This window comes from Oceanobacillus halotolerans, assembly GCF_010993955.1.
Lineage (GTDB): Bacteria > Bacillota > Bacilli > Bacillales > Amphibacillaceae > Oceanibacillus_A > Oceanibacillus_A halotolerans.
Genome location: NZ_WIXL01000005.1, coordinates 173,015 through 227,097 on the forward strand (window position 1 = coordinate 173,015; position 54,083 = coordinate 227,097).

Genomic DNA, 54,083 nt, shown 5'->3' on the forward strand with positions numbered 1-54,083 from the left:
TGTTCGTGCACTTAACGTTCCGATCATTAATATCGGTCCTTATGGAAATGATGGACATAAAAAACTAGAACGAGTAGAAAAAAGGTACGCTTTTGAAATAGTACCTAATTTAACTGACACTGTTATACAGGAGATATTAAACAATAGAAAACCTTGACGTTTCGCTAATATTTCATGATAAAAAAACAGATTGGGATATATGTTATGAACAGGTTAGACCCAGAGACTAAATTCTGTCTCCGGGTCTATTATTTCACCCAATCCGTAATCCTACATTACCAAACTGCTTTCCTTGTGCAAGATAGTCAAAGGCATCTTGTGCTTTTTCTAACGGAAAGACCTCATCTACTACTGGCTTTGTTTTAAATTGCTCAAGATAGTCCAGCATATTGCGAAGTTCTTCTCTACTTCCCATTGTCGAACCGAACAATTGGTATTGACCATAGAAGAAAGAACGTAAATTAAAATCAATTGTATCTTCCGTTGTTGCACCAAATGTAACAATACGTCCTCCCTTCTTCAATACTTCTAGCGATCGATTAAATGTTGCTCTTCCAACACTTTCGATAACAAGATCAACTGTTTCATCAGTAAGTGCCTTTACCCAATCACTATTCGTATCTAGCACAACATCTGCACCTAATTCTTTTGCTTTCACTCGTTTTTCTTCACTACGGGAGGTTACAATCACTTTGGCTCCAACATTTTTCGCAAATTGAATTAAGTATGTAGCGACACCACTTCCTGCACCAGGAATAAAAACAGTATCATTTTCCTTTACGTTGCCTTTTGTAAACAATGCGCGATATGCAGTGAGTGCAGGTAAAGTTAAAACACCTGCTTCTTCCCAGGTTAAATATGTAGGTTTCGGCTCAACTTGTTCAGCAGCAATAACAATCTTTTCAGCAAATGTTCCATGATCTGGCATCCCTAAAATATCAAATCCTTTTGGTGGTGCATCACTATTTTTCTCCCACCGTAATGCGGGATTAATGATCACTTCATCCCCTTCTTTTACATTAGATACGCCTTGTCCTACTACCTCAACTACCCCCGCTCCGTCTGAACCAAGTACTAAGGCTTCTGCTTCATTTCCTCTTCGATTTGGAATATTTAGATCACGACGGTTTAATCCTGCAGCACGCAGGGAAATGACAACCTCTCCTTTTGCTGGTAAAGGGGATTCCATCTCTTTGATTGTAATTTCTTCATATTCATGAACAAATGCTTTCATTTATTTACCCATCCTTTCTACTTTTTATTTAAATCTCTCCATCTACCACTCTAGCTACAAAATGTCGCTAATTTCTTGGTTTTAAAGTACGAATCTTAATAAAGTGAAACTTTAATCAGTGGGGTTTCCTTTCCTTCCCCACTGATTGTTAGTTGAACGAATCGGACATTTACGGGCAGTTTGATCCCCCACTTATCTTTCTTGGATCTCCTAAGAAATCTTGAATGGGGGTCTTACTGCCCGTTACATGCGGGATAAATTATTTATATAGAATGCGACGTAAGTTAAGGCGATGTATAGAGTGTTTATCCGTTCTGGAAATCAACGACGCAATTTACGTCGCAATTTGTATCAACTCCGCTGATGCTAAAACATCAAAGTATGTGAAAAGAGCCATTATCATTAATATTTCCACATGTGAATTTTATACGCAAGTAATTCGATTGGTTTACAACTTCTATTAGAAAAGACTGCCTCCATATTGGAGACAGCCTTATCGTTTTCTATTCTTTTCCCATCCCACGTAAAAAGTTTAATAACATGGTAATACTTCGATTGATCTGTGGGTCTTTTAATGCACGTAATAAATCCAAATAAGAGGTTTGGCTATCTTCACTGGCAACGGCTGCTTCATGTATTCCATCATTAATCCGTTCGGTAAAATAGTATAATTCATCCACATTTAATTCACCGATATATAAGACTAGTTTGCTCATGTTTTCTAACAGGGAAGCATATTGTTCTTTATTGATTTCAGTAATGATATTTTCTAATGCATCCTCCCGTCGTTTTACTAATGCATTTGCAAAATCTAATGCTCCGCTTTCATGTAATGAGGAAACAAGTTCAATTCCTTTTAAAATTGCTTCTTTATTCTCACTTACTGCTTTCGTAACTTCATCTAAATGTTGCTCATGCTTTGTTTCTTCTGGTATTTCCAATTTCTTAACGGTTGAGATTGGTTTAGCCATCTTGTTTCACCTGACTTCCTGGCATATGATAATCTGCTCGCTGCCATTTTCGTTCGACATTAACACTAATTTGAGGTTGGCGATTACCCCTCCGGAAATTATTTGGTGGAATAGGACTTTTTCCTTTTTTCTTGATTACTTCCATTTTTACAGCAACCTCTTTATAGGCAGGTGTGTTTGTATCTTTATCCACTCGATTGTCCGTTAATAAATTAATGGCTGTTTTTCCATTATCATTTAACGGTAAATATAATTCCTTACCACGGACACGATCGGTGACATGAACCATTCCAGTCACAGAACCTGTATGAGATGTTAACTTCACCTCAGCTCCTTCTTGGATTCCCCGTTCTTTTGCTAGTTCTGGCGATACCTCAATAAAGGCATTTGGTGTTTTCCTAGTGATAGCAGCAGATTTATACGTCATATTGCCTTCATGGAAATGCTCTAGTAATCTACCATTGTTGACATGAAGATCATATTCTTCGTTTGTATCATATGGCAAGTCGAAATCAAGTGCATAAAGACGAGCCTTCTTATCTGGAAATGGAAAACCATCTTTATACAATAATGGTGTATCTTTCCCATTTGGATCAACAGGCCATTGTAAACTATTATAGCCTTTTAGAAGGTCATAACTTACCCCAGCAAAAAGTGGCGCGAGGGAAGCTGCTTCATCCATGATTTCAGATGGATGACGATACTGCCAATCTGTACCCATATAACTTGCAATATCCATAATAATTTCCCAATCTGGTTTTGCATCCCCATACGTATCTAATGCCTGATACAACCGTTGTATACGTCGTTCTGTATTCGTGAATGTACCATCCTTCTCAAGGCTAGGAACAGCTGGTAAAATCACATCCGCATATTCAGCAGTTTTTGTCAAAAATAAATCCTGTACAACGAAGAAATCTAGTTTTTCAAATGCTGCAGTTACATAATTGATGTTTGCATCAACAATTCCAGTATCTTCTCCTAATACATACAATGACGAAAGCTCACCATTGTGAATAGCATGAATCATTTCATGGTTATCCTTCCCTGTCTCACCAGGTAAGCTCGTTCCCCATGCCTCTTCATAACGATCACGCACAACATCATCTTCCACGGATTCATAACCAGGGAAGAAGTTTGGCATACTTCCAAAGTCACTACAACCTTGTACATTGTTATGCCCTCGTAATGGATAAGCTCCTGTTCCATTTCGCATATAATTACCAGTTACTAATAATAGATTGGAAATAGCAGTACTTGTATCACTTCCTAATTGATGCTGTGTAACTCCCATTGCCCAACAAATTGCTACCTTGTCGACATTTGCGATTTCCCAGGCAATCTCTTTTAATGTATCAATCGAAATACCTGTTATTTTCTCTGCATATTCCAATGTGAATTTTTCTAGACTTTCTTTATACGTATCAAAATGATTAACCCATTTATCAATAAATGTACGGTTCTCCCAGCCTTGATCAATAATATATTTGGTAACAGCAGAAAGCCATACTAAATCAGTCCCACTTTTTGGTTGGATAAAGCGATCTGCACGTTGAGCCATTTCATGCTTCCGTAAATCAAAGACAAACAATTTTTGACCAAATAATTTTTGTGATCGTTTTATCCGCGAGCCTAAAACAGGGTGTGATTCTGCAGTATTCGACCCAATTACCATAACTAGATCTGCTTCAGCAATATCATCAATAGAACCAGAATCACCACCATGCCCTACTGTTCGGAAAAGTCCTTTTGTTGCAGGTGTTTGACAATAACGGGAACAATTATCTATATTATTCGTACCAATTACTTGTCTTGCTAATTTTTGCATTAAATATGACTCTTCATTGGTTGCTTTCGACGACGAAATAAATCCTAATGCATCCGAACCTTTTTCTTCTTTAATAGTACGGAATCGATTTGCTACATAGGTTAATGCTTCATCCCATTCTACTTCTTTAAAATGATCATCTTGGCGTATTAACGGCTTCGTTAAACGCTCCTCAGAATTGACGTAATCCCAGCCAAATTTCCCTTTAACACATGTGGAAATTCCGTTGGCTGGGGAGTCTTTTTGTGGTTCTACTTTCAAAATTTTACGGTCTTTTGTCCATACATCAAAAGAACATCCAACCCCACAATACGTACAGACGGTTTTTGTTTTTTCAATTCGCTCTTCCCTCATCGCTGCTTCCGTGTCAGAAATAGCAAATAATGGCCCATTACCAGATTCTACTTTTTTCGTTACATCAATCATAGATCGGAGTAATCCTGGTTTTGTATCCGTCATAAAACCAGCTTCTCCTTCCATCGACGTTTCCAGCAATGCATTACATGGACAAACCGTTACACATTGTCCACAGCTAACACAAGATGATTGATCAATAGGAACATCATTATCCCATACGACACGTGGTTGTTCTCGCTCCCAATCGATTAATAACGTTTCATTCACTTGTACATCCTGGCAAACTTCAACACAACGGCCACATAATATACATTGATCTGGATCATATCGATAGAAAGAGCCAGAACGATCTACTTCATATGGCTTTGATTGAAAAGGTCGAGACTGATGCTCTAGACCAAAATCTGCGATCGTATTGTGAATTTCGCAAGTTCCATTGTTATAATCACAAACAGTACAATATAACTCATGCTTTTCTAAAACGCGATCCAATGCTTCTTTTTGAGCATCATACACATCATCTTTTGTTGTATTCACATTCATTGCTGTATGTACGGTAGTCCCACAGGCACGTACCATCTCACCGTCTACTTCCACCATACACGTATCACATGTTTGAATAGGTCCAAGTGATTCATTATAGCATATTTGTGGCACAGAGACCTCAGAATCATTCATTAGATCTAATAGGTTTTGTCCAGGAGATGCCAAATACTCGACACCATTAATGGTTACAATAACATGTTCTTGCACCTTCATTCCCCCTCTAGGTTAAATGGTTACATTTTTATTGATCTTTTGATATACACGATTGGTATGTGTGTACACATTTAAACTATTTTCACGAACAAAGCCAGCAGCTGTAATATTTAAATCACTCGCTAATTTTAACGCTAAATCAGTTGGAGCTGACTTTGCCAATAAAATGCCAGCACCCATTTTCGAAACTTTTAACATTACCTCTGATGACATTCTGCCGCTAAATAAAATACATTTTTCTTTCATTGGTATACGATGCTTTAATATATATCCATATAACTTATCTAGTGCATTATGACGACCAATATCGATAAATGATTCAATGATATGATCACTAGAAGCCAAGGCCGCCTGATGAACCCCACCTGTACGATCAAAGATTTCTGCTTGATGGTCAAAAGCTTTCATTAGCTTTGTAGCTTGGTCTGTTGAAAGTTCCATATCAGAATAGATTGTTTTAGCCGTTTTTACATCTTGTTTCAAATAAAATTCCCTGCTTTTTCCACAACAAGAACCAATCCAACGTTCTGATTTCGTTTCAAGCTTGACAGGAAAATCTAATTCCACGTAAGCAAAACCTTTATCCTTATCAATTGAAAGCGTATTGATTTGATTTGTAGTCCGTATTATTCCTTCTGAAGCTAAAAAGCCGATTACGAGCAACTCTAAATTTGCTGGCGAACAGACAATGGTTGCATATTGCTCGCCATTAATTTGGACTGTGACAGCGCTCTCTCGGGCAACCTCATCTAATTTCGTCGTTTTGGCTTGTTGTTGATATTTGGTGATATTCCATAAAGATAACCGATCATCTTGCACTATTTCCCCTCCTCTTATGAAACGCTTTCATTTCTCATGTTTACAGAATTTTGATTATATTGTATCATAATTCCATTAAAAAAGGACACCTCTTCTAAAAGAAATGTCCACTTCGATTAATATAATTTTCCATGACGATATAAAATAGTCGAAAGCTTTGTGACTGCAAGAATATAACAGTTCTTTCGTAATGGATATGGATCTTGAAAAAACTTAGGTAAAACACGATCAAAGGTCTCACGCATTTTGTCATACAATCGTTTAAACACTTCTTCTTCACTATAAAACTGTGTTTCCCTTCCTTGTATCCATTCAAAATAGGAAACGATAACACCACCAGCATTTGCCAAAATATCTGGTATGATAACGACACCTTTATCACTCAAATACTGGTCTGCTTCACTTGTTACAGGTGCATTAGCCCCTTCAACAATAATTCTCGCCTTAATCGCTTCCATATTATCTTCATGTATTTGGTCCTCTAAAGCAGCCAAAAATAATACATCAACATCAAGTGTCAGCAAATCATCCCGATTCATGATCTTCGCTTTAACATTGGTTTCTCCTAATTCTGCATCATCTTTTGGGAGATCCCCTTTATGTTCGGATGTATATTCGATAAGGCTAGGAATATCTAGTCCCTCTGAATTATATAAGGTTACGTTGCGATCACTAACTGCAACAACCTTATTGTTACAGTGTTTACAATAGTATGCTTCTAGTGCTGCAACTGAACCAACATTTCCGAATCCTTGTATAGCAATATTTAATGGCTTATCATAGTAATCCAATGTTGTCTTAGCAAATACATTATCCTGTTCCGATAGCCATGAATTATTTTCTTTGATGAAATCATATATAAGATAACGAAATGTAAAATAGACACCTTTACCTGTAGCCTCTCTCCGACCCAATGATCCTCCATTTTCAATACTTTTTCCAGTGAAGCTACCACGGTACTTTTCGCCCGGGCGTATACTTTTGTATTCTCCCATCATCCAATCCATTTCACGGTCCCCTGTTCCCATATCAGGAGCTGGAATATCCTTTTCAGGTCCTAAGACATCACTAAAATATTGCACATATTTTTTACAAATGGCATGTAGTTCTTTTGGCTTATACTCACGTGGATTGATAACAACTCCACCTTTTCCCCCACCAAAAGGGACATCATGAATTGCATTCTTTAACGTCATTAAAGAAGCTAAATTAATTACTTCTTCTTCATTGACGGATTCATGAAAACGTATTCCCCCTTTATATGGGCCTAGTGTATTGTTATGTTGGACACGAAAGGCTGGAATTCGTTTTACTTCATGATTCTGAAGCGGGACACGAAGAAACGACTTGTTAATATGATTTGGAGTTGAAAGAATAGAAGTGAGAGAGGTAAATGCCTGCTCTCTCATTTCTTTTTCTAATTCGGGTAAAAATGACTCATCATCAAACAATGCATCTAATGATTCCTGTACGATAGCTTCCGTTTGCTTAGACATGGATCAAACCCTCCTCAATTAATTAGTCGATCGTCTAGAATGATAGCAAAAGATCAATCTTAATCCAATAAATTACAGTATTTCCTAAATCATTTCTATTTACCCTTTCTTTATTCATTAGCTGGTATAATTTTAAGTTTGTTTCATTTTGTAGAAAGCCCTTTTCGCAGAATTTGTTGTTTTCTACGACGCATAATATATATTATACGCAATAAAGTTGTACATTGATTTTCACTACGGACAGTCGCTTTCCGCAGGCACGGCCTCAGCCTCCTCGGAAGAAGACCACTTCCTCCGGGGTCTTCGGACACGTGCTTTTCCTGCAGGAGTCGACTGTCCTACGCTCCAATCAAGCCTTGTACTAGTAGTGCATTGATAAGAAGTGAAATATGCATAACTAGCGAAGGAAATATACGCAGACTCCTGCAGGAAAAGAGGCGTAGGTGAGACCCCGCAGTGTGTAGCACGAGGAGGCTCAACAGCCGCCTGCGGAAAGCGAAGTATATTTCCGTAGCGGTATTCATAGCTAAGCTATTGCGTATAATCCATCTTATATGCATGATTTTTCATACTAGAAAGCAACAATCTTTTAGAAAACAGTCTTATAGAAAAAATACGGCTATAATAGTTGTGATGACTAACCCAATCATTACTGGTAAAAAGTTTTTACGTACTAATTCCATCACCGAAACGCCACAAAAACCAGCAATTGCAATAAGGGATGACCATGCTACTAGTGTTCCGCCACCAGTCCATATGGAGCCCATTTGGCCAATTGCCGCTAGTGTAGATGCATCAATTGAACTAGTTTCCAAAGAGGCTGCTAATGCGCCAGTTAATGGAAGTCCAGAGAATCCTGAGCCATCTAAACCAGTGATAATACCAATAACGAGGACACTCAATGCGGCCAATAAGGCACTTTGTGGCAAGAATGCTTGGGTTGACTCTACAAGGTCAAATAATAATGCAGGTACATTCTCCTCAACACCTAAAATTTCTCCAGCAAAATCAGAGCTTCCAAGGAAAAAGAACCCAGCAATTGGAATCACAGGTCCCATAGCACGAAATGCAAATACAAACCCGTCTGTTATATGATTACTAATATAATCTAGTGCACGTTGTTTACCAAATGCAACGGTAGATAATAACAATAAGATAACAGCGACACCACCAACAAAGGCTGCACCATCCCCACCTTCTAGACCACTCATTCGTCCAGAAACTAGTTTTTCATACATCATATAAATAACTACGGCTAACAATGCAATTGGAACAAGAACCGCAAACGTTTTACTCCATTTCGTTAAATGTGTATCTTCACTGGGTTCACTTGTTTCTTCAGACTCCTTCGTGTTTTGTAACGTTTTTAATTCTTCATCATTTGCTGGGTCGTTTTTGTCCCGAATATTTTTCCGATAAAACACATATGCCAAACTTATTGCAATGATTCCCGTAATCAATGATAGAATAAGAGCTTGGTCTGCTACTAAACCCTGATCAATCCCTGCTGATGAGGCAGATAAACCTGGTGCCACCTGAACAATATAGTCAGATGACAATGCCATCCCTTGACCAGCTAATGCTACTGCTACTGCTGCTGTAATGGCAGGTAATCCTGCTCGAACTGCTGCTGGTACTAGTAAAGCGCAAATTAATGGTACAGCAGGTGTTGGCCAAAAGAATAAGGAAATAACATAGGTTACTCCAATTAATACAAAGAAAGATATATGACCATTTACCATTACTTTTTCAATAGGCTGGATCATCCTACGATCAGCACCGAGATCGCGCAAAGAATTTAACAACGCTAACATAAACGTAATAATTAGGAATATATTAAATAACTCTTTGGCTGCTACTAAGTTTGCATTAAAGATAGCGGTAAATCCATCTACTATACTCCCTTTATAAACCCAAGCGATAATAAAGGTCCCGAGTAACGTAGGGAGTACAACACCTCGACGAAAAACCATCGTTATGATAATGATTAACGTAAAGGCACCGTATAACCAATGAGAGATGGTTAATTCCAACACAACCGCATCCTTTCTTTTTAGAATGTGCTACAGCCTATGCACAAACTAAAAAAGCGGTGAAAGGATGCTACTCATTTTTTTCGGAAGTATATCCCTCTAATGCTTTCTCAGCACATATAACACAATATAATTTACCATCTAACTGCTCTCCCTCAAAAAAGCCATTTTCACAAAATACATCTTTATGACACGCCTGACATTTACCTATAATTTCTCTCATACAATCACCTCTTCTTATTAGTATATGGGAAATTCAACGAAAAAAGATACCCCCATTTCGATGGAGGTATCACGTGTGAGCGGATCATATTAGTTAAGCCGCATTTAACAATGTTCTTGGTTGTTTATGGAACAAGAAGAATACAATCACTGTACTTAATATAAATGATGGTAACATATAAGAGATATTATACAATAATGAATAAACCCATACCGATTCAATACTATCAATTGCCGATTCAAAAAATACAACACCTGCTGTGAAATGGGCGATAAATCGTAAGGTAGATGCAAGTAACACACCATACGTTATATAGGATAGGTATTTTTTTGTATTTCCTTCCTCTACTCCTTTTTTTACTTGATTGGCAAATATACCAGCAAGCCCTAAGACAGTAAACGCAACAATATAATCAATAAACCCTTGTAAAGGCGTTAAAATATACGCTCCAAGTGGAAGTTGTAGCACGCCCCACAAAAATCCCGATAACAGGCCACCTTTTAATCCCCAGCGAAATGCAACAATAAAGATTGGTATCATAGCAAAGGAAATGGAGCCACCCTGTGCCCATATTTTAAACGATAAAAATGGAGCTAAATCTAAAGCTAGGGCTAAAGCTGTAAAAATCGCTACCTCCACTAAAAATAAAATACGTTTGGAACTCATATCATTTCTCCTCCCCTTTTATTGTCATAAACAGCGACAACGCGAATTAGTGTACACAAAAAAAGCAATGCCAAAGGGGAAGCTTCCTGATGGGAAAATCCGCTCACATTGCTTTTAAATCCATCAAAAGCCACCATCCCTACGCTAGTACTAACTAACAGGTTCAAAGGGTCAGAACAATCTTGTTCACTCTCAGCCGTATGGCTCCCCCTGCAGGCCTCTATCCGTATGCTTTTTTCGTTAGTTTTATTATAGCCTAGTTACTAGACACTGACAACATGTTTTCTTGCAATACCATAACTTTTTTAGAGGCTCTTTCGTGTCCTTTATTGTTTTTTACGTCGCATCTTATATATTATGCGTCGTAGTTTGTCCATGAAAACCGCTACGGAAATACACTTCGCTTTTTAGCGGGCGGCTGTTGAGCCTCCTCGTGCTGCTCGTCTTTAGGGGGCCTAATTTAAAGGTTAGAGGGAAAGAAATTCTTCTACATCTTCTTTGCATAGTCCAATTGCGCTTTCCCAAAAATCAGGTTTTGTCAGATCTACACCTAAGTGTTTTTCAGCCAAATCTTCCACTTTCATCGAACCCGTATCACGTAACAACGCAATATAGTCATCTTCAAAACTACCGCCTTGGTTTTTTGCATGGGCATATAAACCAAGACTAAATAGATAACCAAACGTATATGGGAAATTATAGAATGGAACACCTGTTATATGAAAATGTAACTTCGATGCCCAAAATGTTGGATCGTATTCTTCTAATGCGTCACAATAGGTCTCTTTTTGTGCTTCAACCATGATTTCATTCAATCGATCAGCAGATACTAATCCTTGTTTACGTTCTTCATAGAATCTTTTTTCAAATGTAAATCTGGCATGGATGTTCATAAAAAAGGTAATACTACGCTTAATCTTATCTTCTAATAAGGCTTTCTTTTCTTCTTTATCTGTTGCTTGATTAACAGCAGCATCGGCCACGATCATTTCTGCAAATGTTGATGCTGTTTCTGCAACATTCATCGCATACCCTTGATTTAAGCCATTGACATCATTCATGATATGTTGGTGGTATGCGTGCCCCAATTCATGTGCAAGCGTTGTAATATTGGAGGTTGTCCCAGAGTATGTCATAAAAATTCTAGTTTCTTCACTATCTGGGAAAGTCGTACAAAATCCTCCTGGACGTTTTCCTGATCGATCCTCTGCTTCAATCCACCGCTTTTCAAAAGCCATCTTCGCAAAATCTGCCATTTTTGGGCTAAATTGATGAAATTGATCAATAATAAATTGAGCACCTTCTGTATAAGAAGATTTTTTGACAGATTGGCTAATTGGGGCATTAACATCATATATACTCAATTTATGTAACCCTAGAATTTCTGCTTTTTTCTCTAAAAATGATACAAAGTGATGCTTATTATTGTCAATTGCATTCCACATCGCGTCTAAGGTTTCTTCTGACATTCTATTAATGGAAAGTGGCTCTTTTAAGACATTATCCCAATTACGATGTTTATACGTTTGTAATCGAAATCCTGCTAAATGGTTTAATGTTTGACTAAACAAGTCCGTCTGCTCTCCCCATGCCTTTTGTAATTGTGTGAACACATGCTGACGAACTTGTCGATCAGGGTTAGTTAACTTATTCGCCGCCTGAGCTACGGAATATTTGTTTACTTTTCCATCCTCTTCTAATTCCACTTGCATATTCCCAACAATGGTATCATACATTTGACTCCAGCCATGATAGCCATCAATTGCTAAATCATTCAGCAATACTTCTTCAGCTGCTGGTAATTTTTCTTTTGCATTGTCTCTACTTTCATTTAACACAAAAGCGATTTCCTTTAGTCCTGGTGCTTCTAACACTTTTTGCCACTCTTTGTCATCAATGGCAATTAGTTTTTGGTCTAACTTTGTTTGCACAGCATCCATTTTAGCGTTTAATTCACTACGTTTTCCTACTAACTGTTTCGCACCTTCATCTTTCACATCTTGTGCGCTTAAACAACTAACAAACGATGAAGCTTCTTTTACTTTTTTTGTTGTCTGTTCTAATAACGTAACAATATCATTTAAAGCTTTGGTATTCCCTTCTTTAAGTTCAAACTTATTAACAAGCTTATCTAACTTATCTAAATCGTTGGTAACATTCTTTACATATGTATCATACTGTTCGGATTCACTACCTCCTGGAAAAATACTATCCAAATCCCACCTTGGTAAATAGGTTTCTGTTTTTGTCATTTCACCACTCCTTTAGATTAAATGCCATTTGTCACATAACGAACACTATAAATTGTATCATTACATTTGGAAATTTGTATACAATTGTGAATTCATTTAACGATCCTTCCTAGAATGAAGGGGTTGTTTCGTTTCTATTGAACCTTTTAATGCCTGTTGCATATATCCAATCCCTTTATAGCCTTTAAGTGGAAATACCATCTTATTATTTTCAAAACAGGTATTAATAATTGGTTCATATTTTTTCCCAGTTAATATAACAAGTTGGTCATATCTATTTAAACTTTTTCTATCAACTTGATCACGTAACGCCTCAATGGAAATAATTTCATTGCTTTTTTGATTAAAGGTTACATCATACGGTCCATCCACCACATCATCTGGGAACATAAAGCCATGCTTTGCTGAAAGAACAACCCAATCGTCCGTAAAAAGCTCTGCATACCCCCGACAAAGCCGGTGAAAGCGTGATAAATACACATTCTTGACAGGTGCATTTCCAACCGTTTCATCGATATCCCATATTTTTTTTCGTCCACAAGGGATAATGCTTAATTGTGTCATTTTAAACCCCCCTCCCTATTGTATAAAATTATTATAGCATGTCTCATCTAACCTACTATCCGCGCCTATAAAAAAATATCTCGAATTAGGACTTCTTTTGTTGACATCTAACTTTTATCAATATATACTTGGTTACATAAAGTAAGTAACATATTAAAAATTACTGGAGGAGATTTTATGACAAAAGCAGTTTGGAATGTCGACAAAGCACATAGTGAGGTAGGATTTTCAGTCAAACACATGATGATTTCAAAGGCAAAAGGATCGTTTAACGAGTTTGATGCAACCATCGAAGCAGATCCAGAAGATTTAACAGATGCAAAAATCGAATTTACGATTGATGTCAATAGTATTGATACACGTCAACAAGATCGTGATGATCATTTACGTTCAGCAGATTTCTTTGATGTAGAAAACTATCCAAAGGTGGAATTTGTTGCAACAGATATTAAAAAGAAATCAGACAATAACTATGATGTAACAGGAGACTTAACGCTTAAAGGCACGACAAAACCGGTCACACTTGATGTTGTGGTAGAAGGACCAAGTAAAGATCCAATGAGTGGCAATGAAGCTGCTGGTTTCAGTGGAAGCACTAAAATTAACCGTAAAGACTTTGGTCTAACATGGAATGTAGCTGTTGAAACTGGTGGTGTGCTTGTAGGTGAAGAAGTAACCATTAATTTTGAAATTGAAGCACATAAACAGGCATAATTCGTTAAAATCCACAATAAATTATAAGGAGCATTATTTTCGGGAACAATAGAAAATAATGCTCCGTTTTTTTATGAAAATTTTTATCTAGTAGTATTCATAAATGATATAGGAGATAAACATATTATAAGTAGATGCGAAGTTTACGAATACATCTAAAGGAGGAACTAACATGGCGCTTAATGTTGCGCAAAAATTAATTAAAGACCATTTAGTATCTGGCACGATGGAACCTGGTGAAGAAATTGGTTTAAAAATTGACCAAACATTAACACAGGATGCTACTGGTACGATGGTCATGTTAGAACTAGAAGCAATGGGTTTAGATTATGCTAAAACAGAGGCTTCTGCACAGTATGTCGATCATAACCTAATTCAAGTGGATAGTAAAAACCCTGATGATCATCTATTTCTAGAAAGTGCATCCAAACGTTTTGGACTTCACTTTAGCCGTCCAGGAAATGGGGTAAGCCATCCAGTTCACATGCAACGCCTTGCGAAACCAGGCAAAACATTACTAGGATCAGATTCCCACACATGTGCAAATGGTTGTATGGGAATGCTGGCAATGGGTGCAGGTGGAATTGATGTTGCAATGGCGATAAGTGGTGAACCGGTTTATATTAAAATGCCACAAGTATTCGGTATCAAAGTGACCGGTAAATTACCAGACTGGGTAAGTGCGAAAGATGTTATTTTTGAATTACTACGACGCTATGATGTCAAAGGTGGCGTAGGAAAAATTATTGAGTTTTACGGTCCCGGTCTAAAGAATTTATCTGCAATGGACCGTCATGTAATTGCAAATATGGGTGCAGAACTTGGTGCAACGACAACTGTCTTCCCTTCTGATAACGAAATTAAGCGATTTTTAAGAACACAAGACCGTGAAGAAGATTGGACTGAATTAATAGCAGATCGAAATGCAGATTATGATCTACACGATGAAATTGACCTTTCCACTCTAGAACCAATGGTTGCGAAACCGTCTAGTCCTGGTAATGTTGTTCCAGTAACAGAAATCGAAGGAACACCAATATATCAGTCTTATATTGGATCATCTGCTAACCCTGGATTTCGTGATTTTGCTATTGCTGCTGAGATGGTAAAAGATCGCGCAATAGCAGACGGAATATCCTTTGATATTAATCCTACATCGAGACAAATGCTAACCGAATTAGTGCAAGAATCACACATTGCAAGCTTCTTACAATCAGGTGCTCGCTTACATCAAGCTGGGTGTAATGGATGTATCGGAATGGGGCAAGCGCCCGCAACAGGACGAAACAGCCTACGTACAACACCACGTAACTTCCCAGGTCGATCAGGTACACCTGAAGACAGTGTTTACCTAAGTGGTCCGGAAGTTGCGGCAGCATCAGCACTTAAAGGTGTTATTACCGATCCGCGCAAACTAGAATTTCCATACCCAACCGTTAAAGAGGCCAAAAATACAAAAGTGGATGAAGGTCTATTAGATAAACCACTTCCCGTAGAAGAAGCCAGACAAGTGGAAATCCAAAAAGGACCAAATATTGTATCTATCCCTAATATGGATGAATTACCAGATAAATTAGAGGTACCAGTTTTACTAAAAGTTGGGGATAACATTTCAACCGATGAAATTTTAGCTGGTGGTGCTCGTGTTTTACCATACCGAAGCAATCTTCCGGAAATAAGTAAATTTACGTTTGAGCATGTCGACGATTCTTATGTAAAACGAGCAAAAGACCAAGGTAGCCACGCTATTGTCGGAGGGTTCAACTATGGCCAAGGATCTAGTCGTGAACATGCGGCATTAGCACCACGTTATCTTGGTCTACGAGTTGCCATCGTAAAAGATTTTGCACGGATTCATTGGCAAAACCTTGTGAACTTCGGAATTTTGCCTTTAACCTTTAAAAACGAAAAAGATTACGATCAATTAGAGCAGGGGGAAGTCCTATCCTTTAACGATCTTAAAGATCAGATCACACAAGGAAAAGATGTAACGGTTTCATTAAAAGGTTCTAATAATACAATCCTATTAGAACATGCATTATCCCCGCGTCAACAGGACATTATTATTCATGGTGGCTTAATTAATTGGGTCAAAGCAAGACAATCGTAGTTAACAACAAATGCACACGCTATTTCACTTTTGAAATGGCGTGTGTATTTTTACTTTTTCGGGAGTTTTTTTGCTGATTTGAATACTGTTGAGATTGCTCTGTTCCCATTTTGTGAGACTTTTTTCCTGATCTGGGCATTGACTACGCTCTGTTACTTATTTGCAAACTTCTCTTACTTATTTGGCAACTGATAAGTTCTAGCTATTCCCTTTTTGCCAACCTGCTTCCTGTTTCGGGCATTGACAAACAAGCTTAGTTACTTATCCTTATTTACAAGCTTTCTGGCTAGTTTCGTCAATGATAAATTCCCATAAATTATACGAATGCTTATCTTCTTTTTTATTAGTAAAAAACATTCATTTTAATTGGCATTTGTCATTTTTACAAATTTATTTTCATAAAAGCGTTTTTTCTTCTCATTCCCAGTTACATCAAAGAAGGCAATCACATCAGCTAAAGCATTTTCAAGTAATTCCCTGTCATTTGCTTTTTCTAATTTTTCAATGGCTCGTTCATAATTCTGGCCAGCTTTCGATTTATTCGATTTCTCTTTATGCTCCAGGCAGTACGCATATTGCATGTAAATCATTCCTACTTTTCGAGCAGAAGCTTCTGGAATTTTTTCATACATAGTTAACGCTTCTTTGTAATAAGGAACTGCTTCTTCTAGTTTCGATTGATCAAAATAATAGAACGCCATTTCCGTCATTGCCTCAGCATGTACCATCGTGCTTTCTAATGAGGATTCAGGCAACAAATTTAATGCCTTTTCTAAGTATGGAAAAGCTTGTTCATTTTTTTCTTCACTTCCATAAGTCTTCGCAATGCTAACAAGACTATTAATCTTCATATTAAGATGTTCCTCACCTGCTAATACAATTACTTCTTCTAAATAGGCTACAGCATTCTCTGCATCATTTCGCATTGTATAGAGCATGCCGATTTTAAAGTGCAAATAAAGAATCATATAAGCATCTCGTCTGTCGTCCTCCTGAAAATATGTAAGACCTTGTTTATAATATTTAATCGCACGTGGAAGTTTTTCTAAATTTTCTTCTGCTTCTCCTAACACTAAATAACCACGTGCTAGCTTAATTCGATCTGTTTCTTCCTCTTGCTCCATTTGCGTTACAGCTTCTGATGTAATACGGCGAGCTAATTTATAGTCACTCATAAAGGCTAGTTCACCTAATAATATTAACTCACTGCTTGTTTGGGCTGTTTTATCCTGATACAATCCTCGGATGATGTCACTTGCTGCCCGATTTTCTCCAATTTGTGCATGACAAATTGCTTCAACTTTTAATAGTTTTTGTATTAGTTTCGCATTATCACCTTCATAAGACTCCCGAAACGCTTTTGATTTGGATAAAACATTTGGAAAATGATTTCGTTTAAATTCCTCAATAATGGTTGTTAATGCTTCCTCGTCCTCACTATTAGTCTTATCTTGTAATAGATCATCTATATTAATAATATCCATATCCGTCATTCTTTCACCCTCTAGAAGTAGTGTACAATTTTTACTTTACAACATTACAATGTCACCTACAAATTATCTCCAATCCTATAATAAACTAAACATAATGGAAGTGTCGAACATGATAATTGTTTAGTATGATAAAGCTTAACTCATTCGGTTGGGGTTTCCTCGAATGTTAGTTGAACTTATCTCACTTTTACTGGCAGTTATCCCCACTTATATTTCTTTGTTTCTCAAAGTCTTAAAGGGGTGCTTACTGCCAGTTAACACGTGATAGATGGTCATAATATATTGGAATACGCTCTACTCATTACTTTTCAATAATTTTTCATACTTACCAATTAACCACTTTAATAGAGGAAATACGTCATGTGTTGTCAGATGGAGTGGAATCGGGGATTACTTATACCTATCACTGTCATTTTAATAGCTAATTACTTTTCGTTTGAATCGACCTAGAGGAGTAAATATCAACCTGTAAATTCCCATTCTTTGCGATTGCACGAATGAAAATAGGCTCATTATACATGTTGGTAAAAACAAAATCAGGACCATACCAACTTACTGTTGCATCTTTGCCAGGTGGAACATATGGAACATCGCGACTATGTGAATATCGCTCGACTATTTCAATTCCTTCTAAATCCACTGCATTGAATAGGGTGGAAGAAACTTGGCAAATACCCCCACCAATATCTTCTGCTAGCTCCCCTTTTACAATTACAGGAGCTCGCTTATACCCTTTTTCTTCCGTTCTTTTGCCAACAACTTTGTTAAACGAAAAGGTCTCCTTTGGAAATAAAACATAATTATTAATTGCTTCGGTTGCAAGCTTTACGTTATGGGACCGCTCTTGATTTTGCTCTCGATATTTTGTGGTGTATGTACTTAGTTTATTTGTTGTGATTTCATCTAGTAATGTGGCGTGTATCCGTGGCTTGATAGGTTTTGTTGGTATTTTGATTTGATTAGAATTCCTAGTATAAAATCGTTTCCATAATTCCATTTGAAACCGATTTTGATCTAACGTTACTCCTTTTTGTCCCTCTATAATGTTACCTACTTCATCTAGGTATGCATTTTCTGGTTTTTCATAAATAATAGAGGCAATATATTCCTCTAAGAACTCTACCTTTTTTTCATCTATAAAAATAGGATCAATCATCTTTAGAGCATAATCCTCTAATTCGATCGTTTCAATCTTATCATCATTATCCATTAGAGAAACTGATTCTGCAAATGCTTGTCCTGGTATCCAACTAAAGCATATACATAGGAAAAAAATGAATCGCATGACCAGGCCTCCTCTTTTACCTTGTAGTATTCGAAAAAGAGGATTTTCTATGTATAAGTGGTCACCAAAAAACCATCCTGCTTTGATAAGCAAGATGGTATGAATAGACTTAACGGAAATCCCTCGTGTCCTCCAATGTACGTGCAGAAATAGCATATCCCACGACTGCGGCTAACGCTGCTAATACAAAATATAATGTACTTTTTTTCATGAAACATTCCCTCCTCTTATAAAGTGAAGCTTCAATTAGTGGGGGTTCCCTTCCCTCCCCCACCGATTGTTAGTTGAACGAATCGGACATTTACGGTCAGTTTGATCCCCCACTTATCTTTCTTGGATCTCCTAAGAAATCTTGAAGTGGTGGGCTTACTTTCCGTTACATGCGGGATAAACAAATGGTACTCATTCGTGAATTAGAACGGGCGGATTTTTCCTTTTTTAAGGAATAGTTTCGGACCACCAAGCATGAATACATAACGGTTATCTACCACTTTTTTCATTGCTGCAGCTGTTTTACCATATAATTTACGATCAAAAACAGTTCCCATTGCATCCGTTATACCTAATGATGCCACAGTTCCTTTGTCATCAAATACGAATTTTTCTAATGGTTGATTATTAAGTAGTGCGTAAAGATTATTTGCACACGTATCAGCATGCTGAATTGCTGCTTGAGCAGTTGGTGGGAACGGACGACCTTCTGCTTCATTCATGACCCATGCACAATCACCAATGATAAAAATATCTTCTTCACCAGGTGCACGTAGATCGCCATCTACTGTTACTTTTCCTTTTGTTATCTCAAAACCAGATTCGGCTAATACAGGACTACCTTTTACGCCACCTGTCCAAACAATAGTACCGGCTTTGATTTCTTCATTATCATCCCCGACAATAAAGGCATCTTCTGTACATTCTTTAATCGCTGCACCTTCTCTAAATTCAACCCCACGTGATTGAAGCGAACTTTTTGCATATGCAACTAATTCTTTATCAAAGCCAGGCATAATAGATGGAGCTGCTTCTACATTGATAATACGCGCTTTACTACGTTCAACATCATATTTTTTGCAAAGCTCTGGAATTTTTTCTGCTAATTCCCCAACAAACTCAACACCTGTGAATCCACCACCGCCAACAAGAATATTTAAGCTATCCTCATCTGCTTCTGGATCATTGTTGTATTTAGCAAATTGATACTCAATATGTTCGTAAATATAACGGCAGGAATCAATGTCTTGAATAAAGAACGCATTTTCTTCCATTCCTTTGATTCCAAAAGTATTGGTTTCAAAGCCTAATGATATTACTAAGTAATCATAACTTAATTCACTATTTTCCAACACAACTTGTTTTTCTTCTTTGTTGACTTTTACAACTGAATCATAAATTAATCGAACACGGTTAGGATTAATGACATCTTTAATCATTACCCTTGCTTGGTTTGGATTAATGGTACCAGCCGCAACTTCATGTAGCCAAGTTGTTTGGTAGTGATAATTGTGCTTATTGACGAGCACAATCTCCGCTTCTTCAGCTCCAAATTTTTGGGTTAATCGTTTAGTCGTCATCATCCCAGCATATCCTGCCCCAAGGACAACGATTCTTGGTTTGTTTGCATTCATTTACATGCTCCTTCCTTTTCCTCTATAATTTTTAATAAGTACAAAGTATAAAGAATAACAATTGGGCTATATAACTATCATAGCAAATATTTTCTAGAAGGGCTAATAAATCAGTATATTTTACAACGAAAATGCAGTATTTGCCAATAAATCATGATTGATATCACGTTTTAAGTTTAGAAAAACTCGCATTCGCTCGTCCTTTAGCGAATGTGTTTAGTTTTTCTTATACTTAGGACATTAAAATTTTAGCAACGTCTAGTCTTCTTCTTAGCTAAAATTTTATACTTTCCTAACGTGTAAAAAAGGAGGTAGATTATATGGAAAATTTATTCATTACCCAAAATGATCCAGATGTCATCACATTAAAAGAACGGGATCCACTTATGGAAAAACTCATCACTATTATTGGTGATTTTACCGTTTCCATGCGAACAGATTATTTCCAGTCACTTGTACGGTCTATTGTTGGACAGCAAATATCCGTGGCAGCAGCATCTGCCATCTATCAGCGACTATTAGAAACTGTAAACGGCCAGCTCACTCCTCACCAAATCTATCAGATGGACAACCAAACCTTACGAAGTGCTGGTCTAACAGGTCGTAAATTGTCTTACATTCAGGATTTAGCCAGTAAAATTGAAAAAAGGGAATTACATTTGTATCAGTTAAACAAGGAAGATAATACTACTGTTTTAAAACAATTAACGAGTATTAAAGGGGTTGGCAGATGGACGGCAGAAATGTTTCTTATCTTTTCGCTAGGAAGAATGAATGTTTTAGCGGTTGATGATATTGGACTGCAGCGTGGTGCACAATGGCTCTACCAAGTCGACCAGTCGAAGCGTCGCACTATCTTACAAGAAAAAGCATCATCATGGGATCCGCACCTTACCATTGCCTCTTTATACTTATGGAAGATTGTCGATCTTGGTTATATTCATAAGTATGATTCCATTGATGATATTATTATCAACTAGCATGCACCAGCATAAAACACTTTTATTCCTTAGATGGTAACAAGAAGATAAGGTTTGCTTGTGTTCCTTTTGATAATTCAGGAGAGTCAACCATTTCTTCTCAGGTATGGATTTTTAAATAAACCGAATAAAATAGCGAGCACCAGTGTTATAGGACCCCGAGAAATCGGCGTGATAGACTTTGCCACTCCCAAACTTGGCAAGGTTTTTTTTCGTCTAGGAAATTATAAAAAAATTAAACCTGTGGATAACTAAAAAAAGAAAGAACAGCCTCTTCCAGCTCCAGTGCTAAAGCTGTAGAGAGACTTCCCCCACCAACTGGCGAGCAACAATCGGTGTTATCAAAAGATAAAGTGAAGAGCAAAAGAAATAAAGACCTTAGCGACTAACCCCCACTAAATTGAAGATTTTAAAGGGGTTAGTCACTAATTTTTGTTCAATCGTCAGTTATAAGTCATTATGCAAATTAAGATTGACAAAAAACCGTCCAGACGGTATACTAAAATTAGAAATAAAAAGAAGGAGAAAATTATGGCAAGTTCTAATACAAAACAAGCTATTATGAATGCAGCAGCACAAATTATTCACCAAGATGGGATTTTAGAGATGACACTAGAAAGCGTAGCAAAACAGGCAGACCTTAGTAAAGGTGGGTTACTTTATCATTTTCCCTCAAAAGAAGATCTAGTAAAAGGGTTAGTTGATCACCAAATGCAAGTTTATATGGAGAATATTAAAGCTGGAGCAGAAAATGATACAACGAACAAAGGAAAATGGACTCGTTCCTTTATTCAGGAAACATTTCGGCAAAGTACTTCTAACAAAGAATTGGATGCTGGATTATTAGCTGCGATTGCCTATGATCCTAATTTATTAAACCCCATTCAAGAAGCCTATCAACATTGGCAGCAACAAATTGAAGAAGATGAATTAGATCCTGTAAAGGCCACTATTCTTCGACTCGCCGTTGATGGTTTATGGTTTTCAGAGATATTCGGATTAGCTCCATTAGCGAAAGAATTAAAGGAAGAGGTGCTTCATGAGCTAATTACGTTAAGTAAGGGGGAATAATGTATGGCTTATATTTATTTATTACTAGGTGTTATAGCAGAGGTTTTCGGAACTACGATGTTGAAACTATCGGATGGATTTACAAAAGTGCTCCCAGTGATTGGAGGACTCGGCGGTTTCATCATAGCACTGTTTTTTTTAGCTTTGTCGTTTAAGTCTATTCCATTAAGTGTTGCATATGCTACCTGGTCTGGTCTTGGTACAGCAGGAGCTGTAATATTAAGTATTCTCATATGGAAAGACAAAATAAATATATCTGGTGTGTTTGGCATATTATTAATTATTACTGGTATTGTGTTGCTCAATTCAATCGGGACAACTCAAGAAGCAGTCAAACTACCAATCGAAGAAACAAATTAACACCAAAGTGAGGGAGTCTTCATTTACCTCGTATCCAAAGAAAAATATAACTATTCTCTCTAGAAGGCTTGGATCAAAAGAATCCAAGCCTTCATTAACGCTTATACTGGTCTAACGGTTACTTCATTCACATTTACGTAATCAGGTTGGGTTACACTGTATACAACAGCACGAGCTATATCTTCTGGCTGTAGCGGTTTTCGGTCTTTTGGCGAGTTAGTCAGGATAGCTGTATCGACTTGTCCAGGAGAGATATTGGTAACGCGGATTCCTGTTCTAGCTAGCTCCTTCTCTAAACCCATTGAAATAGCTCTTACAGCAAATTTTGTTGCACTATATACCGTCCCTTTCTTTGCTGCTTCTAGTCCAGATACTGAAGCAATATTTACAATATGTCCTACAGAGCGGTCCAGCATTCCAGGAAGAACTGCATTAATTCCATATAGTACCCCTTTTATATTAACATCAATCATCTGGTCCCAGTTCTTTACCTCGCCATCTTTAATGGTTGATGAAAGAACAGCTCCTGCATTGTTTACCAATATATCAACAGGACCAAATTCTTTCACAGCTTTTGCTACCATACTTTCAACACTATCCCGATCCGTTACATCTGTTTCTGCAGCTAATGCTTGTCCTTTTCCATCTGATTGAATTGCTGTTACTACTTCCGATAACCTTTCCTTCCGGCGAGCCGCTAAGAGGACATTCGCTCCTTGGCTAGCTAACCGTTTAGCTACTGATTCACCAATACCACTACTAGCTCCCGTTACAATCGCAGTTATTCCATTTAAATCCATCATCAACCTACCTCCATCATGTTATGATTCAGTCAATCAGCTAATCGTTGCTGCAAAAAATTTAAATTTGTATAATAATGGTTTTACCTAGATAGAATATTTACCTTGTATCCAAATTATACAATAATTCTCAAAGGAATATCATGTTAGAAACATCCACATTAAAAATCCTATGGAGCAAAGACAAAGCTCCATAGGACATCCAGCCATTTTATTTATCGTCTGAATCCGTTGAATCATCGTCAGATTTATGCAATGCACCTGGTGGTGTGTCGTGAATATAAGGAGGTGCAGGACGAAGCTTTGGTTTATCCCCAAACGGTACTGGGTTTTCGTAGTAGCTAAACTGGCCACATCCATCAATACTTGGTCCATGTGCTCAAAGACCTTTGGTACTCTTTGCTCCTGCAGAATTACTATAATATGTGTAAGCAACTTTATCCTTTTGCAATTCATGTGGGAATGTACTTGGTACAATGATATCCTCAATTTCCTCTAGTTCCAAACATGCTGCATACCATTGATTCTGATGCATGGTATCTCTAGCAATAAGCCAAGATAACATATCCCTTACACCAGGGTCATCGGTTTGTTCATAAAGTCGAACAGCCTGCAATCTTCCTTGTGATTCAGCATTTAAATTGGCACGGAAATCAGCCAACAAATTACCGCTTGCAATAATGTAATCTGCTGTCCAACTATTTCCTACACTATCTTTTGGTGCTGCTCCAAGGCCATGAACTATGGAATGTTGTGGGGTCGATCCACCTAATATGGCCTCGACAACCGGGTTTTTCGCAGTCTCATCTATCTCGACATCAGGAGCTCCGTCTAATAATCTAGCAATCATCGTTGCCAGCATTTCAATATGCGCTAATTCTTCTGTACCATTTTCCATTAATAAATCCCTGTATTTGTCATTACCACGCGTATTCCAACCTTGGAACAAATATTGCAATGCTACCGAAATTTTCCCAAATTGCCCACCTAAAATTTCCTGTAGCTTTTTTGCAAACACCGGATCTGGGCGTTCAGGTTTAGCATGATATTGTAATTCCTTTACATGATAAAACAAGACGCTCACTTCCTTTACATTTATTAACAGACTAGGTTAAAAACCTATCTCATATCTTTGTATTCATACTATGCAGGAATAGTGAAGGAAGCGAGTCCCTATTTTATCCTTTATGTGTCTGTTGTAGCCATACAAGCTTATTTTAGTAAAAAGGCTGTTTTCTAAAAGATTTTTGCTTTTTTATAAATATAAATCTTAATGCATAGTTGATAGATTATGCGCAGTAAATTAACGCCGTTGATTTCCACTTCGGACAATCGCTTTCACCAGGGACATAAGTGCCCATGGTGAAAGCGAAGTGTATTTCCGTAGCGGAAATTATAGCTGAAACTACTTTAAGACGCATAATATAGAAGATACGACGTTAAAAAGCAACAAAGAATGCGAAAAGAACCTAGAACTTTTCGACATCCACTTATTGAACAACATAGGATTAACCTACTTAATGATTATAACTTTTTATCAGAATCTTTAACTCAGGAAATAAACATCTACTTCTCAAATTCCATTTTCCAACTATAATAATCGTTGTCTTTATTTTTCTCATAGCGTAAATAGGCATTGAATTTTTTGCCTTTTTTACTCGTTAGTCCTTTTACATATGCTTTTTGATGTTGTAGTAGTTCTTTCACCATCGTTTTCGTCACTCTTTTTTTCATCGTACGTAAATACTTATCATTTTTCCAAATCACAAACTTGCAACCGTTTTTCCAATTGCTACATCCAAACCCTTTACTACCTTCAATTACGTTCTTCCCACACTGAGGACAGGTTCCGATTACTTGTTTTGTATATTGCTTCTTACGGGAAACTTCATGGATCGTCACCTCTTTATCATGTTTCACTGTTTCGACAGATTTAGTTGTAAAGCTAAAAATAAACTGTAAAAACTCCTTCTTACTTAAATTTCCGTGTTGTATATCCGATAAGGCCTTCTCCAAGCGTCCAGTAAATTGTAAATTAAAAAGATCCTTGACTGGAAATGTATCAACAAGCTTCTTCCCTAACTCCGTACATACAAGATTTTTTTGTTTTGTTGTAATATACCCAACATCTTTGAGCTTCTTGATTGTCTCTGCTCTTGTAGCTGGGGTCCCAATACTGAACCCTGCTAACACATGCTCCATCGTCTCTTCTGAATCTGCTTCTTTCACATTTTTTCCGCATGTTTCCATAACTCGTAATAATGTTTTTTCCGTATGATGTTTCGGAGGTTTCGTCACATGGGATGTTACCGTTGAATCGATTACCTCAACAAGATCCCCCTTCTCGATTACTGGTAGGAGGGTTTCTTTTGTTTGAATCTTTTCTACCTTTTTCCACCCTTCTATCAATTGGACTCTTCCCTTAGATGCAAAAATGCCTTTCACTCCATCAACTTTTGTTATGATCTTTGTTTCTTCATATACTGCTAATGGCATGAATTGCATAATAAAACGATTTTTAATAGCGGTATAAACGATTTCTTCATCACTTGTTAAACGTCTTGGTTTTAGATAGGTAGGAATAATCGCACTATGACTTTCTACCTTCGAGTTATTAAATATCCGTTTTGATTTTCGAAACTGAATGTCATCACAATAGGGAACGTCTTCTGCTAATGTTTTTAACACCTTTTTCGTTTTCCCTACTAAACTCTCTTCTAAGGCAGTACTTGCTGTTCGTGGGTATGTAATGTATTTTTTCTCATATAAGGATTGTGCGACCTTTAACACTTTAGCGGATGTCCATCCTTTATATTTATTAGTAATGTATCCTTGTAAGTTTGAAAGATTAAATAAGAATGGAGGATATTCTTTCTTTTTTACAACCTGTTTCTCCATAATAGTGGCTGTTTTTTGTTGGACGGCAGCCTGAATCGGTTCTAATGTTTGTTTTTGTTTAAACTTTTCCTTAGAGTCTTCTACATAGGTTCCTTCATATGTTTGTTTGTCCTTCGTTTCAAACGTTGCTGTTAACTTGAAATAATCCTCTGGAACAAAATCTGCGATTTCCTGGTCACGGTCGTAAATGATTTTCAACGTAGGCAGTAATACCCGACCAATATTTAACACTTTTCCTTTTCCTTTTTGGTACTTTAAGGTGGCAACAGATGTTAAATTAATACCAATTACCCAATCAGCCCATTGTCTACTAATACCTGCGTTTCGTAGTGGAGTCATCTCCTCATTAGGTCGTAACGAATTAAGTCCATGCAACACTTCTTGTGGTGTCCATTCATTTAAAAGTAATCGGGCCACTTGCTTTTTCGGCTTTGCTCGGTAAATAATGCTATCTCCTATCAATTGCCCTTCCCTATCATAATCACATGCAGAAATAATTAGATCGACATCATTTCTTTTCATTAACCCATGTATAATACGTAATTGCTTTTTAGCACCTGGATCTGACACATCTCTTTTTCGTGGATTGCTTTTTACTTTATATTTAAAGTCAGTAGGAATAAATGGGAACTTTTCCATTTTCCACCTTGCCATATTACTATCATAGTCTTTCGCATCATACAGCTCTACCAAATGGCCAAACGCCCATGTAATCACATAGTTGTCCCCTTCATAATAGCCATCTTTTTTTGTTTTAATGTTTAATGCATCTGCTATGTTTTTAGCAACAGAAGGCTTTTCTGCAAGAATTAACTTCAATATTTATCACCTATTCTATTGTTTTATTTTAGGAAGTAGCAGGAAGGTAGAAATGGGAGGAGAGTATTCAGAAGTTGTATAAAGCTTAACTCATTCGTTCGGAATTTCCGACGCACAGGACGATTGACGTGGCGTTCTTAGTCAGCCTGCTTAGTTAACACGTAATAGAGTCATCTAATATTTTACCATAACTAGTAAAGACTATCTAAATGTTTTCATTTAGATAGTCTTTCACTCTAGATATTTAAATTGATAAGGTGGTACTGAGCTATGTTTTAGTGCTGGTGCTAGTATATAGGATCTATTACATAGTTAAATGTTCCAAGACTATCCATGCTCAGTCCAGTACCCAATGTCCTAGGAGCATTTCGCCATCCATTGGTAGGTTGAACAACATATAGGTAAACTTTCTTTTTGGCTAAGTCTTTGTGGAAGTGCCTAGTACGAAAGGGTTAATATTTTGGGGAGAATAATTTATTACAATTTAGCTACCAAAATTAAGAAAATGGGTTAGCACAGGTTGATAAGGTAATGATATCCCAACAACACTAAGTTCTATTCCAAAAACGTTGTTTGCCAATTGCGGCAACAAAATCCTTTCCGAAATCAGGATTATTTGCAGCAAAAACGACACCTTCTAAGTTATTTTCACTTGACGTTTGAATATAAGACTGTCCAGTTGTTGCAACACCAATTGGTTTATAATGTTTATATGCTTCATGGATGAAGTTCATTATGTCAGAATTAAACTTTTTTTGATTTTTAGCACTTCCACCAACTACATAGAGCGAGTCATAAAGGACAGGATATTTTGTTCGAAATGTTTCGTTTACTTCAATTTTGGTCCCATCGTTTCCTGTAACAGTACCAAGTTTATCACTAATAATATCCATAAAAACTCCATTTTGCTGTAAAATATTCAATACATTTCTAACTTCTTCTCCATTAAATCCATTGCCTATTAATACACCAACTTTTTGTGTATAAGCATAATGAGGTGTATTTAATTGGCTAATGGCGGGGGAACTTTTTGTTACTGGAACATGTGAACCTTTTGGACGATCTACGCCAAGTTCGTCGGCCATAATACATGCCATCTCTTTGTCTACGTTTGCCCACATTTCAACGTTTTGCTGCCTAACCGATTTACTTTTTGCGTATTGCAGATGGAAGATAAATGTTTCCACAAGGTCTTGCTTTTCTACGGATGATAAGCTATTCCAAAAGAGTCTAGCCTGTGAAAAGTAATCATAGAACGACTCGCTTGGACGTTCCCTCGTAATGTGTCCTTCTACTTCCCCTGGATAATGGGTATATCCACCTTCTTCAGGACTGGCTTCGGCTGGTGTATTTCCAGCTAATGAATTGTTATGATAATTTACATAATCAACATCAATCCGGTGTCTCTGATAGCTATCTCGAAGGTTATAATTCCTTTGTACAATCGGTCTGTTAACTGGGATGTCCTCAATATTTGCGGAATTTTGTCGATATAGTTCTGTATCCCTGTAAGCAATTGCTCTCCCTTGCAGGACGGGGTCGTTCGTGAAGTCAATTCCTGGAACAACATTGGCTGGATCAAATACCGACTGCTCTTCTTCTGCAAAGAAATTATCTACAAGCCGGTTTAATGTCAACTTACCGATAGTTTCAACAGGTACTTCTTCTTCTGGCCATAGTTTTGTATCATCTAATACATCAAAATCAAATTTAAATTCATCTTCTTCAGCAATTAACTGTACACCTAATTCATATTCAGGATAGGCTCCTTTTTCTATTGCCTCAATGATATCCCGTCGATGAAAATCTGGATCTACCCCTCCGATAACATTTGCTTCATCAAGTAACAATGAATGAACACCAAGTTTTGGAATCCATTTAAATCTAACAAAAGTCCCTTTTCCTTGATCATTAATGAACCAAAATGTATTGATCGGCCAGCCAGCCATCATTCGCCAGCTTCTCGGACGGCCTCGCATAGACATTAGCCACATTACCATATGAGCTGATTCCGGGTTGTTCGCGACATAATCCCAAAAACCATCTTGTGCGACAGTTGCTTGTGGGATATGTGTTATCGGATTCGGTTTAGCTGCATGCGTCACATCCATAAATTTCATGGCATCAGCCAAAATGAAAACAGGAAATTGGAGAGCCAACATATCATAATTTCCTTCTTGTGTGTAAAACTTGGTTGCAAAACCACGTATATCTACTGCTGTATCCTTCGATCCTTTGTTTCCGATAAAATTAGAGAATCGAACAAATACAGGAGTTTTGCGTCCAGCTTCTCCCAGAAAGTGAGCACTTGTAACATGTTTCATTGATTTATAACTTTCAAAGTCCCCATATACACCAAAGCCCCGAGCATGAACCACCTTTTCTGGTATTCGTTCCCGGTTAAAATGTGTCTGTTTTTTATAAAAATGAAAGTCTTGTAATAAATGCGGACCACGCTTTCCTGCTCTTAAGCTCCAGCGATCATTTGAAACTTTTACTCCATTCTCATCTGTCATCTTCTTTCCGGGACCAGTGTTTTTTACGCGATCTCGTTCCAGTTGCTCATCTTTCTTATCAACTGGTTTTTTGTTTCTGTCCTTATCCATTTAATCACCCATCCTATCTTAGAATTTTTAACACACCTTTAGATAAATATGTTTTTTTTTCTGAAATTAGAACATTTTTATGACTTAGATGGAACGTATAATTACAGCATATAGAATCATAGGACATACTTCTCCTATCTTACTTTTCCTAGTTACCTGATACTTTGAGTTAGCTTTTTGATTAGTTCAAATAGTTTTTCCAAACTGCCAGCGGTTTAGAAAGATAAGTCCAACTCCTTACTCACAATCGTAATCGGCACTTTTCCATTTAGATAAGGAAATGTATTGAGGGACCTCCCAGCCTGATTGATCATGTAAAGTATATAATGAATATAGGGGATACCAGCCTCGTAGACTGGTAACGCTTGTAAATATAAGCTTTGTCTTATAAAGTTTGCATATCCATCTAGCTTACCGCCTTTTTGGGTGTATGTAACTACTATATGAAAGGATCAATGATTAGTGCAGAGGTTAGGGAAATAAGTATTGGTTATTTCCCTTTTCTAAACAACGATACTTTTTGAAGATATTTCAAAAGATACCAAAAAGCAATATGACAGCTTTTTGCCAATAAAACTAATTAAGCCATCGCGGACAAACCAGAAGATATGACCATTACAATGAATATTTGTCGTGGTAACTATAAGTCTACCTATGCTGGCAGTGGAAGCTATGATGCTGTTGTGGAAATAGAATTCTTTTTTAGAAAAATTCGCATTCGCTCGTCTTTTAGCGAAGGTGTTAGTTTTTCTTATACTTGGGACGTAAAAATTTTAGCTACGTCGAGTCCACTTCTTGGCTAAAATTTTATACTTTCCTAACGTGCAAAAAAACTGGGTCTGTGTGATGGAAATAGCCACACAGACCCAGTTTTTTATTTTTCTCTAGTTGGAAGAAACGATTCCCTCCACTTTTTCTAGTTCTTTTCCTAAGAACTTAGCTACTTCTAACATACCGTATTTTGTATCGCTTGCCGCTTCTGCTTCACTATTGTAATTCGTATTGGTGTTAATATCATACGTGTAAAGTGTCCCATTTGCATCTTCAATAAATTCAATTCCTGCTATTTTAATATCATTTGCTGCTAACACATTTTCATATTTTTGAAGGATTGGATGGTCAAAACCTTCTCTTATTTGGAATTTTGCAGGTTCCTCTGATTCTTCTCCAACCGGACAGAATAAATCATCGATTGTGCATGCATCTGCTGGACATAATTCGAATCCTTCAGATGTATCTACACGAACTGCATAGACAAACTTTCCACCTACAAACTCACAACGCGTAATGTAAGATGCTGGAGATTCGATATATTCTTGAATCAAGGTAATCCCATCCACTGGTTCTTCAAAAGCGTCACTTTCCACATATTTTTGTAATGCTTCCACCGATTGAAACAATTGTACTCCTAAGCCTTTACCAGCACGGTTATGTTTGGTGATAAATTGTTTCCCTTCAAATGATGCCGCCGCTTTTAATAATTCTTCTTTCCCAACTGCTGCAATCGTTTTTGGAGTTTTTACACCAAACTTCTCGAGTTCGATATATTGCTTTACTTTGCTCAATTCTAGTTCTAATGCTCGTGATCCATTAATAACAACTCGACCATGCTGCTCTAACCAAGCTAAAACTGCACTCGTTAACTCTGGAGCAAAACGATTTCCTCTTGTGTGTGAAGAAGCACTCATACGATTATAGAAGATCCCTTCAGGGGGTACAGACGTTAAGTCAACCGTCCCCCTTGTTAACAACCAATCTTCATATGGAAGTTCTAATTCTTCTAATCTATTAAATAAATGTTCTGTCCATTCTTCATTTTCATGGATTACATAAATTTTTCCCATAGACACATCCCCTTTACTTAATGTTAGTTGTCGCTTTCCGTAACTCTTCTACCTTAGGCATCACTTGTTTGGAGAAACGTTCTAACTCCTCAAGTTGTGGTGAGCACTGCAACAGCAATAGATCTACACCCACTTCTTCGTATGCTAAAATTTGTTTTGCAATTTGTTCTGGTGTTCCAACAAGGTTTGGACGCAAGCCTCTATTAGAAACAGAATAATCTTGTAATTGGATTTGCTGCTCCAATTCAGACTTGGAAGTGAAATCCTTAAATCCAGCATAGCCACTTGCATCTTTTACAGTGGTAATTCGTTTTAATTCTTCTTGAGCCTCTTCTTCAGTATCTCGACAAATCACATAGGCAGCCATGCCAAATGATTGCAATGCCTCTCGACCTGTTTCTTGTCGTCGTACTTTCATATCAGCAATTTTCTGCTTTGCTTCTTCTACTGTATGCCCGTGCATCACATATGCGTCACATAAAGAAGAAATTACTTGTTTTCCTTTATTGCTTTCTCCGCCAGCATACAGGGTAGGATTTGGTTTTTGTACTGGCTTTGGCGAAAGCTTCGTTTCTTCTAAATTGTAAAATTTCCCATGGTAGGAGAATGTTTCTTCTGACCATAAGCCTTTTAAAATCTCTAAAAATTCAGTCGTCCGATCATATCGTTCATCGTGGGCTGTAAAGTCACCACCATATTGTTTGGCCTCTCCTTCCCACCAACCAGAAACCACATTTAACGTGAAACGTCCATTACTAATATGGTCAATATTTGCCGCCATTTTAGCTGTTACAGCTGGATTATGAAATACAGGACGAACTGCTGTCATAATCTCAATTTTTTCTGTAACAGCAGCTAATCCCGCCGCAGTAGACCAAGCTTCTAGCGCGTCTGCTTCAGGTCCTTTAACATCATTCAAATACAACTCTGCAATTAAGGTTGTATCATATCCCCATTTTTCTGCAGATTGGATTACCTCTTTAGCGTAATCAAAGGTAGGTGGCATATTCTCATTTTCTACATTCCGAAGCCATCCTCCAAAAATTGGTAACCAAAATCCATACTTCATTTACTCCACTCCCCTTATTTTTTCTGTAAAACGAAAAACTCTTTCCCTCGATAAGAAGAAAAGAGTGATCTAGTAAACAGATTATCCTCTTCTTATCTCTCAAGCATTTTGCTTGCTGGAATTGGCACAGTATTCTTTAAACGACGCAAAGAACCTGTTGCCGAGGCTTCCATGGGCCATATCCCTCCACCTCTCTCGATAAGAACTTAATGTTATTATTTAATTGCTTAATATGATAATAAAGTAAGGTGTTCGAAATGTCAATAAATTAATCCATAGTATACAGATATGATTAAAGTTGATATAAAAAATTGTTGCTTTTTCAAACATTAATCATACTGCATAGATGATGTATTATACGCAATAGTTTAACTTATGAATACCGCTACGGAAATACTTATACGCAGTAAGAAACCACAAGGAATTAAGGAGACAAAGCGTACAAAGCTAACCATCACAGCTGTCGCTAAAAGCTGCTTTCATTCTATTGAGTAGCAATTATGTTCACTAACTCATCTTCAATCGAAGGTCCTTGGTCTTCATCGATCAAATTATTTAACAAAATGGAAAAAGTTAATCTTCCTTCACTTTTCGTATCGACATATCCGGAAAGTGTACTAACGCCATAAATTGTTCCTGTTTTAGCTTGGACTGAATGCTCGTGCATCCGATTTCGAAGTGTTCCTCCTACCATTCGGTCTGCTTCTCCAGCCTCGGGTAATGCATTAAGATACGTTGAAAACCAATCTTTATCTTGAATGGTATACAATAGTTCGGAAAAAACATTTGCAGGAATTAAATTCATATGTGAAATACCCGAACCATCCCGCAGTACCATTGTTTCTGTATCTATTTCTAATTGTGATAGTACTTCTTCCACTACTTCTAATCCCTTTTCCCAGGTACCTTCACCTTTCTCCACTTTCCCCATCTCTTTTATCAAAATCTCCGCATGTCCATTATTACTTACTTTCATAAATGGTACCAATAGATCAGAAAGTGGCATAGAATCATGGGCGTGTAACAATTTGGCATCTTCGGGTGTTTTTCCCGATTGTTTATCACCAGTCCAAGTTATTCCTTCATTTTTTAGTGCCTCTTGAAATAAATTCATTGCATACATCGTCGGCTCCCAGACCGCCATCCATTCTTTTATAGGTGTAGAACCTGTTGGAATAGTTCCATCTATCCTAATTATATTTGTTCCATGCTGACGTTCGATGGTTAAATCTTCTTCTCTATTTTGCTCACTTGTTGTCGCATTATTTTCTATCGTTATGTAGTCTGTGGTTGGGGATACACTTACAGTAGGAGCTTCTCCAACCGTATTAGGTCGAATGGTCACAACAACTGTACCCGCATCATAATCCTGATCTGGTGATGCCGTTAATGCAGAAACTTGTGCACCATAATACCATTGTTCATCACTCCAAATTAAGTCTGGTGATAAACGTTCATCATCATACCACGTATCATCTGCAATTATATTTCCTTCTATTTTATTTATCCCCTTTTTTTGCAGTTGTTTCGCAAAATCAGCAAAATCGGAAGCCAATAACGTAGGATCTCCTTTTCCCTTTAAATAAAGGTTTCCATCAAGCACGCCATCTGTAATAGAACCTTCAGTCAATATCTCAGTCTTAAAGGTGTAATCCCCTCCCAACGTATCTAGAGCTGCTACTGCCGTAATTAACTTCATATTTGATGCTGGACGCATTCGTATATTACCAAAATGATCATACAATAGTTCACCTGTTTCTGCTGAACGAATACTAATGCCAATTAAAGAACCATCTAATATGGATTCTTGTTGTATATAATCATCCAGTTTTCCCGATAATGGTGAGGTCTTCTTATTTACAGCATTTACCACTCTACTTTCTCCTTCCTTGTTCATCTCCTCTCCTCTATCATCACTTGATGAAAATAGATTTATTATACTAATACTAATTACAATCATTGTACAAACCAATGCCATCACAAATCCTATCGTTAGTCGCTTCATAAAAACCACCTTTTTATGTTGCTTTCCCTATAGCATGATGAACGGGAATAGGAAACTTTATACGTTACTCTATTTATTCCATGATTAAGAAAATTCCCCTTTCTTTTTTTAATAAATTTGATAAAGAAAAAGGAAAAAATATACATAATCAATAGAACTAGTGGAACAATACATACGGAGTAAGGGCTAAAGGCTCAAATATATATTTTGGAGGTATTTTTTATGGCACAACAAAATCCACAACAACAATTACAGCAAGCTGTTCAACAAGCGCAAGCAGCGCAACAGGCAGTTCAACAGGCACAGGCAAATGCGGATCCTCAGCAATTACAAAATGCACAGCAACAATTACAACAAGCTGAGCAGCAAGTTCAAAATGCACAAACTCAAGCTGGTGCAAATGCACAACAAAATCAGCAACTACAACAAGCACAACAAGCTGTTCAGCAAGCACAGCAACAATTACAGCAAGCGCAACAAAACAAAACACAATAAACAAACGTACGAAAAGGGAGCCCTCACACAGAGGCTCCCTTTTTTATACGTTAGGAAAGTATAAAATTTTAATGTTCTAAGTATAAGAAAAACTAATACATTCGCTAAGAACGAGCAAATGCGAGTTTTTCTAATAAGGTCTTTTCTCATACTCACCATCGGAGTGCTATAAGTCCGACAATTACAACACCATTGAGTTCCTCTTCTGACACACGCCAGACATCACGAGCATAAAGGAGCTCGATGCGTCGTAGTATATATAAGCTTATTCATCAAGTACTTCAAAAAACAGCCTTCTATACTTATTTATCATTGCTATTTAGCCATTTGACGAGGGTGTCAGGGTGATCGATTTCTTTTATCCACTCTGGACGAATGGAAAATCCCTTTCCATGCGGATAATGATTGATAAAATAGGTATTTTGCTGTTGTGGCGTTAACATTGATTGATCACAACTAAAATAGTGGCACTGATTATCTGCCATGAATAAAAATAGTAAATTCGCTCTTGACTGTACAACATCTGAAAGTAGTTCACGATAACTTAACAGCTGCCCATAACCGATCCCATAATGCCTTGTATGTTTTTCTTCCACTAATAAGATCATATTAGGCTGCTTGTGAAAAAGGAAATAATCAATATCTACAAAACTAAATCCATTCCCCATGTGTTGCCGGAACCATTTGCTTAAAAAACTATGTTTGATGTTTTCATCTTTTATATCCTCTTTTGTTTGTACACACCATATCGGAATGGGATCCTTTATCATCTGTTTTAATAATGCTTCTTCTTCTGGCTCAACAAAACCATCTACTAAGATGAGATATCTTGTTTTCGGATTAGCATTGAATTTATACAAAGCAGATACAATATACACATTCTTCCAAACGGTTATGTCATTGGATAAATTATCCGTTATTCCATCTAAGGCTGTTGGTCTTAACCCAGTCCCTTCTGGTTTGACAGCTTGTTCTACATACTTTGATTTTGTTCGTTGTATGATATATTGCTTTAGTTGCTCACCTGTTGCCTGTACGATTCGATTGGATCGTATATTCTTCACCTTAAAAGTCATCTGGAATCCTCATTTCTTCTATTTACGCTAAGTAATGATGAATCGAATTAGGTTTCCCTAAGAAAAATCCTTGACCATACTCAACACCTAACGATTTAGCTACATTTAAATCTGCTTCTGTTTCAAATCCCTCTAAAATAAACATTGTTTCCTTTCCTAATAGCTTAACCATTAACTCAATTAAACGTTGCTTTTTGGATGATGTTGATAGATCTTTTGCAAAGTATCGATCTACTTTTGCTATATCAGGTTCAATTTCTAAAAGCGAAACTAACGAAGACTCCCCTTTTCCAATATCATCCAACGCTATGTAAAATCCTTTCTTTTTCAATCGTTCTACAACTGTTTTCAATATCGTTAAATCGGACACCTTCTCTGCCTCACTTATTTCAAACACAATCACATTCGGCTGTAGATGTAATTCATATAGGATTGCCTCTAAATGGTCATAAAATAACGGATCCATCAACGTAGAGGGAAACACATTAATAAAAAAGGGGATTTCCTGTAATGACAAGTTATCTTTTTTTAATGTCAACAATGCTTTTTTGATAGACTGCATATCAACTTGTAGTAATTGATTCTGTTCTTTCGCATACTGGAAAAAGTGCTCCGGATTTTTGAATTGCTCTGAACGTAATAACAGCTCAAATCCGTGTACTTCCTTTGTCCTAAGCTCGACGATTGGTTGGAAAACATGATAAAAATCTACTTCATTATCTAATAAAAACATATTCGACTTTTCCACGTAAATACCCCACTTTACCCATAATCATACTCTAATGGAAAACAGGATAATTCCAACAATCAATTATCCTGTTTTTACTAATTATAATTTAAATTGACGTACCAACCCATTTAATTCTTCGGCTAGTTTTGCTAAATCATCACTACTTTGTGATACTTCTTCCATAGAACTCGACGTTTGTTGGGATGATGCAGATGTCTGTTCAATTCCTGCTGCTGATTCCTCTGATATGGCAGCGATTTCTTGAATAGAACCATTCATTTGCTGACTGTTTGCTGCAATATCTGCTAGATTATCAGACACTATTTTAATGTTTGCCGCCATTTCTGTAACAAATGAACTGATACCTTTAAACGTTTCACCAGTTGTTTCAATTTGTTTTGTACCTTCCTCTACTTCTGTATAGCCATCCTGAAGGGAAGAAGTCACAATACTAGATTCGTTTTGAATGGTTGATACGATTTCCGTAATATCTGTTACTGATTCAGATACTTGTTCTGCAAGTTTTCGCACTTCATCTGCAACAACAGCAAAACCTTTTCCGTGTTCTCCTGCTCTGGCAGCTTCAATTGCAGCATTTAATGCTAATAAATTCGTTTGATCGGCAATATCTTTAATCACATTAACCAATGTTGATATTTCCTGTGACTGTTTATCCAACCCTTGTACCTTTTGGACCGCTTCTTGAACGATTTGGTCGATTTTGGCCATTTGTTGTGTTGATTTTTCCATTAATTGACTGCCTTCATCTGTCATCGTTAGTACTTCATTAGAAGCATGTTGCACAAGTTCTCCATTTTCGTTTGCTTCTTGTACTTTTGTCGTAAATGTTCCCATTACAGTTGACAATTCACTAGAGCTACTTGCCTGTTTTTCAGATCCTGATGCTAATTCCTGCATCGTTGTAGCAATCTGTTCGGAGCCAGCCTTCACCTCATTTGCAGATTGGGTTAACTCTTCACTTTGACTGCCTACTGTTTCAGATACTTGAGAAACTTGTTTAATCACATTTCGTAGATTCGCACTCATTATATTAACTGCATAAGCTAATTTTCCAATTTCATCGTTCCCATTATAATCAATATCTTCAACTACAAGGTCCCCATCAGCAATTTTTGTACTCACACTTACTACTTTATTTAAGTTACGTGAAACGACTCGACTAATAAAAAATACAAGTAATGCACCAATCACGATTGATACAATGATGGATGTAATTTGCACAATCATCGCTAGTTCTTGACTTTCCTTAGTCTCGGTGACAGCTAATTCTCGCTCTTCATTAACAGTAGTTTCCAAATTCCCTAGTAAATCAACCGTTTCTGATCGAAGTTCATTTGCTTGAGAAACAAAGGTTACTGCGGCATTTTTATCACCTTTATTTAATGCAGGAACAATATTTTCTAAAAATAAATTATTTATTTGCTTGTCATTGGCTACAATTTGATCAAATAAATCCTGTTGTTCTGGTGTATCCATCCTTTCTTTTAGATCAGCTTCTAAGGTGTTAAACTCCTCACGGCGACTTTCATATTCTTGGATATATAGATCGTTTTCATCTTGCAAATAGCTAATTATACGAATACCTTTAGACCGAGTTAAAGACCCCATTTCTGTAATAGATATCGAGCGATCCCCTCTGCGTTCTAAAGCATCAACATCGTTTCCAATATTATTAATTAGAATCGTAACAACAGCTGATGAAGCTCCAACTAGCCCAAGAACAATAAACAAAATAAGTCCATATTTCCAACCAATTTTTAGATTTTTAAATTTTAACTTATTAAACACATTTCTCACTCCAATATCTTTTGTATAGTTATAAACCGTATCTCTGCTTCTTGAATTCGTCCTCGTGTAAAAGGTTTCACGATGAAGGCATTTTTTCTAGCTTTAATAGCATCGATCACCATATATTAATCTAGTAATAAATAAATATGTTTATCACCGATTTCCTCATAACGCACTGTGACATGAAGTGCTGTTTTATGTCCTGAGAGGCTTGTATTTCCTTGCATTATCAGCTTTTGTCCCTATACTTGTATTTGACATAACGTAATCACGCTCCTCCAGCATCAATAAAAAAAGCTATTCTAATTGAATAGAATAGCCAACCCACTAGTAAAATTGGTAGCCAGGCGATCATAGTTTTTAACAAGAACCGTAGACCCTTTGCTTTGCGTCCTATCTTTTCAGATAGTTTGCCTTTATCTTCTATTTTTAAATTTTTATGTAATCTATTGTGAGTCATTATAACTGAAAAAACAATAAAGCTTGACTCATTCGGTGGGGGTTTTCCCTTCAAGCCCCACCGAATGTTAGTTGAACTTGAACTTCACTTTTACTGGCAGTTATCCCCCACTTATAATTCTTTGTTTCTCGAAGTCTTGAAGTGGAGGGTTACGACGTACAGGACGTACTAGTGCTGACGTTGCGATTGACGTGGCGTTCTTAGTCAGCCTGCCAGTTAACACGTGATAAAATTCTACAAAATCTGACAATTTGATAGTATTCCTTTGTTTGCTATCTTTTTTCATCGATTCCTTCTATATCATAGTTCGGAACAATTAACACTTCAACACGTCTATTTTTAGCTCGATTTTCCTCACTGTCATTTGGTACAACAGGCTGATATTCTCCATACCCTTTTGCACTAAACCGCTCTGGTTCGAGTTTTTCATTTGTCAAAATATGAGTCATAAAGTTAACAGCGCGTGTAACACTCAACTCCCAGTTTGATGCATAATCGCTATTCTTAATCGGAACATCATCCGTGTGGCCACTAATAATGATCTGGTGTGGTGGGTCAGTATAAAGGAACTCTGAAATTTCTTCTGCTAATTCCTTTCCTTCTTCCTTTACCTCAGCACTTCCAGAATCAAATGAAACCTCATTCAATATTGTAATATATAAGCCTTCTCCTGTTAGCTTTGTTGCAAGTATTTCTGACAAATTATTTTCTTCAATGTAAGCATTAATTTCTTCCTGCAAAGCCTCCAACATTAACCGCTCTTGTTCTCCTTCTGTGATTTCTTCTGATTCTTCCTCCACTGGCTGCTGTTCATTTTGCTGGGTATCAATTGGAGTTGGATCTCCTTCTTCAAAAATACCATCATTGCCACTAAATTCCTGATTAAAAACTTCTGTTAATTCTTTATACTTTTGGGTATCAATTTCACTCATCGCAAATAATACAATAAATAAAGCAACTAATAATGTTAGCATATCAGCATAAGGAAGTAACCAGGATTCATCCATATGAGAATTATGATTACGCTGTTTCTTTTTTCTCATTTTCGTCCTCCTGATTGATCGTTGCTAATTCTTTTTGTGATAAGTATGACCCTAACTTATCTTGTATCACTTGTGGTGAATCCCCATTCGTAATGGAGAGAATTCCTTCTATCATGATTTGCTTTACTAATACTTCATTTTTGGATTTCTCGCGAAGTTTATTAGCAAATGGGTGCCATAGGACATATCCAGAAAATATCCCAAATAATGTTGCTATAAATGCAGCAGAAATAGCTTTCCCTAAAGCTTCTATGTCGTTTAAATCACCAAGTGCGGCAATCAAACCAATTACAGCTCCCAGTACCCCGAGTGTTGGTGCGTATGTACCTGCTTGTGTGAAAATGGACGCACCTTTCTCATGGCGTTGTTCCATCGCATCGATCTTTTCGAGCATCACATCTTGGATAAACTCGTTTGATTGTCCATCAATAGCTAATTGTAATCCAGATGATAGAAATGGATCATTAATTTCATCCACTTCTTTTTCCAATGCTAACAATCCTTCTCTCCGACTTACATCAGCCCAGTTTGTGAAGTTGCCAATAAGTCCTTTTATATCTTGATTCTCTTCTTCGGTAAAGATAATTTTGAGAAGAGCGGGGACTTTTTTTAACGAACTGAGTGGAAATGAAATACAGACTGCCGCTAAAGTTCCTAAGAAAATAATTAACAGAGCAGCTGGGTTTAAAAGTGCAACGATACTAACACCTTTTAATACCATTCCAACTCCAATCGCTATAATTCCAATGATAATACCAAAAACCGATGTCTTATCCATTTTCATCCTCCAATCAACGAAATAAAGTTTTTTCATTTCCAACATAATTGAATGTATTAAAGTTAGTAGCTTCTTCTATTATATTAAATAAAGCTAGCACTTAAGTAGCATACGACTTTTTACCTGTATATACAATAGATTTTCACATATTCAAAAATGAAAATTTTTTCTGAAAATTTCCGTTAAACGACAAAATACGTTAATATACGACACGAATGAACGTGTTGTTTTTAAAAATCTTAGAAAAACTCGCATTCGCTCGTCCTTTTGCGAATGTGTTAGTTTTTCTTATACTTAGGCATTAAAATTTTAGCAACGTCGAGTCTACTTCTTAGCTAAAATTTTATACTTTCCTAACGTAGAACAAAAGCTAGAAGCGCCTTGATTACCCCGAGATTAGAAAGCTTGGCTTGTCGCCGAGTGGCGACAAGCCTTAGTTGCATTTATGCAGTAAGAAAGTTTTTTTAGCTACCAAGCATAAGCCAAGCCTCGTCGTGGCGCTTTTTGCGCGTAATGTGGATTGACTTATGACCTCGAGGGGGTAGGCGCTGGCCGATGAAAACTCGCGCGTCCTTATGTCTATCGGCACTAGGACGTCAATCGCTCGAAGCTGGACGTGACCTTTCCTATAAAAGGCAGTGATGAGGCCAACTTTTTCTTTCTTTTAAAAAAGAGTAGTCGGTCATACAAACCTCTACTCCCTATCATTTCTTCTATTTAGTTTTATGGGTCTCCTATTTCCGATTTAAATCCTTTATTTCAGTGCCAGGGTAATAAAATTGAATAATTTCTTTATAGTTTTTTCCATTTTCCCCCATTACTTGTGCACCCCATTGACTCATCCCGACACCATGACCAAATCCCCTTCCACTAAGCGTATATTTTTCCTCATCAGCTTCCAAGGAATCAAGTAAATAGCTTTTAAAAGAATTTCCACCAATCATAGGCCGAATTTGATTTAGCGGAACATCATCCAATTTAACTTGTTGAAACAAAATCGTTCCTTCCATTAAACGGCGTAAAAACTCTATTGTTATTGAGCCTTGTACACTACGTCCAGATGCTAACTTTTCCTCACTTAAAGAAAAATGGGGAATCGATAGAATCTTAATCTCACCTGGATATCCATTTTTTTGTAACCAACTTTTCATGGTTTCCGTTATTTCTGGATCTTGTTCATTTTCCATGATCCACCAAAAGGGGTCATCCCAATTTATTTCATCTAAATCTATTTGTGTTTTGTGTAAGCTAAATTCCCAGGGATGTGTGGGATCAAATGGATCCTCTTTGACTGGAAAGTATGGTTTCGATTCCCCTCCCCATACATTTTCATTACTTTCTGTTTTTCCGCCATTACTAGCAGAATAAAATGCATTGATAAGCTCGTCATCATATGTGATGACTTCTCCTTTTGTTTCCTCTACAGCCTGTGTTGTTGTTTCATCCCATTCATAACCTCCATATACTTGGTATTGAATGGTATCATCAATTAACTTATCCACATGACTAACAGCATACGTTCTTGCAGCTAATGTTTGTGCTTTTAACGTTTCTAATTCCCAAGATGGAAATACTTCAAGTGGGACAACCCCTTTTAAATAGTCTTCTAATGGAAGTTGATTAATTGGACGAATATACTTTTTTTCCTCGATAACAAATTCCATCGCGCCTAAATAAGGACGTTCATTTACGTAAATCTGGTGATCCTCACTATATCTTTTTGGGTATAACACAAACGAGTCATTTATAGTATAAGAGTCACCTCCCCCTTTTAAGACGAGTGTATTATCATTTTTCACCTTTAGTGTATAGGTTTCACCAGATTTAACGTTTACAGTAGGATGAAGATTGAAATAATCCCCATTCACTTCGATGCTAAGTGAATCGGTCTCACCAATGTGATTCAATAATTTCACGGTGACCATTTCATCAGCATGACTTGGTTCTGGAAATAAACACGTAACAATGGCTAGTAAAAATAATAGTAAGTATCTCATATTATTATAATTGCTTCATTTTATTGGCATTATGCACACTAAAACAGGAATTTATGACAAAATTTAGCGCCAACGCAGACGTGTTTCAACTTTACAACATCCCTTCCGCTCCTCTTCCATTGGTTCAAATGTTAAGGAAAGACTGTCAGGGGTATAATCTATTTTTACATCAGCATTTATATCTAATGTATCAATTAACCGTTTTACTTCTTCTTTATCATTGACCTGTGCAGCTTCCATTAATTTTTCATCAAATTCTTTGGACGATCCTAGTTTATCTAATACACGATTTATATCTTGAATGAGGGGTTGCATATAATTTGCCGACTCGTAAAGATAATCTGGATTGACAGGTGGATATTGGGGACGATACATGTATGGAGTCCATGCAGGTCCGACTATATAGCAATTGAATGGAGGTATCCAATAATACATAAACTACTCTCCTCCTCTAATAATGTTTACTTATATTTAGCTTATGCAAGTAACAAATAAGAGCGAATAAAATTATTTACGTTTTTCCCATCACATAATTTAACTACTTTAGAAAAAACTAATCAAAAAGTTTATAGGGGGTATTTTTTTGGGCATTTTAGATGGTAAACAACAAGAAGAACCGTTTCATTCAGGCGAGGTATTTCATTTATGGTCCTATTTACATGGAACCAAAGCGAGCTTAGTTACCTTACAAGTTCTAACTAATCATACAGGAGATTATGATTTAAAAACTTTTTTAGAAGATGTGTATGAGAGCTGTTTCACCCAAGAAGAACAACAAGTGGAAGCTCTTTTAAAAGAAACAGGAATACGTCTTCCTCCTGCACCGCCAGATCGACCGAATGTTGAAGTACAAGATATCCCTGCAGGTGCCAGGTTTCAAGATCCTGAAATAGCTTTATTAACCCAGAAAGAATTGAGCAACGGAAGAATGATCTGTAGTTACATCATGGGGATTGCGCTTCGTGAAGATATCGCAACGATGTTCGATGAATTTCATACACAAAAAGCAGAATATGAAGCAAAACTTTTACAAATTTCAAAAGAGAAAGGTTGGATTGTATCGCCACCAATTAATGTCAAATAAGACTATACAAACACTGGAGTGAGTTAAATGGCAAAAAAAAATAAAACAATGATTATCATTGCTATTGGATCTATCCCACTAATCATGACATTAGGAAATTCCATGCTTATCCCCATTTTACCAGCAATGAAGTCTTCCTTAAATCTATCCCAAATGCAAGTCAGTCTGACAATTACCGTTTTTTCAATTGCTGGTGCTGTTTTTATTCCAATCGTTGGCTATTTATCTGATCGCTATTCTCGAAAAATCGTGATTATCCCATCACTCATTCTTTTTGGACTTGGAGGGCTTCTAGCTGGACTAGGAGCTTCAGTATTATCAAATGGGTATACATGGGTTCTCATCGGTCGTACCATTCAAGGTATTGGTGCTGCTGGTACTGCACCAATTGCAATGGCTCTTACAGGGGACTTATTTAAAGGTGGCGAACAAAGTCGAGTCTTAGGAATATTCGAGGCATCAAATGGTTTAGGGAAAGTATTATCTCCTATTTTAGGATCTATTTTAGCTATCATGGTTTGGTATGCTGTATTTTTCGCCTTTCCCATCATTTGTTTAATTTCTTTTTTACTCGTCCTTATTTTTGTTAAAGAAAAACAAAATCGCCAAGCTCCTCCTCCCTTTCGAAAATATATACATGGTTTATTAGGGGTTTTCAAACAAGAAGGGAGGTGGCTCATAACAACATATATTGCTGGTGGAACATGTCTATTTACCTTATTTGGAATCCTCTTCTTTTTGTCCGATATTTTAGAAAAGGATTATAACATTGATGGGGTACCAAAAGGGTTTATATTAGCAATCCCTTTGCTCATCATGGTTACAACATCCTATATTACTGGTAGCAAAATTGGAAAGAACTTAGAAAAAATGAAAAAAATTATGATTATCGGTTTTATCTTGATGACCATTTCCTATGGAACATTAGTCTTTTTTGAAAAATTAGCTCTATTTCTAGCTATTTTAGGGATTAGTAGTGTTGGAGCAGGGCTTATCTTACCATGTGTTAACAGTCTCATTACTGGAGCAGTTGGAAAAGAACGTAGAGGCTTTGTAACATCTCTATATGGGTCTGTTCGATTTCTAGGTGTTGCAGCCGGACCACCTATTTTTTCCCGTTTAATGGAATGGTCCCGTAACGGTATGTTTTTATCGGTGGCTGCTTTTACCTTTTTAGTTGGTATTCTTGTGTTATTACTGCTGCATGTCAAAGGAAAAGATGGAAAAGACAAGAAAACAACACCGATTCGATACAAGTATATTTGATGTCTTTATTTTAGTCTCTGTGTCCTTTCACCTTCGTAGTTCACCTATATTGCGAATAATAACTGCATTGATCTCGGCTTCGGACAGTCGCTTTTTCTGAGATGGTAAGTAAAGTGAGACCCCTAGAACCATGTGGCGAGTTGAGGAGGCTCATGGCTTACCCTAAGGTGCGCGAAGTATATTTCCTGAGTAGATATAGGCACCGTTTCAAGTTACGACGCATAATTAATCAACTCACTAAAACTTCATCACTTAAAACGATCATTTTAAGAAAAGCCTTTATTTAAGCTTATTGACTGACTAAAAAATATGTAAGATGCTCCACTTGCTTGATAATGTTAATGTTTCTTACGCCAACTAGGAATGATACGCCAAGCAAAGTTGATCCGATAGATAACATCTACAACGGTTGTGGCGATCCATTGACTTGTAATCGCTAGAAAAATTATTTTCCAGTCAATTAATGCCGCAGTCAGTAAAAAGATACATGTATTAATATAAAATAAGGGCTTACCAGGGGGAATAGCTCGTCCATACGCTATCATAATAGCGATGACACCGACACCACCATTAGATACGCCATTTTTCATTAGAATCCCAATGCCTGTCCCAAGAAAAATGGATCCAATCAATAAATCAAAAAACAAGTTTCGATTCGGAATGGTAACGTATGTTTCAAAAAAATCAATCGATAAAGAAGTCATCGTTATTCCCATAAAAGTCCATAAGAAAAAACGTTTCCCTAAGTAGTTTATCCCAACTAGCACTAACGAGAAATTAACGATCCAAAGAGCAGGCCCCATCCCGATGGAAAACCAATAATTTAAGATTACCGCTAAACCGCCCGCACCTCCAGATGGAATGGCATGGGGAAATAAAAATAAACCCATGCCAAACCCTTGAAAAATACCACCTAACATGACAAATAAATATTTTTTCAAGAATGCTTCCATCTGTTTCGGCTCCCTCTTTTTTTCTACTATTAGGACAACTCCTCCTTTACATTCATATTCATGATAAATCAAATCATGACAGCATGTGCTTATTATTAGGCAGTTTTATAAAAGATTGTTACTTTCTAGTATGAAACATCATGCATATAAGATGGATTATACGCAGTAACTAGAATATGCACATTGCTTCGCTTCGGAAAAACACTTCGCTTTCCGCGGGGGAGTGGTGAGCCTCCTCGGGCTAGCGCCCTGTGGGGTCTCACCGATCTCCTTCCCGCAGGAGTCTCCGTGTTTTTCCTACGCTAGCTCGTGGTCTAATCATATTTAGATCATCATTGATGCTAATATAATAGTTGATTGGAGCGAAGGACAGTCGACTCCTGCAGGAAAAGCACGTGTCCAGACCTGAGCAGGAAGTGGTCTTCTTCCGAGGAGGCTGAGGCCGTGCCTGCGGTAAAGAAGACACTGTGAAAACGTAAAGTTTGAACAGATGTCGCACTTATGCCCATGGTGAAAGCAAAGTGTATTTCCGGAGCGGGTAAATGCTCCAACCATCACCTCAAGTTACTGCGCATAATATAGATTATGCGCAGTAGAAAAAAACAAAGTATGTGAAAAGATCCTAATAAAAATAGAATGCAATTTATTTCACTTTAAACGATTCATACAAATACCGAACTAATGTATTACTGTCAAATATAGGTAAGTCCGTTACTTCTCGTATGGCATATTTATATGGCGGCATATTCGTACATTCTAATACAATAGCAGTAATAGCGGGATGTTGGGTTAATAAATCCATTGTTACCTTTTTCATTTCTTTTGCAATTGTAACTTGATCTAATATGGCGGTTTCTTCCACAATTGCAGCAGTAAAGGCTGGCGAATTATCCATTCCAGCAATGACAAAGGGATCATCTGTCACTTTCACGCTTTTTAAATGTTGATCTGTCAAGCTTGCCTTTCGTGCCGTTAACACACCTACCGTTCCACCTGTGAGTGCATGTGCCAATGGGATTTGCAATAAACTGGAGGAGAAAAATGGAACACGTAATTGTTGTTGAATTTCTTGTTGGAACAACGCTAGAAACCCACAACTTGTCGTAATCGCTTTAATACCTCTTTTCTCCATTTGCTTTGCCTTCTCAACAAACGGCCCAACAACCGCCCTATCTTTCTTTTTCACCACACGGTCAATGGTAGCATGACTGACCATTTCATAGTCTACCGGAAATCCAAATGTAGATGGATTGCCTATATCCCCTTTTGGCCGATAAAAACTCGTATCTAACATTAAAACACCAATGATTGGCTTTTGCATTAAATAAACCACACTAATAAACCAATTAGTAAAAAGTATAATGAATTAGGAAGTGCTAATATCATAACCTTTAATGGGTCTACTTTTTTATTTAATATACCACCAATTAAACCACAAACAACAAATGCAGTTAACCCAACTGGTGGCATATTTTGACCAGCTGCTGCAATATGAGAAGCACCTAAGGCAATTAGGGTTGGATCCACATTCATATTTTCTAAAATAGGGCCAAGAAACGTAATATTTACTGATTGAGCTGTTGTCTGTGATCCAGTAAGCATCCCTACTACAACCACAGATAAGGACCCACCTATTTTTACCATAGATGATGCTAACCCTTCTGTCATTAAAGCCACTTTATCAATTAAGCCAGAAGCATAAAACACACCAACCATCACACCAGCACATAGTTGAATTTGTACCGTTTGACTTACTTTACTAATACCGTTTTTAAATACACCTTTTGTTTGTTTGCGTACAGACGGAAAAAGAAAGCTAACGATAATAGCTACAATGATTGCACTAACAACTTGGAATGTAACACCTTGCACGATTGGAATATCCATTAGTGGGTTTGTAATCGCTGCCAAAAATCCAATTTCTATAAAAATATTGTAATCAAAAAGGGTATTTGCCATCACAATGATAATTAAGACGAGTAGTGGAATTAATGTCTTCCATCTATCTGCTAAAATTTGAAAGACAGATTGTGTAGGAATGAGTTCTTGAGGCATCTTTTTCCCGCGGACAAAACGAAATGATTCTAAAATAGCGAGTGCTGCGCCTAATGTAACTGTTATATAAGCAATACGAATAACAGGGTTTGGATCTGTATCTACTAGAGAAGCGGAAAGGAATACACCCTGTGTGATCGGAGGCATAATCGAACCAATGGATGCACCAAGTAAGATAATCATCCCAATTTGTTCGGGTTTTAATTTTAACTCTGAAAGGGAATTAATAATTAGAAAGCCAATTACAGTTGCTGCAGCAATGGCATCTCCGAGAAATGACCCAGCAATAATCAACGTAATAAATATCGCAACAATTAATCCTTTTGGAGAGCTTCCAAACGCGGCTCTTAAACTATTAAGGGTTGTATCCATCGCACCGAGCTTTACTTGTGATTCCGCGTAGAGACTACCGAAAATCGATAACATAATAACCCATGATAACCGATCAATTCCATCTACAAAAGCCCACAGTGTTTCTCCAGGATTTAGGCCAGCTATAACAGCTGAAGAAAGAGCTGCTACCAAAAGCGCAATCCGAATATCACCGCCAATTTTTGGAATTTGCTTAACCAATGCAATCGTAAATAACAATGCTAATGGTATAATAATCTCCCACATATTTACCCTCCCCCTTTTCTCCCTTATACAGCTTTCAACCGTTTGAACTGTAACGGTTTTAATAATGACTGATCTTCTTTACGGTTCTCTACTAAACTCACAACTAATTTCCCAGTAATAGGAGCAAGTGCAATCCCATCCCCCTCATGACCAGCAGCAATGACAAATCCCTCGACACCTTCGACTTTATCAATGATAGGTAATCCATCTCCTGTATATGGTCTAAATCCTACCATGGACCGAATAATCCGAATCGGTTTTATGGCGGGTGCAATGCGGGTTGCGTGTCTTGCAATAGCAGCTAAAATCTCATCATTGATCGCCTTCTGAAACCCTTTAAATTCTCGACTTCCTCCAATTAATAAGTTGCCACTTTTCGTTTGACCAAGAGACAGGCCAATCCCATATGGGGGTTTCTTTTTATTTTCCTCATCTGTTTGATGTTTTGCAGCAATATATTGGGAGCATAGAATATTACCAAATATCATTGGGTTGATTTTTTCGGAAATTAAAATAACACCCCGGCGTGGCATAATCGTTAACCCTACACCAGCCATTTCTGCTATTTTCCCAGCAAAAGGACCTCCAGCATTAACGACCAATTCTGTTGCAATATAGCCGCTAGTTGTTTTTACTCCCACTACTTTTCCGTTTTGAATATCGATATCGATTACTTCTGTATGGGTACGAATATCGACTCCCCTTCGTTTAGCTGCTTGTGCAAATGCTTGACTTAGTTTCAACGGATTTACTTCCGCATCTTCTTTACTATACGTTGCACCGACAATATACTCTGCTAAACTTGGCTGTATCGACCTTGCTTCTTTTGAATCCAATAAGGTTACATCAATACCCGCTTTTTGCTGTTTCTTAACAAACGATTCCATGAACTCTATATGATCTTCATCCTCAATTACAATCATCCCACCTCCTTTATGAAACTCAATCGATGTTTCTAATTCTTCCTCTAAATTCTCATAGATTTGTCTACTCGCTTTTGCTAGTTTTATCGGAAAGCCAGGTTTTTTGGATTGTAGAAAAATTGCTTTGTCGCATGCACCTGAGGTTTGTGCTCCGATGTCTGTTTTTTCAACTAGTAACACATGCCGGGTTTCTGCAAGTCGATACGCAATGGACGTACCAATTACACCTCCACCTATCACAACGGCATCGTATGTTTCCATCCTTTAACAACTCCTTTACACCCTTTAAGAGGATGTTCCAAAAGTCCAGTAAAAATGACACATCTAATTTCTTCGTTGGCTTACTTTTCCGCTACCCACGTACTAATTGCTACGCTTCGCTGCTGGTAGCTTCACTGCCTCGAACTTTCGACGCAAAGGGCGTTAGCGTGAGGCGTTGCAACAGGACGCCTTAGACCTTAGCCGACTCGGTCCTTTTTATCCTCTTTTTAAAACACTCACTTTAAGTTGTTTTCCACATCGTCGTAACCTTCTCTCTTCCCTCTTCTACTTGTGGCATAAAGGTTAGTATCGCATTTTTTCGTTCTTTTTCTACTTCAGATATTGCCTGTTCCAGGGCTGACGATGGATTCTCTAGTAATCCTAGTCTAGAACTAATTGCTGTTGCTGCAAGGTTTCCCTGTGCCATTGCTACTTTTGCACCTTCAATTCCTGTTATATTACCAGCTACAAATAATCCACTTTGTGTTGTTTCCATCTCTGGACTATATAAAGGAATCGTACCACCAAGCTCCTTAATAGTTACCATTTTACAGCCAACAGATCCAGCTAATTCTGATAGTGGATAAAGCCCTCCTGAAAGGCAAACACAATCAACCTCAACGGGTATTGAATCATCTAAAACAGTCCCACCATTTCGATTTATCGGTGCAACACGGATATGGTCTACTTCCGTTTCTCCCCCTATTTCCATAACTCTTTTTCGTAAATACAATGGAATGTTCCCTATTTTTAAACCATTTGCTGGGTACCATTTTGCAGCTAGTTTTTTAACGAAAGGATTGTGTAGCATTTTACCAGCTGTTTTTAAAAGTTGATTTGGCGCAAGGTGGGACATCTTAGCTAAGTTGGTTAATAGATAATGAGGATCTGCTTTTTCTTGGGAAAACGGATTTATAGGAGGTAAATAAATTCCAACTACTTCTACCCCAGCAAGTTGTAATTCCTGCGCAATCGATAGTGATAAAGGATCGACACCAATAATTGCTACACGCTTACCTGGTTTTACACGGTGATAGTTGGTTAATACTTGTGCAGCACCAATCGCGATCACCCCTGGTTTCGTCCATCCTGGTATAGGGAGTGCTTTTTCAGCTGCACCAGTTGCTATTAACACATAGGAAGTATCAATTGTTTCACTATTTTCTAATACAACTTTCCAACCAGGGAAAATCCCCCAAGCTTCTGTTTCTTGTAGAAATTGAACACCTATTGATGTTGCCTGGTCCACTAGTTTTTCTGCTATACGTTGACCAATCCACCAACCTTTGTCAGGGACTTCATATAGTTGGCCTAGTAATTTTCCACCAGCTACGGGATTTTCATCCACAATTAATACATGTGCACCGTTTTTCCTAGCTTTTATGGCTGCACTAATCCCTGCTGGCCCTGCTCCAATTACAACAAGGTCAAATTTCATGGTGAATCTACCCCTTGTGATGAAATGAACATTCCGTCTTTTACAGTAGTAATACATGCACGTTTACTTCTAACACCATCTACAGTTACCCGACATTCAAAACAATGCCCAATTCCACAATACAAAGCACGGGGGGATTTTGCGATTTCCGAATAACGGAGAGTACGAATATTATTAGCTAGTAATGCAGCTGCAATAGATTCTCCTTCAAGAGCAGTATAGGAAGTTCCATTAAAGGTTATCGTAACCTCTCGTTTTCGTTGCTTTCCTAGAATAGGGTGATCAGCTATCCGCATCATGGATCACCCTTTCCATTCTGTGCAAGTTCAGCTAAACGTATTGGCCGTATTGGAAAATTTGTTCCTACCGAAGAAGAAATGATATTAGATTCATCAGCATAATATGTCATAACCTGTTCGACTAGCACACGACATGTTCTTCCTTGACATATTCCCATCCCTGCACGAGTTTGGAGTTTAAGTGATTTTACAGTCTGAGATCCATTCTCTATATGCGATATTAATTCTCCTAAGGTAACATCCTCACATCGACATATAATCATATCATTCACTGGCACTTCCCTCCTGCGTAAAAAATAATCATAAACATGGCAACTATCATGTACAATGGATTATGAAGTAAAAAATATGTTTATTTAAATGTATGAATTATCAGATACTTAATGCATTAATACTTTAAATTTCATACGAAAGGTGGGATAAAGTTGTTGGATAACCTGAATGTTTTAATTCTTGGAGGAGATACGCGCTACGTTGAGGTGATTGATGCTTTTGCGGATAAAGGGGCATCTGTATATGTAGCAGGTTATGACCATTTAGCACTTTCATCCTCGATACATAAGACATCAGTAAAGAATGTTAATTTCAGTAAAATGGATGCCATTATTTTACCAGTTGCAGGAACAGATACCTCTGGCAATATTGAAGCGACCTTCTCTGATGAAATTTTTATGCTTACAGAAGAACTATTAGCTCAAACGCCTAAACACTGTACCATTTATACTGGTACGGCAAATTCCTACTTGGAAAAACTTGCACAAACAACGAATCGGAAATTAGTAAAATTGTTTGCAAGAGACGATATTGCTATTATGAATTCTATCCCAACAGCAGAAGCAACTTTAAAAATCGCTATTGAAGAAACAGATGAAACGATTCATAGATCCAACGTAACCGTTTTAGGCTTTGGAAGGGTTGGAATAACAGTAGCACGGTTGTTCGGAGTAGTGGGAGCAAATGTTTATGTAGCAGCAAGAAAACCCGCTGATATAGCACGTATTACTGAAATGGGGTTAAAGGCCGTATCCTTTAATGAAATAGATAAAATAATTGGTAAGATGGACATTACCATTAATACGGTTCCCCATCATGTATTGGATGCTAAGCGAATTGCTACTATGAAGAAAAATAGTCTGATCATTGATCTTGCTTCCAAACCAGGTGGTACAGACTTTTCTGCTGCGAAACAGGAAGGAGTGCATGCTATACATGCACTCGGTTTGCCTGGGAAAACAGCAGCAAAAACAGCAGGTAAAATTATAGCAAATGTACTAACTGATGTAATTTCAACTAGTAAAACATAGAGGAATTAGTTACACCATCTGGTGGGCACTGAGATACCTTGAGCAATTCCTTTTTGCAGATTTTCAAGCTGGGATGACATTGTTATAGGATTATCTTTTTTGCCTTTTGTCTGCAACTTTACAAAAGAACGAAGAATGGATGAGTGTGTATTATATTTTCTTTCTGAAGTTTAAGACACAACCAAATTTTATATAGAGCCAAAAAAAACCTAAGATAGAATTTACCTATCTTAGGTTTTTTTATTTACTTGCCTGGCGGCGTCCTACTCTCGCAGGGGCAAAGCCCCAACTACCATCAGCGCTGGAGAGCTTAACTTCTGTGTTCGGAATGGGAACAGGTGTGACCTCTCCGCCATTGCTACCAGGCATGTATTTACCTTTACTTTTTCAAAGACAAGATATATTATATTTATTTTTTTGATAGAAATGCAAGGGCTTTTTTAAATTTATACCCTAAAAACTAAATAAGAGTCTTGTATCAACGAAACAACTAAATAGATAGTTAAGTCCTCGATCGATTAGTATCCGTCAGCTCCACGTGTTACCACGCTTCCACCTCGGACCTATCAACCTCATCGTCTCTGAGGGATCTTACTCACTCGAAGTGATGGGA

The 54,083-nt window shown here is 37.3% G+C and carries 43 protein-coding genes, 2 rRNA genes, 2 pseudogenes and 3 riboswitches (1 of these 50 cut by a window edge); of the genes and pseudogenes, 11 read left to right on the forward strand and 36 right to left on the reverse strand.

What is annotated here, in order from left to right; translation table 11 throughout:
* Positions 1 to 157, forward strand: the 3' portion of a protein-coding gene (locus tag GHC26_RS08515) for a M20/M25/M40 family metallo-hydrolase (protein WP_163970837.1). Its footprint begins 1,505 nt before the window's first position; the window shows 157 of its 1,662 coding nt (coding positions 1,506-1,662); its start codon lies off the left edge, out of view; the stop codon is at positions 155 to 157.
* A gap of 96 nt (positions 158 to 253) precedes the next feature.
* On the opposite strand, the gene GHC26_RS08520 is transcribed toward GHC26_RS08515, so the two are convergent.
* The 10 genes from GHC26_RS08520 to GHC26_RS08565 form a co-directional block, all read right to left on the reverse strand.
* Positions 254 to 1,234: a zinc-binding dehydrogenase gene (locus tag GHC26_RS08520; RefSeq protein WP_163970838.1), complete on the reverse strand. Its 981-nt coding sequence runs from the start codon at positions 1,232 to 1,234 to the stop codon at positions 254 to 256.
* A 503-nt stretch (positions 1,235 to 1,737) separates the two neighbouring features.
* Positions 1,738 to 2,205, reverse strand: a complete 468-nt coding sequence (locus tag GHC26_RS08525) for a DUF1641 domain-containing protein (protein ID WP_163970839.1) — start codon at positions 2,203 to 2,205, stop codon at positions 1,738 to 1,740.
* Complete coding sequence (fdhF, locus tag GHC26_RS08530) at positions 2,198 to 5,143, reverse strand: formate dehydrogenase subunit alpha (RefSeq protein WP_163970840.1); 2,946 nt, start codon at positions 5,141 to 5,143, stop codon at positions 2,198 to 2,200. The genes GHC26_RS08525 and fdhF overlap by 8 nt, the downstream gene beginning before the upstream one ends.
* 18 nt (positions 5,144 to 5,161) lie before the next feature.
* Positions 5,162 to 5,968: a formate dehydrogenase accessory sulfurtransferase FdhD gene (gene fdhD, locus GHC26_RS08535; RefSeq protein ID WP_163970841.1), complete on the reverse strand. Its 807-nt coding sequence runs from the start codon at positions 5,966 to 5,968 to the stop codon at positions 5,162 to 5,164.
* Positions 5,969 to 6,084: 116 nt separating this feature from the next.
* Positions 6,085 to 7,464, reverse strand: a complete 1,380-nt coding sequence (locus GHC26_RS08540; RefSeq protein ID WP_163970842.1) for a Glu/Leu/Phe/Val family dehydrogenase — start codon at positions 7,462 to 7,464, stop codon at positions 6,085 to 6,087.
* A 602-nt stretch (positions 7,465 to 8,066) separates the two neighbouring features.
* Entirely contained in the window at positions 8,067 to 9,497 is a 1,431-nt protein-coding gene (locus GHC26_RS08545; RefSeq protein ID WP_163970843.1) for a hypothetical protein, read from the reverse strand.
* A 70-nt stretch (positions 9,498 to 9,567) separates the two neighbouring features.
* Positions 9,568 to 9,720, reverse strand: a complete 153-nt coding sequence (locus tag GHC26_RS08550) for a hypothetical protein (protein WP_163970844.1) — start codon at positions 9,718 to 9,720, stop codon at positions 9,568 to 9,570.
* Positions 9,721 to 9,813: 93 nt separating this feature from the next.
* On the reverse strand, positions 9,814 to 10,386 hold the full coding sequence (gene thiT, locus GHC26_RS08555; protein ID WP_163970845.1) for an energy-coupled thiamine transporter ThiT: 573 nt from the start codon (positions 10,384 to 10,386) through the stop codon (positions 9,814 to 9,816).
* A 119-nt stretch (positions 10,387 to 10,505) separates the two neighbouring features.
* Positions 10,506 to 10,607: riboswitch (TPP riboswitch) on the reverse strand.
* A gap of 246 nt (positions 10,608 to 10,853) precedes the next feature.
* On the reverse strand, positions 10,854 to 12,638 hold the full coding sequence (locus tag GHC26_RS08560) for a M3 family oligoendopeptidase (protein WP_163970846.1): 1,785 nt from the start codon (positions 12,636 to 12,638) through the stop codon (positions 10,854 to 10,856).
* A 96-nt stretch (positions 12,639 to 12,734) separates the two neighbouring features.
* A complete protein-coding gene (locus GHC26_RS08565; RefSeq protein ID WP_163970847.1) occupies positions 12,735 to 13,202 on the reverse strand; it encodes a DUF6884 domain-containing protein in 468 nt (155 codons plus the stop codon).
* A gap of 177 nt (positions 13,203 to 13,379) precedes the next feature.
* Between GHC26_RS08565 and GHC26_RS08570 the strand changes: the two genes are divergently transcribed.
* Positions 13,380 to 13,916, forward strand: a complete 537-nt coding sequence (locus tag GHC26_RS08570) for a YceI family protein (RefSeq protein ID WP_163970848.1) — start codon at positions 13,380 to 13,382, stop codon at positions 13,914 to 13,916.
* Between the two features lie 172 nt (positions 13,917 to 14,088).
* Positions 14,089 to 16,026 (forward strand): aconitate hydratase, encoded by a 1,938-nt coding sequence (locus GHC26_RS08575; RefSeq protein ID WP_163970849.1) that lies wholly within the window; start codon positions 14,089 to 14,091, stop codon positions 16,024 to 16,026.
* Positions 16,027 to 16,388: 362 nt separating this feature from the next.
* Here the strand turns inward: GHC26_RS08575 and GHC26_RS08580 are convergent, their stop codons facing one another.
* The 3 genes from GHC26_RS08580 to GHC26_RS08590 form a co-directional block, all read right to left on the reverse strand.
* Entirely contained in the window at positions 16,389 to 17,519 is a 1,131-nt protein-coding gene (locus tag GHC26_RS08580) for a tetratricopeptide repeat protein (protein WP_163970850.1), read from the reverse strand.
* A gap of 421 nt (positions 17,520 to 17,940) precedes the next feature.
* Complete coding sequence (locus GHC26_RS08585; RefSeq protein WP_163970851.1) at positions 17,941 to 18,804, reverse strand: VanW family protein; 864 nt, start codon at positions 18,802 to 18,804, stop codon at positions 17,941 to 17,943.
* Positions 18,805 to 19,217: 413 nt separating this feature from the next.
* A complete protein-coding gene (locus tag GHC26_RS08590; protein ID WP_163970852.1) occupies positions 19,218 to 20,429 on the reverse strand; it encodes an NAD(P)/FAD-dependent oxidoreductase in 1,212 nt (403 codons plus the stop codon).
* A gap of 320 nt (positions 20,430 to 20,749) precedes the next feature.
* On the opposite strand from GHC26_RS08590, the gene GHC26_RS08595 reads away from it, so the two are divergent.
* The 3 genes from GHC26_RS08595 to GHC26_RS08605 all read left to right on the forward strand — a co-directional run bounded on the left by GHC26_RS08595 (position 20,750) and on the right by GHC26_RS08605 (position 22,840).
* Positions 20,750 to 21,409 (forward strand): DNA-3-methyladenine glycosylase family protein, encoded by a 660-nt coding sequence (locus GHC26_RS08595; protein WP_163970853.1) that lies wholly within the window; start codon positions 20,750 to 20,752, stop codon positions 21,407 to 21,409.
* 531 nt (positions 21,410 to 21,940) lie between these two features.
* Positions 21,941 to 22,480 (forward strand): TetR/AcrR family transcriptional regulator, encoded by a 540-nt coding sequence (locus tag GHC26_RS08600; RefSeq protein WP_163970854.1) that lies wholly within the window; start codon positions 21,941 to 21,943, stop codon positions 22,478 to 22,480.
* A gap of 3 nt (positions 22,481 to 22,483) precedes the next feature.
* Positions 22,484 to 22,840 (forward strand): DMT family transporter, encoded by a 357-nt coding sequence (locus tag GHC26_RS08605; protein WP_163970855.1) that lies wholly within the window; start codon positions 22,484 to 22,486, stop codon positions 22,838 to 22,840.
* Between the two features lie 101 nt (positions 22,841 to 22,941).
* Here the strand turns inward: GHC26_RS08605 and GHC26_RS08610 are convergent, their stop codons facing one another.
* The 4 genes and pseudogenes from GHC26_RS08610 to GHC26_RS08625 form a co-directional block, all read right to left on the reverse strand.
* Positions 22,942 to 23,643, reverse strand: coding sequence for an SDR family oxidoreductase (locus GHC26_RS08610; RefSeq protein WP_163970856.1), 702 nt, complete (start codon positions 23,641 to 23,643; stop codon positions 22,942 to 22,944).
* A 208-nt stretch (positions 23,644 to 23,851) separates the two neighbouring features.
* Positions 23,852 to 24,715 (reverse strand): annotated as a pseudogene (locus GHC26_RS08615) (manganese catalase family protein).
* Between the two features lie 491 nt (positions 24,716 to 25,206).
* Positions 25,207 to 27,357 (reverse strand): type IA DNA topoisomerase, encoded by a 2,151-nt coding sequence (locus GHC26_RS08620; RefSeq protein WP_163970857.1) that lies wholly within the window; start codon positions 27,355 to 27,357, stop codon positions 25,207 to 25,209.
* Between the two features lie 548 nt (positions 27,358 to 27,905).
* Complete coding sequence (locus GHC26_RS08625; protein WP_163970858.1) at positions 27,906 to 29,963, reverse strand: catalase; 2,058 nt, start codon at positions 29,961 to 29,963, stop codon at positions 27,906 to 27,908.
* Between the two features lie 584 nt (positions 29,964 to 30,547).
* On the opposite strand from GHC26_RS08625, the pseudogene GHC26_RS15930 reads away from it, so the two are divergent.
* Positions 30,548 to 30,652: pseudogene (locus tag GHC26_RS15930) on the forward strand (5-methyltetrahydropteroyltriglutamate--homocysteine S-methyltransferase); the annotation flags it as partial.
* 195 nt (positions 30,653 to 30,847) lie between these two features.
* Here GHC26_RS15930 and GHC26_RS08630 read toward each other — a convergent pair.
* From GHC26_RS08630 to dacB, 3 genes are all read right to left on the reverse strand, one after another.
* Entirely contained in the window at positions 30,848 to 31,807 is a 960-nt protein-coding gene (locus GHC26_RS08630) for an ATP-grasp domain-containing protein (RefSeq protein WP_163970859.1), read from the reverse strand.
* 13 nt (positions 31,808 to 31,820) lie between these two features.
* Positions 31,821 to 32,876 carry an LLM class flavin-dependent oxidoreductase gene (locus GHC26_RS08635; protein ID WP_163970860.1) on the reverse strand — a complete coding sequence of 352 codons (1,056 nt, stop codon included), beginning with the start codon at positions 32,874 to 32,876 and terminating at the stop codon, positions 31,821 to 31,823.
* A gap of 89 nt (positions 32,877 to 32,965) precedes the next feature.
* Positions 32,966 to 33,081: riboswitch (SAM riboswitch) on the reverse strand.
* Positions 33,082 to 33,360: 279 nt separating this feature from the next.
* Positions 33,361 to 34,881: a D-alanyl-D-alanine carboxypeptidase/D-alanyl-D-alanine endopeptidase gene (gene dacB, locus GHC26_RS08640; RefSeq protein WP_163970861.1), complete on the reverse strand. Its 1,521-nt coding sequence runs from the start codon at positions 34,879 to 34,881 to the stop codon at positions 33,361 to 33,363.
* A gap of 222 nt (positions 34,882 to 35,103) precedes the next feature.
* Between dacB and GHC26_RS08645 the strand changes: the two genes are divergently transcribed.
* Positions 35,104 to 35,376 (forward strand): hypothetical protein, encoded by a 273-nt coding sequence (locus GHC26_RS08645; RefSeq protein WP_163970862.1) that lies wholly within the window; start codon positions 35,104 to 35,106, stop codon positions 35,374 to 35,376.
* A 302-nt stretch (positions 35,377 to 35,678) separates the two neighbouring features.
* Here GHC26_RS08645 and GHC26_RS08650 read toward each other — a convergent pair whose 3' ends face one another.
* From GHC26_RS08650 to GHC26_RS08680, 7 genes are all read right to left on the reverse strand, one after another.
* The gene (locus tag GHC26_RS08650; RefSeq protein WP_163970863.1) at positions 35,679 to 36,452 is read right to left on the reverse strand and encodes a hypothetical protein; all 774 of its coding nucleotides are present in this window, start codon (positions 36,450 to 36,452) and stop codon (positions 35,679 to 35,681) included.
* Between the two features lie 22 nt (positions 36,453 to 36,474).
* A complete protein-coding gene (locus tag GHC26_RS08655) occupies positions 36,475 to 37,200 on the reverse strand; it encodes an EAL domain-containing protein (protein ID WP_163970864.1) in 726 nt (241 codons plus the stop codon).
* Between the two features lie 81 nt (positions 37,201 to 37,281).
* A complete protein-coding gene (locus tag GHC26_RS08660; RefSeq protein WP_318936997.1) occupies positions 37,282 to 38,991 on the reverse strand; it encodes a methyl-accepting chemotaxis protein in 1,710 nt (569 codons plus the stop codon).
* A gap of 335 nt (positions 38,992 to 39,326) precedes the next feature.
* A riboswitch (cyclic di-GMP riboswitch) is annotated at positions 39,327 to 39,416 on the reverse strand.
* A gap of 307 nt (positions 39,417 to 39,723) precedes the next feature.
* On the reverse strand, positions 39,724 to 40,494 hold the full coding sequence (gene motB, locus GHC26_RS08665; RefSeq protein ID WP_163970866.1) for a flagellar motor protein MotB: 771 nt from the start codon (positions 40,492 to 40,494) through the stop codon (positions 39,724 to 39,726).
* Positions 40,472 to 41,272 carry a flagellar motor stator protein MotA gene (gene motA / locus GHC26_RS08670; protein WP_163970867.1) on the reverse strand — a complete coding sequence of 267 codons (801 nt, stop codon included), beginning with the start codon at positions 41,270 to 41,272 and terminating at the stop codon, positions 40,472 to 40,474. The genes motB and motA overlap by 23 nt, the downstream gene beginning before the upstream one ends.
* Before the next feature lie 734 nt (positions 41,273 to 42,006).
* Positions 42,007 to 43,269 (reverse strand): SpoIID/LytB domain-containing protein, encoded by a 1,263-nt coding sequence (locus GHC26_RS08675; RefSeq protein WP_163970868.1) that lies wholly within the window; start codon positions 43,267 to 43,269, stop codon positions 42,007 to 42,009.
* A 63-nt stretch (positions 43,270 to 43,332) separates the two neighbouring features.
* Positions 43,333 to 43,704: a hypothetical protein gene (locus GHC26_RS08680; RefSeq protein ID WP_163970869.1), complete on the reverse strand. Its 372-nt coding sequence runs from the start codon at positions 43,702 to 43,704 to the stop codon at positions 43,333 to 43,335.
* A gap of 148 nt (positions 43,705 to 43,852) precedes the next feature.
* On the opposite strand from GHC26_RS08680, the gene GHC26_RS08685 reads away from it, so the two are divergent.
* Both GHC26_RS08685 and GHC26_RS08690 read left to right on the forward strand, forming a co-directional pair.
* On the forward strand, positions 43,853 to 44,353 hold the full coding sequence (locus tag GHC26_RS08685; RefSeq protein ID WP_163970870.1) for a DUF3231 family protein: 501 nt from the start codon (positions 43,853 to 43,855) through the stop codon (positions 44,351 to 44,353).
* Positions 44,354 to 44,380: 27 nt separating this feature from the next.
* On the forward strand, positions 44,381 to 45,619 hold the full coding sequence (locus GHC26_RS08690; RefSeq protein WP_163970871.1) for an MFS transporter: 1,239 nt from the start codon (positions 44,381 to 44,383) through the stop codon (positions 45,617 to 45,619).
* Positions 45,620 to 45,957: 338 nt separating this feature from the next.
* On the opposite strand, the gene GHC26_RS08695 is transcribed toward GHC26_RS08690, so the two are convergent.
* The 7 genes from GHC26_RS08695 to GHC26_RS08725 all read right to left on the reverse strand — a co-directional run bounded on the left by GHC26_RS08695 (position 45,958) and on the right by GHC26_RS08725 (position 52,429).
* Positions 45,958 to 46,572, reverse strand: coding sequence for a YitT family protein (locus tag GHC26_RS08695; RefSeq protein ID WP_163970872.1), 615 nt, complete (start codon positions 46,570 to 46,572; stop codon positions 45,958 to 45,960).
* 643 nt (positions 46,573 to 47,215) lie between these two features.
* Complete coding sequence (locus GHC26_RS08700) at positions 47,216 to 47,893, reverse strand: aspartate/glutamate racemase family protein (protein ID WP_163970873.1); 678 nt, start codon at positions 47,891 to 47,893, stop codon at positions 47,216 to 47,218.
* The gene (locus tag GHC26_RS08705) at positions 47,893 to 49,245 is read right to left on the reverse strand and encodes a hypothetical protein (RefSeq protein WP_163970874.1); all 1,353 of its coding nucleotides are present in this window, start codon (positions 49,243 to 49,245) and stop codon (positions 47,893 to 47,895) included. Before GHC26_RS08705 ends, GHC26_RS08700 begins: the two co-directional genes overlap by 1 nt.
* A 23-nt stretch (positions 49,246 to 49,268) precedes the next feature.
* A complete protein-coding gene (locus tag GHC26_RS08710; protein ID WP_163970875.1) occupies positions 49,269 to 50,429 on the reverse strand; it encodes an NAD(P)/FAD-dependent oxidoreductase in 1,161 nt (386 codons plus the stop codon).
* 241 nt (positions 50,430 to 50,670) lie between these two features.
* The gene (locus GHC26_RS08715; protein ID WP_163970876.1) at positions 50,671 to 51,867 is read right to left on the reverse strand and encodes an NAD(P)/FAD-dependent oxidoreductase; all 1,197 of its coding nucleotides are present in this window, start codon (positions 51,865 to 51,867) and stop codon (positions 50,671 to 50,673) included.
* Complete coding sequence (locus GHC26_RS08720; RefSeq protein WP_163970877.1) at positions 51,864 to 52,166, reverse strand: (2Fe-2S)-binding protein; 303 nt, start codon at positions 52,164 to 52,166, stop codon at positions 51,864 to 51,866. The genes GHC26_RS08715 and GHC26_RS08720 overlap by 4 nt, the downstream gene beginning before the upstream one ends.
* Positions 52,163 to 52,429, reverse strand: coding sequence for a (2Fe-2S)-binding protein (locus GHC26_RS08725; protein WP_163970893.1), 267 nt, complete (start codon positions 52,427 to 52,429; stop codon positions 52,163 to 52,165). The genes GHC26_RS08720 and GHC26_RS08725 overlap by 4 nt, the downstream gene beginning before the upstream one ends.
* Positions 52,430 to 52,591: 162 nt before the next feature.
* On the opposite strand from GHC26_RS08725, the gene dpsA reads away from it, so the two are divergent.
* Positions 52,592 to 53,470 (forward strand): dipicolinate synthase subunit DpsA, encoded by an 879-nt coding sequence (dpsA, locus tag GHC26_RS08730; protein ID WP_163970878.1) that lies wholly within the window; start codon positions 52,592 to 52,594, stop codon positions 53,468 to 53,470.
* Between the two features lie 250 nt (positions 53,471 to 53,720).
* Here the strand turns inward: dpsA and rrf are convergent.
* Positions 53,721 to 53,836, reverse strand: a 5S ribosomal RNA gene (gene rrf, locus GHC26_RS08735).
* A 132-nt stretch (positions 53,837 to 53,968) separates the two neighbouring features.
* Positions 53,969 to 54,083, reverse strand: a 23S ribosomal RNA gene (locus GHC26_RS08740); the annotation flags it as partial.

Bases quoted from the DNA above. Each gene is read 5' to 3' on its own strand.
- GHC26_RS08520 (WP_163970838.1), bottom strand. From the start codon at position 1,234: ATGAAAGCATTTGTTCATGAATATGAAGAAATTACAATCAAAGAGATG.
- GHC26_RS08525 (WP_163970839.1), bottom strand. From the start codon at position 2,205: ATGGCTAAACCAATCTCAACCGTTAAGAAATTGGAAATACCAGAAGAA.
- GHC26_RS08540 (WP_163970842.1), bottom strand. From the start codon at position 7,464: ATGTCTAAGCAAACGGAAGCTATCGTACAGGAATCATTAGATGCATTG.
- GHC26_RS08550 (WP_163970844.1), bottom strand. From the start codon at position 9,720: ATGAGAGAAATTATAGGTAAATGTCAGGCGTGTCATAAAGATGTATTT.
- thiT (WP_163970845.1), bottom strand. From the start codon at position 10,386: ATGAGTTCCAAACGTATTTTATTTTTAGTGGAGGTAGCGATTTTTACA.
- GHC26_RS08560 (WP_163970846.1), bottom strand. From the start codon at position 12,638: ATGACAAAAACAGAAACCTATTTACCAAGGTGGGATTTGGATAGTATT.
- GHC26_RS08565 (WP_163970847.1), bottom strand. From the start codon at position 13,202: ATGACACAATTAAGCATTATCCCTTGTGGACGAAAAAAAATATGGGAT.
- GHC26_RS08570 (WP_163970848.1), top strand. From the start codon at position 13,380: ATGACAAAAGCAGTTTGGAATGTCGACAAAGCACATAGTGAGGTAGGA.
- GHC26_RS08575 (WP_163970849.1), top strand. From the start codon at position 14,089: ATGGCGCTTAATGTTGCGCAAAAATTAATTAAAGACCATTTAGTATCT.
- GHC26_RS08580 (WP_163970850.1), bottom strand. From the start codon at position 17,519: ATGACGGATATGGATATTATTAATATAGATGATCTATTACAAGATAAG.
- GHC26_RS08585 (WP_163970851.1), bottom strand. From the start codon at position 18,804: ATGCGATTCATTTTTTTCCTATGTATATGCTTTAGTTGGATACCAGGA.
- GHC26_RS08590 (WP_163970852.1), bottom strand. From the start codon at position 20,429: ATGAATGCAAACAAACCAAGAATCGTTGTCCTTGGGGCAGGATATGCT.
- GHC26_RS08595 (WP_163970853.1), top strand. From the start codon at position 20,750: ATGGAAAATTTATTCATTACCCAAAATGATCCAGATGTCATCACATTA.
- GHC26_RS08600 (WP_163970854.1), top strand. From the start codon at position 21,941: ATGGCAAGTTCTAATACAAAACAAGCTATTATGAATGCAGCAGCACAA.
- GHC26_RS08605 (WP_163970855.1), top strand. From the start codon at position 22,484: ATGGCTTATATTTATTTATTACTAGGTGTTATAGCAGAGGTTTTCGGA.
- GHC26_RS08610 (WP_163970856.1), bottom strand. From the start codon at position 23,643: ATGATGGATTTAAATGGAATAACTGCGATTGTAACGGGAGCTAGTAGT.
- GHC26_RS08625 (WP_163970858.1), bottom strand. From the start codon at position 29,963: ATGGATAAGGACAGAAACAAAAAACCAGTTGATAAGAAAGATGAGCAA.
- GHC26_RS08630 (WP_163970859.1), bottom strand. From the start codon at position 31,807: ATGGGAAAAATTTATGTAATCCATGAAAATGAAGAATGGACAGAACAT.
- GHC26_RS08635 (WP_163970860.1), bottom strand. From the start codon at position 32,876: ATGAAGTATGGATTTTGGTTACCAATTTTTGGAGGATGGCTTCGGAAT.
- dacB (WP_163970861.1), bottom strand. From the start codon at position 34,881: ATGAAGCGACTAACGATAGGATTTGTGATGGCATTGGTTTGTACAATG.
- GHC26_RS08645 (WP_163970862.1), top strand. From the start codon at position 35,104: ATGGCACAACAAAATCCACAACAACAATTACAGCAAGCTGTTCAACAA.
- GHC26_RS08650 (WP_163970863.1), bottom strand. From the start codon at position 36,452: ATGACTTTTAAGGTGAAGAATATACGATCCAATCGAATCGTACAGGCA.
- motB (WP_163970866.1), bottom strand. From the start codon at position 40,494: ATGAGAAAAAAGAAACAGCGTAATCATAATTCTCATATGGATGAATCC.
- motA (WP_163970867.1), bottom strand. From the start codon at position 41,272: ATGGATAAGACATCGGTTTTTGGTATTATCATTGGAATTATAGCGATT.
- GHC26_RS08675 (WP_163970868.1), bottom strand. From the start codon at position 43,269: ATGAGATACTTACTATTATTTTTACTAGCCATTGTTACGTGTTTATTT.
- GHC26_RS08680 (WP_163970869.1), bottom strand. From the start codon at position 43,704: ATGTATTATTGGATACCTCCATTCAATTGCTATATAGTCGGACCTGCA.
- GHC26_RS08690 (WP_163970871.1), top strand. From the start codon at position 44,381: ATGGCAAAAAAAAATAAAACAATGATTATCATTGCTATTGGATCTATC.
- GHC26_RS08695 (WP_163970872.1), bottom strand. From the start codon at position 46,572: ATGGAAGCATTCTTGAAAAAATATTTATTTGTCATGTTAGGTGGTATT.
- GHC26_RS08700 (WP_163970873.1), bottom strand. From the start codon at position 47,893: ATGCAAAAGCCAATCATTGGTGTTTTAATGTTAGATACGAGTTTTTAT.
- GHC26_RS08705 (WP_163970874.1), bottom strand. From the start codon at position 49,245: ATGTGGGAGATTATTATACCATTAGCATTGTTATTTACGATTGCATTG.
- GHC26_RS08710 (WP_163970875.1), bottom strand. From the start codon at position 50,429: ATGGAAACATACGATGCCGTTGTGATAGGTGGAGGTGTAATTGGTACG.
- GHC26_RS08715 (WP_163970876.1), bottom strand. From the start codon at position 51,867: ATGAAATTTGACCTTGTTGTAATTGGAGCAGGGCCAGCAGGGATTAGT.
- GHC26_RS08720 (WP_163970877.1), bottom strand. From the start codon at position 52,166: ATGATGCGGATAGCTGATCACCCTATTCTAGGAAAGCAACGAAAACGA.
- GHC26_RS08725 (WP_163970893.1), bottom strand. From the start codon at position 52,429: ATGATTATATGTCGATGTGAGGATGTTACCTTAGGAGAATTAATATCG.